We start from the raw sequence: 57,671 nt of genomic DNA, 5'->3' as shown, positions 1-57,671 counted from the left end.
TGGAGCCCACGGCGACGATCTCGCCGAGCCGCTCCCAACTCGCCGTCGCCGGGCGCACCGTGTCGCCGGGGCTCGTCCAGATGCGCACGCTGTGCACGCCCGGCAGCGCGACGGCCTCCGCCACGCCCTCGACCGCGGTGACCCGGCCGGTGCGGTCCGCCAGCAGGTATCGCTTGACGGCCGCGGCTCCGAGCGGTGGTACGGCGGGTGGCAGCGGCACACCGCAGGCGTGGGCGAGCATGTCGGCCTCCACGTCCCGCCCGGTGACCAGGGCGAGGAGGGCGGGGATCTCGTCGCCTCCGGTACGGGCATGGGACTCGACGAGGTGGATGCCCGCCTCGCCGACGATGACCTCGGTGTGGGCGGGCCCCTCGCGCAGACCGACGTGGTCGAGGAAGGCGACGACACGGTCGACGACGGCCCGGTGCCGCTCCGCGTCGAGTCCGGCGGGGACGAGGTGGCCGGTCTCGACGAACGAGCCTCCCACGAGTTTGCGTACCACCGCCCGCACCTCGTGGCTTCCGCCGACGCTGAACGTCTCGACGCTGAACTCTTCGCCGGGGGCGAAGGGTTCGACGAGGTAGCCGGTCACGGGCAGCACCTCGTGGTAGTGGTGGTCGTTGCGCAGGGTGCTCTTCACCCGCTGCCACGCGGCGTCGAGTCCGTCCGGGCCGTCGACCTTGAGCACCCCCAGGCTGGCGGAGCCGTCGACGGGTTTCAGGATCAGCGGCCACCCGGCGGTCTCCGCGACCCCGAGGGCGTCCTCCGGGCTGTTCAGCCGGGCCCAGGGGGTGCGCAGCGAGGGGTCCTTGTCGAGCACCTCGTGGGTTCGGGCCTTGTCGCGCAGCAGCGCGGCGACCCCGGTTCCGGGGGCGACCAGCCCCAGGTCGAGGGCGACCGCTTCGGCGGCCGTGCAGGCGGGTTCGTGATTGCTGCACACCCCGGCGAAGCCGAACTCCTCGTGCAGTGTGCGGGCGACGGCCAGTACGGCGGGCACATCGAGCAGATCGACGCCGACCGAGCGCAGGCACAGCGGGTCCAGCGAGGGGTCGGCCATGGTGGGCGCCTGGAGGTGCACCACGTCGAGGCCGAGGCCCAGGGCCTTGTCGACGACCCGGCGGCTGCCGCTGAGCAGCAGGAGCACGGGGCGGGGCGGGGACGGTGTCACAGGGCGTTCTCCCTTGTCAGCGGGGAGCGTCGGGCCAGGGCGACGCAGTAGGGCATGGCCAGGGCCGCGACGAGGAAGAGCGCACCGAGCACCAGCCACCCCCAGGAGCCGTGGGACAGCAGGAGCCAGGTGAGGGCGAGCGGACCGATCGCCTCGGCGATGGTGGAGCCCATGCCGAAGAAGCCCTGGTATTCGCCGTACCTGCCGTCGGGTACGAGCCGGAAGCTGATCTCGTTCATGCTGGAGCTCTGCCGCATCTCCCCGAAGGTGAGGACCGAGACCGCCAGCACGAGCAGTCCCGCCGCCCCCCAGGGCGACGAGGGCAGCCCGGACAGGGAATACAGCGCCATTCCCGCGAACAGCAGCAGTCCGCCGGTACGCAGGCTGCGCAGGCCGGCGTCGATGCTGGTCACGGTCTGCGACACCCGGTACTGCAGGACCACCACCAGAGCGGTGTTGATGACGAAGACGGCGGCGATGCTCCAGTCGGGAGCCTGTGTCTCCCGGACGATCCACAGCGGCAGGGCCACGTCGATCAGGGGCACATGGAGCGTCAGGAGCAGGTTGACGACGCCGACGGCGACGTAGCCCCGGTCGCGGAACACCTGGAGCGGCGAGCCCTTGACTGCGGTCGCCGTGCCGCCCGCCGGGGAGCCCGGCGCGGTGCGCAGCGTCGCCGGGACCTTGAGCAGCAGCACGGCGGCGAGGAAGAAAGTCGCCGCGTCCAGTGCGAACGCCACCCGGTACGCGGTGCCGGTGTCCACGGCGATGACGAGCGCGCCCAGCATCGCGCCCACCGCCAGACCCGCGTTGGCGGTCGAGATCAGTACCGCCCGCACCCTGGTGACCTGCTCGGCGGGGAACGAGCGGGACACCAGGGCGGAGCGGGCGGACTGGGTGCCCTGCGTGGAGACCGCCAGCAGACAGGCCCCCACGAAGAACAGCGGCACGTTCGAGGTCACGAGGTACAGGCAGACCGACAGACCGGCCACGGCGAGCAGGGTGGTGGCCACGTTCCGGGACTCGAACCGGTCGGCGAGATGGCCGACCGGCACGCTGAGCACCATGGCCAGCAGCCAGGACGCGGTGAGCGCGGCACCGTAGGCGACCGCGTCCAGTCCGACCACCCGGGTGAAGTACAGCGCCGCGCAGACATAGAACAGACCGTCGCCGAGATGGGTGACGAAGTGGGACACGGCGATGGGACGTACCAGTGGCCCCAGCCCCGGGCGGGGCGCAGCAGGCCGATCCGCCGCGGCAGGCGGAGTGGATTGCTCAGTCACGGCCGTCGAGCTCCTGACCGCCGCTGTAGTGGCCGCTCTCCTCCAGCGTGTTCGCGAGCAGGGCCAGGTCCTCCTCGCTGTGCAGTGCGGAGAGGGCGAAGCGCAGCAGGGACTGGCCCTGTGCCACCGTGGGGTAGAAGGCGGGGAGCATGATCACGCCACGCTCCTTGAGCCGTCGTACGGCACGCAGCCCCTCCTCCTCGGTGCCGAACACCGCGCCGCGCACCGGGGTGCGGAGCCCCGCGTTGGACAGCTTCCCGCCGGTCAGTTCGTCGAGCCGGGCGGCGTTCGCCCACAGCCCCGCCTGGAGTCCGGTGATCTCGGGGGAGAGGTGGATACGGGCCGCCGCGACGTTGGCCGCCATCATCGGCACCATCACCGAGTGGCCGAAGACCAGCGGATTGGCGAGCTTCCTGACGACGGCGACGTCCTCGCCGGACGCGACGAGGAGGAAGCCGCCCGAGCCGCCGAAGCCCTTGGACAGGGAGCCGGCCAGGACGACGTTGTGGGGGAGCTTGCCCCCCAGCGCGTCGAAGGCGTAACCGCAGCCCGCGGCACCGTCGATGGAGATGCCGTGGGCGTCGTCGACGTAGAGGTAGCCGCCGGCGGAAGCCGCCCGCCGGGCCAGCTCGTGCACGGGGACGAGGCCGTTCATCGAACCGACACCGTCCACCAGGAAGACCGGGGTGCGGCCCTTTGCGGTGGCCCGCTGGAGCGACTCGTCCACCGAGGCGGGATCCTCCGAGCGGAACCGGTCGACCGGCCCGAACTGCGCGAAGATTCCCCGCAGTACCTGCATCGAGGCATGAGCGGTGCGGTCCACGAACAGATGGGGTCCGCCCTGTACGGGATAGCTGGGCAGCGACCCCGAGGCCAGGAGCGGCAGCACGCCGAGATGGACGTTGCTGGTGGAGGTGAACACACAGGGACAGGTGCCCGGATAGATGCGGGCCAGCAGCTCCTCCAGCTCGGGGAGGTAGGAGGGCCGCATCCGGTTGCGCGAGGACGACAGGTGCACACCGAAGCGGCCGACGGCCTCGACCACGGCCTGCCCCAGCGCGGGGTGGGACTCCAGACCGAGGTAGGAGCACGACACGAACTCCGTGGCCGTCGTGCCGTCCTGGAGGGTGACCCGCTTGCGGTCGCGGGAAACCACGGTGTGCCCGGTCAGCCCCTCGGCGAAGCACTGGTCCAGGGCCGATGACGTGCGGTCCCTGCGGGTGGTCAGCCAGTTCTGCGGTGTCCGGTCCGCGCTCACCCGGTACCTCCGTGGTCGGTGCGGCGGGCGACGGTGATCCGCGGCTCGCCGGCGGTGTCGGTGAAGGTGGTGATCTCCTCGAAGGAGTCACCGCGCAGGAGCTCGCGCACCTGCTCGGGCTGAGCCCGGTCGTGTTCGAGCGCCAGATGCCCGCCCGGACGCAGCGCCGCGGCGGCGAGGACCACGATCCGGCGGATCAGGTCGAGGCCGTCGGCACCGCTGTAGACGGCGGCCCGGGGCTGGTGCTCGGACCATTCGGGCAGCAGCCGCACATCGGGGGAGACGTATGGCGGGTTCGCCATGACGAGATCGGTCGTACCGAGGTACGCGTCGAGGCAGCCCGGCTCCGTGAGGTCGGCGGCGTGCACGGAGACCCTGCCCAGCACGGCCTGGTGGCGCGCCGTGTTGCGGTTCAGGTACTGCAGACAGGTGTCGTCGAGCTCCACGCACGTCACTGCCGCGTCGGGGCGGCGCCGCGACAGGGCGAGGCCGAGTGCCCCGACGCCGGAGCACAGGTCGAGCGCGGTGCCCTCGTACGGCAGGGTCTTCTCGTCGGCCGCCCAGGCCACCAGTGCGGTGCTCTCGTGCCGGGGCACGAACACGCCGCTGCCGACGACGAGTTCCAGTCCGTCGAACGACGCCGAACCGATGATGTGGCCGAGCGGAATACGTCGGCAGCGTTCCGCGACGGCGGCCTCGAAGCGGGCCGTCGCCGTGGGCGTCCCCGGGGCGAGAAAGCGTTCCTGTAATGCGTCCAGGTCGCCCTCGACGTCCCACACCCCTGCGTCGGTCAGGCGGGTGCGGGCCGCTTCGCGGGCCGATCGTGTCAGCTCCTGTGTCATGAGGCCCACGCCCCGTAGTAGCGCGTGAGGGACGCGCGGATGCCGTCGGTCATGGCGGCGACCAGCTCGGCGGGGGGAGTGAACGAGGGGTGCAGCTCCTCCACCAGGGCACCGTAGAACCGGCGCAGGTGCCGCTCGATGCGCGGCGGCCACTCGGGCGCGACGTTCCACCGGTACTCGTAGCCGGTGGCCATCATGTGCTCGACCGTCGTCGTCACGACCTGCTCCCGGGTCCCGCCGGCCAGCGGAGCGCGGACCGGCGAGAAGGACGACAGGAAGTCGTACTCGCTGGTGCCGCCCTCGATGAGCGTGGCGATGTGCCGGGCCAGCAGCGGCGACTGGTGCAGTCCGTCGCGGTAGGTGCCGGTGGCCAGCCACAGGCCCTCCGCTCCGGCAGCGCCGATCAGGGGGAAGCCGTCGGCGGGCACGGGCCGGTTGCCGACCTGCACGGACAGCAGCAAGGACTCGGAGAGGCTGGTGTGCAGCTGGTCCACGGCGCAGCCGAGCAGGAACTGGAGGTCTCCCACGGCGGCGAAGCGGCGCGGCTGCTCGGAGATGATGTTGGTGGCCCCGAGGTAGAGCACCCCGTCGGCGCGCGGCACGGCGTGCAGGCCGCAGGCGAAGGCCCGGTTGGGGGTGCGTACCACGGACGAGGGCAGCGCGCGGTCCTCGGTCTCCACCAGCGCGGAGACCCCGTAGCCGCTCACCATGGGAGGCATCTTGGCGCGCGCCTCGGCCACCTCGTCCAGCAATGTGAGGGACTTGGCTCCGGCGGCCACGACGACGTGGTCGGCGGGCAGAACCTCCCCGCCCACCAGCTCGACACCGGTCGCGCGACCGTTCGCCACCCGGACACCCAGTGCCTCGGCATCGACGATCTTGCCGCCCGCCTTCACCAGCGCCTGGTCGAGCTTGACCAGCAACCGGTGCGAGTCCACGGCGCGTTCACCCGGGATGAACATGCCGCGAAGCGAACGGGAGAGGTCGTTGGGCGCCAGCCAGTCCAGTTCCTCGGGGTCGACGGTCTCGTACGGCTCCTCGTACTCCCGCAGCGTCGCCTCGATGGCGCGGTAGTTGCCGGAGTCGACCGGGGCCGAGCCCATCGTGTTGAGCAGGACGAACGTCCCGTCGGCGCTGAAGAGGGTGCGGGAGTCGCCCGAGTCCTGGCTCAGGCGCTCGTCCCACTCGTTCCAGTAGCGGCGGGCCCGGTGGTCCATGTCGAGCTTGGCACGCCCGTGGTCACTGGCCAGCAGCGAGGTGGTGACCTCGCCGAAGCAGCCGAGCATCGCGCCGGCGGCGAGGGAGGCGGCGTACGGACGGTTCTCCCGGCCCACGCGCGTGACGTGGAAACCGCGGCTGCTCAGCTCGTAAGCGATCGAGGCGCCGACCGCCCCGTTGCCGACGACGACGGCGGTCTGCTGTGGCCCTGCGTGCATGATTCTCCTCGTGTCTTCGGGCAGGGCATGGCGCCGCTCGGGCGCGTGCTCCAACCGTGAGAAAGGGACGTATGCGGATGTCGTAGTGCCTGGAACGGTCACTCCGGCCGGGCCGCCCGGGACGAAGGCGGCCGACAAGACGGAGGGCATTGCGCCGTAGCGGGGGACAGGGATCGCGGGGCGGGGGAGGGCCGGCGCGGCACCGGGGCGGCGAGCCTTGCCGACCCCGTTCGCCGGGGCGGCCTGCGGTCGCGGGTGACCGCGGCCGCCCGCTGTTTCACCGCGTGCACGCCGCCTGCCACCGGGGCGTGAAGTGCGGTGGGAGAGCACATCGTTGTGCGACCGGACGGCGGCCCGGGTACTGCCGTGCCGCTTGTCCGTCTGTTCGGAGCCGTATGAGGGTGATCGGTGAGAAGTGGGCGGTGGAGTGCTGTGAGCCCCACACACGCCCAGGACTGACACATCGTCCACGCCGCCGCATCACACAGCGTCCCCCGCTTGCAGATGCCCCTGGTCAGGTAGCGCAGTGGAGTCTAAGTTGCTGATGTTGGCACGTCAATCATGGATTTTCCGAGGAAGCCGGATGAGTATGAATGCGACTGTCTTCTCAGAGCCGTTGAAAACGGATCGGCTGGTTCTCCGGCTGTTCGCGGAGAATGATCTGGACGACATGTACGCGTATCAAGGTCTGCCCGAGGTGGCCAGGTACCTCTACCGGCCGCCGCGTGATCGCGCGCGCTGCGCGGAGGTCATCGGACGCATCGGGCAGGGCACCCACTGGAAGGAGGACGGCGACAGCCTCACGCTGGCGGTCTGCCGTCACGACACTCCCGGGGTGATCGGCGAGGTGATGGTCTCGCTGTCGAGCGCGTACGCCGGGCAGGCCGAGATCGGATGGGTCTTCCACCCGGACCACGGGGGCCGGGGGTATGCCACCGAGGCCGCGCTCGCCCTGCGTGACCTGGCCTTTCAACAGCTTTCCGTGCACCGCCTGTTCGCTCGCATCGACGCGGACAACACGGCCTCCGTGCGGATCTGCGAGCGGCTTTCGATGCGCCGGGAGGCCCACTTGATCGAGAACGACCGCGACGACCGGGGCTGGGGCAGCGAGTACGTCTACGCGATCCTCGCCCGGGAGATCGAACCTGCGGGGACCGACTAGGCCGACGACGGCCGCACCCTCCGGCGCCGGAGGGTGCGGCCGCGATTTTCGGACAGATTTAAGGCTGATTTTCTCCGTGATGACTATCGGACTCACTGTGTCCGGAATAGCGCTTTCTTTATTCCGGTTCAGGTGGGAACGAATCCAGGCCGGGACTTGCTGAGGCCGTGCGCTTTCGCCGGAACGGATGCGGGCAGACGGCCTCCTGCATTCCGGATGGGTCATGTTCCGTTGTGATCACGTTGGTTCACCTGTCCGATTCCGGACCCGTACGGGCATCTTCCCCGGCCTACCGTTCACCGGCACCCTCGACCGAGGGCGCCGGGTCGAGTGGTGGGACGGGGAAACGTTGATCAGCTACAGCGCGACCGCCGACGATGTCGCGAAGGTGCGGTTCTCGATGTCTCCGCTGGGGGAGACCGTCTACAGCTTCCGGACGCTGGCTTCTCCCTCGCGCAGAAGCCAGCACCAGCCCTGGGTGGACGACATCCTCGGCAGACTGAAGGGGGTGGACCTGCGCCCTCTGCGGGCCGTGATCCCGGCGACCGGCTACGTACCGGACTTCCTCACGCCGGCGCCGAGCGGGGCACCGGCGAGCGTGGAGACCGAACTGGAGGTGGTGCGTGCCACCGAACCCGCCCACTTCGTCGACGAGGTGGCCTGGATGCTGGGGGACACCGGAACACCGTCCGCCTGGCGCCGGGAGGCGGCGCCACTGCACCGGAGGATGCTGGACGAGCCCGAGAAGGCCATCGAACAGATCACGCAACTGCTGCGGATCTACTGGAAACTGGCCCTTGAGCCGTACTGGCAGAGGCTGTACGGCGGGCTCGTGTCCGACGTGCGTTCCCGGATGCGGCTGATGGAGAACTCGGGGGCGGCTTCCGTCTTCTCCGCCCTCAACGAGAGGATCGGGTGGCGCGACGACCGCCTCACGGTGCGCAGCACCTACAACTTCGAGGAGACCCTCGGCGGCAAGGGCATCGTCCTCGTGCCGAGCGTCTTCTGCGGCCCGGATGTGCTCACCATGCTGCCACCGCTCCAGTCGATGATCGTGTACCCGAGACCCGGGGCCGCGGACATCTGGCACCACGACGGGCAGGACCGCCGCAGCTCGCTCGCGGCGCTCCTCGGCGGTGTCCGGGCCGCCGTGCTGGAGGCGCTCGTCATGCCGTCCTCCACCGGCGAGCTGGCCGCTCAGGTCGACGTCACCCCCGGAGCCATCAGCCAGCACGTCTCGGTTCTGCGCGGCTGCGATCTGGTGACGAGTCACCGGTCGGGACAGCGGGTCATCCACTCGCTCACGGAGACCGGTGAGGCCCTTGTCCGGGGTGCCGTGAGCACGGGTGCCCGCAGCCTGTGATCGGGCGCGAAGCCGCGCCAAGTCCCCTGCACGCAGACCCTTTTAGCCACAGCTAAAAGGTTTGGGTGGCCTCTCCGGCGTGTGTTTTGCTCTAGTCGCCACGCCGACAGGCCGCAGGAAAGAGCGCCGTGCGACCTGTCGCCACGAGTTCCCGCACATCCCTGCCACCCACTCGGAGGGAGCATCCCGCCACCGCGACCTCGTCCGAAGGCAACCACACGCAGAGCGCCGCTGCCGCGGGCAACGGCATGCTCGGCCTGTCACCGATCTCACCCCGACCCGGCCGTACTGGGCCGTGCGCATCACCGCACGGGGTGGGTCCCATTCGAAGAACGCGCCCTGGTCGGCACCCCTGTCCGCAGCCACGCTCGCCCATCCGTCCCTCATCGCTGACGTCCTGCGCGACCTACGCGGCCGGTCCCTTCCCGGCCGGTGCCCCGAGCTGTCCGAACGGCCCGGAGGATCACCACGGCCAAGGGAGAACCGCCCCCGTTGCACCACGACATTCAGAAAGGCAGTGGCATGACGACGACCTCGAATGCTGAAGTCGCTCTGGCGGGTCTGCGCGCCGAACTAGACCTCGTCGACGTGACGTTGCTCGACACCCTGAAGAGCCGGATCGACCTGTGTGTACGTATCGCCGAGCACAAGCGGGAGCACGGGGTCCCGATGATGCAGCCGCACCGGATCGGCGTCGTGCAGGAGCGCGCCGCCCGCTACGGAGCCGAGCACGGAATCGACGGGACGTTCCTGCGGCGGCTGTACGACCTGATCATCGAGGAGACCTGCCGGGTCGAGGATCTGGTGATCGACGCGCCCGGTACCGACGGACGCCGGCCGGGCCGGGACACGGCGTCATGAACCATTCCGTCCGCACCCTCCTTGTCGACAACTACGACTCGTTCACCTACAACCTCTACCAACTCCTCGGCGAAGTGAACGGGCAGCCGCCCGTCGTCGTCCGCAACGACATCGACTGGTCCGCACTGCACCTGGGCGACTACGACAACATCGTGGTCTCGCCCGGCCCCGGACGCCCCGACCGGGAGCGTGACTTCGGCGTCGGCACCCGTGCGATCCGCGACTCCGGACTGCCCGTCCTCGGTGTCTGTCTCGGCCACCAGGGCATGGCTGCCCTGTTCGGGGGCACCGTCGGCCACGCCCCCGAGCCGATGCACGGACGACTGTCCCGGATCCGGCACAATGGCGAGGATCTGTTCGCCGGGCTGCCCTCACCGTTCTCCGTGGTCCGCTACCACTCCCTCACGGTCACCGGACTCCCCGACGAACTGGAGGGCGTCGCCTGGACCGAGGACGGCATCCTCATGGGGCTCCGCCACCGCACCCGCCCCCTGTGGGGAGTCCAGTTCCATCCCGAGTCCATAGCGAGCGAGTACGGCCGCGAACTGCTCGCCAACTTCCGGGACCTGACCCTGGCGCGCGCGGGGACCGGGACGCCGACCGCGTCCCCGTACCGGCTGCACGTGCGCGAACTGGAGCAGCTGCCCGACACGGAGGCCGTGTACACCGAGCTGTTCGCCGGCCGGCCGCACAGCTTCTGGCTCGACAGCGGCTCCCACGCCGACGGGAACGCCCGCTTCTCCTTCCTCGGCGACGGCAGCGGACCACTCGCCGAGTACGTCACCTACCGCGTCAGCACCCGCACGGTGAGAATCGAGCGGACGGGCCGCCCCGACGAGCACGTGGCGAGCGACTTCTTCGACTACCTCGACGGAGAGCTGCGGCGGCGCGCGCTGCCGCCCGACACCCGGCTGCCGTTCTCCTTCAACCTCGGGTACGTCGGCTATCTCGGCTACGAACTCAAGGCCCAGGCAGGGGCGAGCGCCGCGCACACCGCGCCCACCCCGGATGCGGCGCTGCTCTTCGCCGACCGCGCCGTCGTCGTCGACCACACCGGGCGCCGTACGTACCTGATGTGTCTCGGCCACGGGCCCGAGGACCAGGAGGCGGCCAAGTGGCTCGACACCACGGCCTCCCGGCTCGCTCTGCTCCCCGCCCAGGCCGGCCAGGAGCGCCCACCGCTCACCGAGGCGCCGGCGCAGACCGGCGGCTCGCTCGTGCAGCGGCACGACGAGCAGGGGTACCTGGCGCGGATCGGGCAGTGCCTGGAGAAGATCCGCGACGGGGAGTCGTACGAGATCTGCCTGACCAACATGGTCTCCACACCCGCCGTGATCGACCCGCTGGGCACCTACCGGCGGATGCGGGACATCAGCCCCGTCCCCTACGGCGCACTGCTCGACTTCCCGGGCGTGGCCGTGCTCAGCGCCTCCCCGGAACGGTTCCTGACCATCGGTACGGACCGGGTCGCGGAGTCCAAGCCGATCAAGGGCACCCGGCCGCGCGGCGCCACCCCCGAACAGGACCGGGCGCTCCGTGAGGACCTACTGGCCAGCGAGAAGGACCGCGCCGAGAACCTGATGATCGTGGACCTGCTCCGCAACGACCTCAACACCGTGTGCGAGGTCGGATCGGTGCACGTTCCCAAGCTGTTCGACGTCGAGACGTACCCACCGGTGCATCAGCTCGTGAGCACTGTCCGGGGCACACTGCGGGCGGGTGTCTCCGCGGTGGACTGCGTCCGTGCCTCGTTCCCCGGCGGCTCGATGACCGGCGCGCCCAAGCTGCGCACCATGGAGATCATCGACCGGCTCGAAGGCGGAGCACGCGGGGTGTACTCGGGTGCCCTGGGCTGGTTCTCGCTGGGCGGCGCCGCGGATCTCAGCATCGTCATCCGAACGATTGTCGCCACCGGCCGGGGCACGTCGTTCGGCGTCGGCGGAGCGGTGATCGCGCTGTCCGATCCGGCCGCGGAGTTCGAGGAGACCCTGGTCAAGTCGCGAACCATGGTCGCGGCCCTCGCGTCCGGGGGGCTATTACCGGGCGAGGCGGTGGACGCGTGAGCCCGGCGCTGGAGGTGCCGCCGGACCTCACCGAGGCCGTGGGGGAGCCGGAGATCCGCGCGCTCCTCTCCGACCTGGACGGGAAGATCGTCTCGATGGTGCTGCGCAGGGTGGAACTCGCCCGGTACGACCAGTCGTTGCGGCGGCTGTCGGGCATGCCCGTCTCGGAGCTCGCCTGGGAGAACGGAGTGCTGGAGCGGTACGGCGACGAGCTCGGCCGCAAGGGGGTCGACATCGGGCGGGCGGTGCTCGCGCTCTCAAGACTCCGGGCGGAGCACCGGCCGGCACGACAGGGGGCGCCGGAACCGGAGTGAGAACGCGCGGGGCCTGTCCGGCCCTGATCCGCCGGACAGGCCCTGGCCGGACATCCGGAAGTGTCCTCGGGACGGATCTCCCTCGGGTACTCCCGGATGCTCTGCCGGGCGAATGGCAGAAAGAATTCAGAGACCCATGATTTCCGGGTGATCGGCCAGCTTGGCGAAATGTTCGGCCGGGTTGGATATCATTTTTCGCTGGTCCAGGTCGATGAGTCCCGCGATGCTCGAAAGATCGCAGGCGAGGACACCGTCGGCCCGGCGGATTTCCTGTTCGACGCGGAATGTCTTTCCTGCGCCCCAGATCCACTGGCACGTCACGTCGACTTCGTCTCCGCCGCGCAGTTCGCGATGGAAACGCATGGTGTTCTCCAGGACTGCGGGGCCTATTCGCGTGGAGATCAGCTTGGCCTGCGAGATGCCGGCCGCGCGCAGGCTCTCCCAGCGCAGATGCTCGCAATATTGCAGGTAGACAGCCTGATTGAGGTGTCCCTGCGTGTCGAGTTCGTAGCCCCGTACGGTGATTCGCAAGTGGAATGGTTCCGTCATGTACAGTCGACCTCCTTTATTGATTAGCTAAATCAATACCGCATGCAACCGAGGCGGACAACCCCGTTCCGGATTCACGATTACTGTGTGACGTGGGCCACATTGCCTGTTCTGCTTGACCCGTCGAGTGATTGTGGTGATAGCTTCATGAGCATGCCTTGCTCGGTGATCGATTTAGAAAAGATTCACTCGCGGCTAGTAATCCTTCTCGTCGTTCCGTCGAATGAAGGGCAATTCTGATGGCGGATATTGTTTCCGCTCTTCTGGAAGTGGCCCGCTCCTGCCCCGAAAATCGCGCCGTCGAATACGGCGGGCACGGAATCAGTTATGCGGAGTTGGTGCGCAAGGTCCGTGCGACGGCCCGGGAGCTGGGGCCCGCCCCCGGGCCCGTGGGCGTCCTGACGGACCGCTCCCCGGCCACCGTCGTCGCCCTTCTCGGTGTCCTGGCCGCGGGCGGGACCTACTGCCCGGTGGACCCGGCCTTCCCGGCCGCACGACAGCGGGCGCTCCTCGAAGCCGCCGGCTGCGCCAAGGTACTCGTCGCCCGGCCGGGCACCCCGGTCCCGGAGGGATGGGAGCCCGTCGAACTGCCCGGTCTCCTCTCCTTGCCGGACGAGGAGCACCCCGGGCCGCCCGCCCCGGAGGCGGCGGACGCACAAGCGCCCGCGTACACGCTCTTCACCTCCGGATCCACCGGCCGGCCCAAGCCCGTCCTCACCCCGCGGGGGGCCATCGCCGCCTCGGTCGCCTCGCTTCGTGAACTCTTCGCACTCACCCCGGCGGACCGGGTCCTGCAGTTCGCCTCGCTGAACTGGGACACCTGCCTGGAGGAGATACTCCCCGCACTCACGACGGGCGCCACCCTCGTCTTCCACGACGAGGCGTACACCGGCTCGATACCCAGGCTGCTCAGGGCCGTCGACGCGGCCGGTGTCACCCTGCTCGACCTGCCGACCGCCTTCTGGCACGAACTCGTCCGCCATCTCGCCCAGAGCGAGGAGCAACTGCCCGACAGCGTGCGGACGGTGGTCATCGGCGGCGAGGCCGCCGGCCCGGCCCGGCTCGCCGAGTGGCGCGCCCTCGCCACCGACCGGGTCCGGCTGATCAACACCTACGGCTGCACCGAGACCACCCTGATCACCCACGCGGTGGACCTGCACGGACCCGGGGCCCCCGGCCCCGGTGCCTGGTGGGGCGAGCACGGCGTCCCCATCGGCAAGCCGCTGCCGCACGTCACCGAAGCCATCGGCCCGGACGGTGAACTCAGCATCGCGGGACCGGCGTTGGCGACGGGTTACCGAAACCTTCCGGAGGTCACCGCCGAACGCTTCGTGCTCCGCGAAGGCCCCCACGGACCCGTCCGCTGGTTCCGTACCGGCGACCGGGTCTCCCGGCGGCCGGACGGCCACCTGGTCCACGAGGGCCGCCTCGACGCCGAGATCAAGGTGCGGGGCATCCGTGTCGACCCCGGCGAGATCGAGACCCACCTCAGCGCCCACCCGGAGGTCGGCGTGGCCGCCGTCGTGGGCACCCGGACCGCGGACCGCACGACGGTGACCGCGTACGTGGTGCCCCGGCGCGCCGACGCCGACGCCGCCGCCCTCGTCCGGGAGGTGCTGCGCGATCTGCGAGCGACCGTGCCCGGCCATCTCGTCCCGCACCGGGTGACCGTCGTCCCCGAGCTCGTCCACACCGCCGGCGGAAAGATCGACCGGCTCGGCACCCACCGGCTGCACACGCCCGCCGCCGCGGCCCCCGCCCGCACGGAACACCACAACGGCCCTACAGAACAGGACAATCGATGAGTCGCGACGACATGGTCGAAATCTTCCGAAGGGTTCTGGAGACCGACAGCGTCTCGGTGGACTCCGACTTCTTCGCATCCGGCGGGGACTCACTCCTGGGCACCCGGGTGCTGAGCGCCGTAGCGCGGGCGGAGGGCGTGGAGCTGAGCTTCGAGGACCTCATCGAGGCGCCCACACCGGCCGCGCTCGCCGACCGGGTAGCGAGCGTGACCCGATGAGCGTCGTCGTCGTGGGCGCCGGCATCGCGGGCCTCACCGCGGCTGCCGAGCTCGCCGGACGCGGGGTGGACGTCCAGGTCCTGGAGGCCCGCGACCGGGTCGGGGGCAGGACCCGGGGCATCGAGATCGCACCAGGCGGATGGGCCGACGCGGGTGCCGCCTACCTCGGCGAGCGGCACACCGCACTGCTGGAGCTGATGGCCCGCCACGACCTCAAGACCGTACCCACGGTCATGGAGGGCGACAGCCGCTTCGACGTCCGCGGCGCCGCCTCGGCCCAGAGCGTCCCGGGGCGCTTCCCGCCGCTGAGCGGCGTGGCGCTGGGCGAGTTGTTCGACCTGCTGGACGAGGTCACCCGGTCCGTGCGCGTCGACGCGCCCTGGCTCGGCCCGGACGCCGCGCGCCTCGACTCCCTGACGGCCGCCGAGTGGGCGGACACCAACCTCCGCCACCCCGACAGCCGGCTGTTCTTCCCGCTCTTCCTCGGGGAGATGATGGCCGCGGCGCCGGCCGACGTGTCCGTCCTGCACATGGCGTTCTATCTGCGCTCCGGGGGCGGACTGCGCTATCTCAACGCTTTCGCCGGGGGCGCCCAGGAGTGGCGCATCGACGGCGGCGCCCACCGGCTGAGCGAGGCGCTCGCCGCCGGGCTCGGCGACCGGGTGCGGCTGTCCGAGCCGGTGACCGCGGTGGAACAGGACGACACCGGTGCGACCGTGCGCTCCGCGAGCGGCACCACCCGCGCCGACGCCGTGATCATCGCGCTGCCCCCGGTCCTCGCCGACCGGATCGACTTCACGCCCGAACTGCCCGCTCGGCGCTCGGGGGAACGGACCGGGCCCGGGTGCGCGGTCAAGGTCCACCTGATCCACCCGTCCCCGCTCTGGCGCGAACAGGGGCTGTCCGGTTGGTCGGTGAGCGCGGACGGGCCGCTGCTCTCCACCGTCGACGACTCGCCGGCCGACGGTTCCGCGGGTGTGCTGACCGGATTCGTCACCGGCGAGGAGGCCCGCCGGTTCGCCGCGCTTTCCGCCGACGAACAGCGGGCCACCGCGATCGCACAGGCCGGCCGGCTCTTCCCCGATCTGCCCGAGCCGATCGGCTTCCACGTCACCGACTGGGTCAACGACCCCTACAGCCGCGGCTGTTACGCCGCCCTGTTCGGCCCCGGCGACTGGCTCGCGCTCGGGCCCGGCCTGACCCGGCCGCACGGCCGCGTCCACTGGGCCGGCACCGAGACCAGCACCGAGTTCTTCGGTCTCATGGAGGGCGCCATCCGGTCGGGCCGACGGGCCGCCGCCGAGGCGGCCGCCCGCCCGTAGGAGCCGTGCGCCGCTGGGCCGTGATCCACCGGACCGGCCCCGGTGCAGTCCGGCCGGGGCCGGACAGTGACCGGCCCGCACTGCCGCGAGACCACCCGACGTTCTCAGGAGAGCACCGTGACCACCAGCCCCATCGCCCCACTCGCCGTACGGCAGCAGTTCATGACCGACCCCGCTCTGGGCGCCGGCAACTTCCTGCAGAAGGCACTGGAGGCGAACCCGAACAACACCGTTCCGTACGCCTTCACCCACACCACCGACCACCGCGGCCAGGTCGTTCTGCGCGGCCACAGCCTCCGCGACCTGGCCGCCCTGCGCGACCGGTACGCCCACTGGTACCGGGCCAACGGGGTCGAGCAGGGCGAGCCGGTCGCCGTGTACGTCGGCGAGGGTCTCGAACCGCTGCTGCACTTCCTGGCGCTCACCGCCCTCGGTGCGGTGCCGGCGCTCATCAACAACGCCATGCCGGAGCGCACCGCCCTGCGCTACATCGACCACGTCGGCGCGGTGGGCCTGGTCGCCGACGACCCGACCCGGCTCGTCGCCGCGTACCGGGCCGACCCCAACCGCCGCCGGCCGCGCTTCATCGTCCCGGCCGCCGAGATCAGGGCGTACGACCCGCTCGACGATCCGGGCGCCGCACTGCCCGACGGCTACCCGCACGAGCACGCCGCCGACGAGGTCGTCGCGCTCATCCACTCCTCCGGCACCACCGGCACCCCGAAGTCGACGATGCTGGCGCACCACCAGTTCTGGGCCGGCAAGGAGCCCCGGATGGAGCGGTTCCCCGCCTCGCCCGACGACCGGCTGATGTCCCTGATGCCGCACACGCACGCCGGCGGGCTCAGCTACTTCCTCACCGCCACCCTGCTCGGGCTGCCCACCGTCGTCATGAGCGACTGGCGGCGCACCGTGGTGGAACCGGTCATGGAGGCCTTCCAGCCGACCATGGTCGCGTCCTTCCCGCGCACGTTCGTCGAGCTGGCCACCGGCGAGCCGCCCACCCGGGCAGCGGCGAAGGTGCACAGCTGGTTCAACACCGGCGACGGCGCCCACTACGGCCACATACGCCGACTGGTGCGGCTCGGCGAGCGGCCCGCCGGGCTCATCAAGCCGTGGCTGCTGCCCCGCGACCGCGAGGCCGAAGGGGCCCTGCCCGGCTCGCAGTTCATCGACGGACTCGGCTCCTCCGAGATGGGCATGGCCCTGTTCGGCCAGGTGACCACCCCCGAGACGGAGCGCAACGACCGCTGCGTCGGCAAGCCCACCGAGGCCGTCACCGCCGCGGCCGTCCTCGCCGCCGACGGCAGGGAAGTACCCGTCGGCACGGTCGGGCTGCTGGCCGTGAAGACCCCCTCGCGCACTCCGGGCTACTGGAACGACCCCGAGCTGACCCGCAGCTTCGAGCTCGACGGCTACTGGCTGACGGGCGACGTGGCCCGCACGGACGAGGAAGGGAACTTCTACCACCTCGACCGCACCGTGGACGTCATCGACACCGAGGACGGCCCCGTCTACAGCCTGCCCGCGGAGGAGGTGCTGCTCGCCGACTGCGGGGACCTCGTGCAGGACTGTGCCGTCGTCGGCGTACCCTCCGCGAACGGCTCCCTGCACGTCCCCGTCGCCGTCGTACGGATGCAGCCGGGCGCCGTCGAACCCTCCGCGGACGAGCTGCGCGAGCGCGCCAACAAGGAGCTGGCCGCCGCCGGACTCGCGCCACTGGCCGCCGTGATCGTCGCCGGTGACCCGGACGGCTTCCCGACCGGAGTCACCGGCAAGGTCCTCAAGCGGGAGCTGCGCACCCGGTGGGCCACCCTCTTCACCGGCGGCGTACGGGGATGACCACCCGCGTGCGGCAGCACAACGCCATCACGGTGTGTGTGGTGGGCGGCGGTCCCCGGGGGCTGTCCGTGGTCGAGCGGCTCTGTGCCAACGCCGCCGTGTCAGGCCAGCGCCTGACCGTGCACCTGGTCGATCCCTGGCTGCGTCTCGGCGGACGTGTCTGGCGGGCCGACCAGCCGTCCGTGCTGCTGATGAACACCGTTGCCTCGCAGGTCACCCTGTTCACCGACGAGAGTGTGACCTGCGAGGGGCCGGTCTCCCACGGACCGAGCCTGTACGAGTGGGCGCGGCTCCTGGAGAGCCTCGAACCGGAAGTCCCCTGCCCACCGCACGTGTACGAGGAGTGCCGGCGCCTCGGCCCGGACTCGTATCCGACGCGGGCGCTGTTCGGGCGCTATCTCGCCTGGGTCCTCGACCGGGTGGTGCGCACGGCCCCCGATCACATCACGGTCGAGTCGCACGGCGCGAGGGCACAGGAGGTGCTCGACGAGGACGGCACCGTACAGACCGTCCGCCTGGACGACGGCACCCGGCTGACCGGCCTCGACGCGGTCGTGCTGGCCGTGGGCCATGTGGACATGCCACGCAGCGCCGAGGAGCGGGCGCTCGGCGCGTTCGCCGCCGAGCACGGCCTCGTCCACCTGCCCACGGGCAATCCGGCCGACGCCTGCCTCGACCGCATCGCGCCGGGACAGCGGGTCGCCCTGCGGGGCATGGGACTCAATTTCTTCGACTACATGAGTCTGCTCACCGCCGGGCGCGGCGGCTCGTTCGTGCGCGACAGCGCGGGCGGCGCGCTGCGGTACCGGCCCAGCGGCACGGAACCCGTGCTGCTGGCCGGCTCCCGGCGCGGCGTCCCGTTCCATTCGCGCGGCGAGAACCAGAAGGGGGCCACCGGAAGGCACCATCCGCTCTTCCTGACGCCGGAAGCGATCGGCCGCCTGCGCGCCCGGCGGGCGGCGGGCGAACCGGTCGGCTTCGTCCGGGACATCTGGCCGCTGGTCGACCGGGAGGTCCGTGCGGTCTACTACCACACCCTGATCTCGGAGAGCCGCGGCCGGTACGACGGCGACGTGTTCCTCGACGAGTTCTGCCGGGACGGCGGGAGCGGGGAGGCCGAGGAACGGCTGCTGCGCCGGTATGCGGTCGACGCCGCCCGGCGCTGGGACTGGGAGCGGATCGCCCGCCCGTACGGCCGCCGGACGTTCGCCGGCACCGAGGCGTACGACGCGTGGCTCGTCGGCCATCTGCGCCAGGACGTCGCGGAGGCCCGGCGCGGAAACGTACGCGGTCCGCTCAAGGCCGCCCTCGACGTGATGCGGGACCTGCGCAACGAGATCCGCCAGGTCGTCGACCACTCCGGCATCACCGGCGACTCGTACCGGGACGATCTGCGTTCCTGGTACACACCGCTGAACGCGTTCGTCTCCATCGGCCCGCCGCCGAGCCGCATCGAGGAAATGGTGGCGCTGATGGAGGCCGGGGTGCTGCGGGTGGCCGGGCCCGGGATGACGGTCCACCCGTCGGCCGGGCGCAGGGCGTTCCTGGTGCGGTCCGCCGCGATCCCGGACGCCGAGGACGAGGCCACCGTCCTGATCGAGGCACGGCTGCCCGAGGTCGACGTACGCAGCACACAGGACCCGCTGCTGCGGCGGCTGATGAGCACCGGCGCCGCGAGCGCGTACACGATTGCGAACCCGAGCGGAAAGGGCCTGGCCACCGGCGGCCTCGCGGTCACCGCCAGGCCCTATCGGGTGCTGGACGCGAGGGGGGAGGCCCACCCGTACCGGTTCGCCTTCGGGATCCCCACCGAGTCGGTCCACTGGGCGACCGCCGCGGGCATCAGGCCCGGATCCGACTCGGTGATCCTCGGCGACGCGGACGCCATCGCCCGCGCCTGTCTGCTCTCCGGGACCCGGCCCGGCGTGATCGGGGCACCGGCCCCCGGCACCACGGCGGAAGGAGAATGACCTTGGAGACGGTCCGCACGGACGAGGAGACGGCGGGAGCGGCCGACGCGGGGCTGCTGAGCCCGGTGTGGGCCGCGGGCGGCGACCCCCTCGGCGACCAGGCGTGGGTCGCGGCCATGCTGGAGGTGGAGCTGGCGCTCGCCCGCGCCCAGGCACGGCTCGGCGTCGTGCCCGCCTCGGCCCTCGGCCCCGTCGAGGAGACGATCCGGTCGCGGCCCGTCGAGGTGGTCCGGCTCGCCCGGCTGGCCCGGCGGTCCGCCAACCCGGTGGTGGAGCTGGTCCGCGTGCTGACGGAGGCGGTGCGCCGGGTCGATCCGGCGGCCGCCGAGTACGTGCACCGGGGCGGCACCAGCCAGGACGTCCTCGACTCCGCCGCGATGCTGCTCGCCGCCCGTGCCCTGGACCGCACCGACGCGGACCTCGTGCGGGTGGCGGACGCGCTCGCCCGGCTCGCCGCCGAGCACGCCGGCACACCGATGGCGGGCCGGACCCTGACCCAGCACGCCGTGCCGATCACCTTCGGGCTCAAGGCGGCGGGCTGGCTCACCCTGGTGCTGGACGCCGGTGACCGGGTCCGGCGGGTCCGGGAATCGCTGCCCGCCCAACTGGGCGGCGCGGCGGGCACGCTGGCCGCCTACCAGGAGTACGCGCGCCTGGCCGGCCTGGACACCGGCGGGCACGCCGCGGCGCTCTCGGCCGCGTTCTCCGCCGAGCTCGGCCTGCGCGATCCCGGCACACCCTGGCACACGGTCCGCACCCCGATGGCCGACCTCGGCTGGGCCGTCGTCGCGGTCACCGGCGGCCTCGGCAAGTTCGCGACGGACGTCCTGGGGATGGCCCGTACCGAGGCCGCGGAGGCCGCCGAGCCCGGACCCGAGGGAACCGGGGCGTCCTCCGCCATGCCCCAGAAACGCAACCCGGTGCTCGCCACGATGCTCGTGTCCGCGGCCCGTCAGGCTCCCGCCCAGGCTCTCGTACTGGGACAGAGCCTGCTCGCGGAGGACGAACGCTCCGCAGGGGGATGGCAGTCGGAGTGGCAGCCGCTCCGCGAGGCGCTGCGCCTCGCCGAGGGGGCCGCGCGCACCGCGGCCGAACTCGCCGAGGGCATCGAGGTGTTCCCCGGACGGCTGCTGGAGAACCTGCGTCTCACCGGGGGCGCAGTGGTCTCCGAGAGACTGAACGCCGCCCTGGCGCCCTTGCTGGGCAAGGCCACCGCCAAGAGCCTGCTCACCGAAGCGGCGCGCAGGGCCGCCCGGCCGGGTCACACCTTCGAGGACGCTCTCGAAGCGTCCCCGGAGCTCGCCGCAGCGGCGCACAAGTTCACCGACGGCCAGGCGCTGTCGGACCTGCTCGACCCGGCCAACTATCTGGGTGCCTCGCAGGAGCTGGTGGAGCGCGTGCTGCACCGGCACCGCACCCGGCTGTCGATCAGCTAGGAATCTGATGAATACCTTGACGTCAGCGGGCCCGCACGGCCTGCCCGCACAGCAGCCCTACGAGTACGAGCGCCTGATCCCCGTGGAACCCGACTGGCGTCGCCTGCCCGGTTGGAGAGACGTGACGCCGGCGCAGTGGCGCGACGCGCAGTGGCAGCGCGCCCACTGCGTGAAGAACGCCAAACAGCTGGCAGCGGTCGTGGGTTCGCTGCTGGAGGACCGGTTCTACCAGGACCTGGAAGCCGACCACAGACAGTTCGCCACCATGTCGATGCTGCTGACACCGCAGATGCTGAACACCATGGTGCCCGGGGCGCCCACCGACGCGGCCGGCTTCACGGACGCCTTCTTCGCCGACCCGATCCGCCGGTACATGCTGCCTGTCGCCTCCGACCGCGAACAGGAGTGGCCGAGCCACCCCTACGCCGAACGGGACTCGCTGCACGAGACGGAGATGTGGGTGGTCGAAGGACTCACCCACCGCTACCCGACCAAGGTCCTGGCGGAGCTGGTGTCGACCTGCCCCCAGTACTGCGGACACTGCACACGGATGGACCTGGTGGGCGGCTCCACCCCGCAGGTGGAGAAGCAGAGGCTGACGCTCAGGCCCGCCGACCGCCAGGACCAGATGATCGACTACCTCAAGCGGAACCCGGGCGTACGCGACGTCGTGGTCTCCGGCGGCGACGTCGCCAACGTGCCCTGGCCGCGCCTGGAGTCGTTCCTGATGCGGCTGCTCGACCTGGAGAGCGTCCGGGACATCCGGCTGGCCACCAAGGCCCTCGCCGGACTGCCTCAGCACTGGCTCCAGTCGACCGTGCTCGAAGGTCTGGAACGGGTCGCGCGGACCGCCGCGCGACGCTCCGTCAACCTCGCCGTGCACACCCATGTCAACCACGTCCAGTCGGTGACCCCGCTGGTGGCCGAGACGGCGCGGGCCGTGCTCGACACGGGCGTCCGGGACATCCGCAACCAGGGCGTCCTGATGCGCGGCGTCAACACCACTGCGAAGGCACTGCTGGACCTGTGCATGGTCCTCCAGGGCGAGGCGAACATCCTGCCCTACTACTTCTACATGTGCGACATGATCCCGAACGCCGAGCACTGGCGCGTCGCGGTCTGGGAGGCACAGGAGCTCCAGCACGCCGTCATGGGCTACCTGCCCGGGTACGCGACGCCGCGGATCGTCTGCGACGTGCCCTACGTCGGCAAGCGCTGGGTGCACCAACTCGTCGAGTACGACCGGGAACTCGGCATCTCGCAATGGACGAAGAACTACCGCACGGGTATAGAGCTGGACGATCTGGACGCGCTCACGCGTCGTTATCCGTTCTACGACCCCATCACCACGCTGCCCGAGCCCGGCCGACGCCGGTGGCGGGAGAACACAGTGGAGAAAGGCTGACCATGACCGACACGGACACGATCACGGAAACGTCGCAGGGCGGGATCCGGGAGCTCGACCGCCGGGCCGTGCTGCGCAGCGCGGAGATCGCCGCGCAGGCCCGCGACGACCAGTGGGACGACCCCACCCCGTGCGGCACCTGGTCCCTGCGGCGCCTCCTGGCCCATATGACCGCGCAGCACCTCGGCTTCGCCGCGGCCGCCGGGGGCGGACCGGTCGACGCGGCGGTCTGGCAGGAGAAGCCGCTCGAAGACCCCCGCCGCGCGTACGCCGATTCCGTCGACCGGGTCCTCGAAGCGTTCGCCGCCGACGGCGTGCTGGACCGTACGGTCGTCCTGCCGTGGATCCACCCGACGATGCAGTTCGCCGCCCCGCGCGCGATCGGCTTCCACCTCGTGGACTACGTGGTGCACGGCTGGGACGTCGCGGCTTCGCTCGGCATCCCGTCGGCGTACGACGAGGACCTCGTCCTCGCCGCCGCCGAGGTGGCCCGCAAGGAGGTGCCTGCCGGGCCGTCGCGGGAGCGTCCCGGCGCCTCGTTCCGCCCGGCGGTCGAGCCGGCCGGCCCGGGGAGCGCCGAGGACCGCCTGCTCGCCTTCCTGGGCCGTGATCCGCGGTGGTCGCCGAAGTGACGGAATCACTCACCGCTCTCGGGGGCCGGCCGCACCGGCCGGCCCCCGAGGGTGTGGCTCTGGCCCCGGAACTCGGCGATCGGCACCCCGTCCGAACGGCGCACGGTCACGTCGTACACACCGCTGCGCCCGAACCGGCTGCGTTCCACCGCCTCCGCGACCAGGTCGTCGCCCACCTCGGCCGGGCGGAGGAAGGTGACCTGCGCCCCCTGGGCCACGGTCGCCGGGCCGTGCGTGTTGCAGGCGAAGGCGAAGGCCGCGTCGGCCAGCAGGAAGAGGAAGCCGCCGTGCCCCGTGCCGTGGCCGTTCACCATGGTCTCCGCGACCCGCATCCCCACGGTCGCCCGTCCCGGCCCGGCGTCCCGCAGATCGATGCCGAGCAGTTCACAGGTGCGGTCCTTGGCGTACAGGTCCTCGGCGCGGCGGCGGGCCGCCGTCTCCAGCTCCTGCTCCCCGATGGTCCCCGTCATCACACAACCCTCAATTCCTTTGTGGAATACCGGACTTAGAAGCTCCGATCCTTCCATCCGTGACCAGCGCGGTCAACCGGAACTGAATATCGCGACAAAGGAGCAGCATGACTTCGCGCACCCCCTGGCTTCAGGAATTGTTCGACACTCCGCCGTCCGAACGGCGAACGCTTCTCGAATCACTGGTCGTGGCGGAGTTCAAGCGTGAACTGATGATGGGCGAGGAGGATGTGCTGCCGCTTCGGGTGAGTTACTTCGAGCTCGGGCTGACCTCGCTCGGCGCCGTCGACACCAGGCAGCGCCTCGAAAGGGAACTGGGCCGGCCGCTCGATTCGGCCTTCCTGTTCAACCACCCGACGGTCGGGGACCTCGTCGATTTCCTGACCACCGAGGTGGTCCCCGAACTCTTCTTGGCCGCCGCGCCCGGCCCCAAGGCCCCGCAGGATGCGGAAGTTTCCACGAAAGACCTGGTCAACGACGTTCTCAAGGAGCTCTACCAGTGACCGAAACGGCCTCGTCCCGCCCCGATGCCCTGCTGAGGAGCCTGCTTCTGGAGAAGTACGAGCCGATCGCCGTCATCGGAATGGGCATTCGGCTCCCGGGGGACAACAACACCCCGGAGGAGTTCTCCGCGTTCCTCAGGGAGGGGCGCTCGGGAACCGGACCCGTACCCGAGGACCGCTGGGACATGGAGGCCGTCCAGGCGGCCGAGAAGGAGGCCGGCCGGCGCCCTGTCGCGGCGGGTGGTGGATTCGTCTCCGGTATGGACGAATTCGACTCGAAATTCTTCAACATATCCCCGAAGGAAGCCGATTTCATGGACCCCCAGCACCGCTGGGCCCTGGAATCCGCTTGGCGTGCTCTGGAATCGGCGCACATCGATCCGGCGGCCCTTCGCGGTGGAAACGGCGGCGTGTATCTGGGTGTCGGGCAGATGGACTTCGCGATCGACGTCGAGGCCCTGGACCCGCTGGACCTCGACGCCCATGTCGCGGCAGGCACGGCGCACAGCGCCGCCGCCGGACGCCTGTCCTACTTCCTCGGCTGGCGCGGTCCCTGCCTGAGCGTCGACACCGCCTGTTCCGCCTCACTGGTGGCGCTGCACCTCGCCGCGCAGGGACTGCGCCGCGGCGAGTGCGACATCGCCCTCGCGGGCGGCGTGAACGTGAACCACCATCCGCGCAACCACATCGTCTACTCGCGCGCCGGAATGCTGTCGCCCGACGGCCGTTGCAAGACCTTCGACGACTCCGCCGACGGCTACGGCCGCAGCGAGGGCTCCGGCATGCTCGTCCTGAAGCGGTTCTCCGACGCCCGGCGCGACGGCGACACCGTGCTCGCGCTGATCCGCGGCTCCTCGGTCCGCCAGGACGGCGAGAGCGGCGGCCTGACCGTCCCGAACGGCACCGCACAGGTGGCCCTGATGCGCGACGCCCTGGCCTCGGCCAACCTGGAACCCGCGGACATCCAGTACGTGGAGGCGCACGGCACCGGAACCTCCCTGGGCGACCCGATCGAGATGGGCTCCATCAACACCGTCTTCGCCGCCTCCCGCACGGACGGCGAACCGCTGGCCGTCGGCTCGGTGAAGACCAACATCGGCCACATGGAGGCCGCCGCAGGCGTCGGAGGCGTGGCCAAGGTCGTCCTCCAGCTCCAGGAAGGCGTGATCTACCCGCACATCAACCTGGAGACACCGTCGCGCCACATCCCCTGGGACCGCTATCGGGTGACCGTCCCGACGCGACTGCGCGACTGGCGGGCCGACGGGCCCCGGCGGGCCGTCGTCAACTCCTTCGGCTTCGCCGGCACCATCGCCTCCGTCGTCCTCGAACAGGCACCACCCGCCACGGTGCCCCCGGCGGCGACGGACGACGGCACCGCCGTCTTCACCCTCTCGGCGAAGGACCACGGGGCACTGCGGGCACAGGCCGAGGCCTACCGCCGCTTCCTCGACGCGCACCCGGACCTCGCCGTCCCCGACCTCTGCCGCAGCGCCAACCTCGGCCGCGCCCATCTGCCCGCGCGGCTGGCCGCGCACGTCTCCTCGCGCGAGGAGCTGGAGCGGCTGCTCGACCGGCAGTCCGCGAGCGAGGCCCCCGCTGCCCCGGAGCACCGCTTCACCGAGGCCGCTTTCCTCTTCAGCGGGCAGGGCGCGCAGTACGTCGGCATGGGGCGCGGCCTCTACGACCGCTACCCCGAGTTCCGCCGTCATCTCGACGACTGCGACCGGCTCTTCGCCGCCCGGCTCGGCCGCTCGATCAAGGAGATCATGTTCGGCGAGGCGCCGGACAGCGAGCAGGACATCAACCGGACCCTGTACACCCAGCCCGCGCTGTTCTGCCTGGAGTACGCGACGGCCCGGCTCTGGATGTCCTGGGGGGTACGCCCCGGCATCCTGCTCGGGCACAGCGTCGGTGAGATCGCGGCGGCCGCGGTCGCGGGCCTGTTCTCGATCGAGGACGCGGTCCGGCTGGTCTCCGTCCGCGCCCGGCTCATGCAGTCGGTGTCGGCGGCCGGTGGCATGGCGGCCGTCCTCGCACCCGCGGAAGAGGTCGCCCCGCTGCTGGAGGGGTACCCCGACCTCGGCCTCGGCGCCGTCAACTCCCCGCGCCAGTGCGTGATCTCCGGCGGCAGCGAATCGCTCGCCGAACTCACGGACACCCTGCGGGCGCGCGGCGTGTCCGTCAAGCAGCTGCCGGTTTCGCACGCCTTCCACTCGCCCCTGATGACCGAGGTGTTCGACGCGTTCCGCGCACAGATCGCGGACATCGCCTTCCACGAGCCGCGGCTGAGCTTCGTCTCCAACCTCACCGGCGAGGTCGCCACGCTCGCCGGTGTGGGCACGCCCGAGTACTGGGTCCGCCACATCGGCGAGAGCGTCGACTTCGCCGCCGGCATGCGCTGCCTCCAGGCCCGCGGACCGCACGTCCTCATCGAGGTCGGCCCGTCCGGCGCGCTGATCGGACTGGGGCGGCAGAACGGCGACCCCGACGCCCACCTGTGGGTGTCCAGCATGGCCAGGTCCGACGCCGGCGCCACCACCGTGGGCACCGCCCTCGCACAGTGCTACCGGGCCGGACTCCCCGTCTCCTGGACGGGCTACCACGCCGGGCGCGGCGGACGGACCGTACCGCTGCCGGGCTACGTCTTCGCGAAGAAGCGCCATCCGCTGCCCTCGGCCCGCCTCCGGGCCACCCGCGTCGGCCACGCCTCCGGACCGGCCCATCACCCGCTGCTGGGCCGGGACATCACCACCGAGGACCGGCGCGCGGCGGGGGAGCGCGAATTCAGCGCGCTGATCGCCCCGGACTCCCCGGCCTATCTCGCCGACCACGTCGTCATGGGCCAGGCGGTGTTCCCCGGCGCGGGGTACGTCGAAGTCGTGCTGGCACTCCAGGACGCGGTGCACGGGGAGACCGGCCGGCTGATCCAGGACCTGCGCATCCACGAACCGCTCTTCCTCCGCGACGACGAGCCGGCCGAGCTCCGCACCCGGCTGCGCCCGCACGAGGACGCCGAGGACGCCGAAGGGCCCGCCGCCGTGGAGATCGTCAGCCGAGTGAACGGCAGGGACGGCGTGATCGAACGCGTCCACGCCACCGCCACCCTCGGCGCCGCGCCCACCGGGCCCGCCGCGCTCGGCGAGGTCGTGGACCGGCTGCGGAAGGCCACCGCCGACCCGGGCGAGCCGCAGGCCCGGCACCACGGTGAGGACCTGTACGAGCAATACGCCGGACTGGGCCTGCCGTACGGACCGGAGTTCCGGCGCGTCCTGCGCGTCGACCGGTACGCCGACGGCCTGGCGACGGGTGAGCTGCGCGGCCTGGACACCCCCGCCGCCGAGCACCTGCGCGCATCGGTCCTCGACTGCGCGATGCAGACCCTCGGCGCCGCCGTCGAGCTGGACGGCACCTATCTGCCCGTCGGCTTCGAAGGCGTCGAACTGCTCAAGCGCCCCAAGGGCGATCTGCGCATCCTCATCCAGGTCGACCTCGACCCCGCCGGCGAGCTGCTCGCCGACCTCGTCGCCCTGGAGGGCTCCCGGACGGTCTTCGTCGTCAAGGGTGTACGTCTCAAGCGCGTCGCCGACGCCCCGGCCGACCCCGCCGAGCGCATGCTGCTGCGCCCCCGGTGGCTCAAGCGGTCGCTGCCCTCCGCCCGGACCGGTGGGGAGGACCGCCGGATTCTGGTCGTCCGGCCGGGCGACGGCCTGCCGGACGACCTGTCCGACCGGCTCGCCGGCACCGGAATCGAGGCCCTGCACGCCCCCGACGCGGCCACCGCCGCCGCTCTGCTGGCCGAGGACGGCGCCGTCACGGACCTGTGCTGGTTCTGGACGCCCGAGCCCACGGCCGAGGGCGAAGAGCGGCTGCGCACCGAGACCGAGCACAACTTCCGCGAGCTGCTCGCCCTGGTGGCCGCGGCCACCGGCCCGGCCGCCGGCCGCGGCCCGCGGGTCGTGCTCGTGACCGAACGCGCCCAGTGGCTGCCCGGCGACACCGCCGCCACCGTGTCCCAGGACTCCCTCGGGGCCGCCGCCCTGTGGGGGTTCGGCGCGGTCCTGCTCAACGAGTACCCGGCACTGCGGACCGTCCTGCTCGACCTCGACGGAACCGGCCTCCAGCCGCTCGTCGACGAGTGGCTCGCCGGTGACGGCGCGGGCGGCGAGCACCAGATCGCCTACCGCTCCGGCATCCGGCATGTGAAGAGGCTCTCCCCGCCCGTCCCCACGACACGCGACGACGCCAACGCCGAACTCACGATCACCGAGTACGGCCGGTTCTCCGCCGTCCGGCCCGTACCCGTCGAGGACCACCCGCCCACCGGCGACGAGGTCACCGTCCAGGTCCACGCGGCCGGTCTCAACTTCAAGGACGTCCTGAACGCGCTCGGGATGCTGCGCCAGTACGCGCTGGACCACGGCATCCCGTACGAGCCCCTGCCGCTCGGCTTCGAGGCCTCCGGAACCGTCGTCGAGGCGGGACCCGACGCCGCGTTCTCGCCCGGTGACGAGGTGGTGCTGAGCCGGATCGGCTCCATGCGGCGGCGGGTGACCGTCCCGTCCACGGTCGTCGTGCACAAGCCCGGCAATCTCACCTTCACCGAGGCGGCCGGACTGCCCGCCGCGTTCGTCACGGCCCACCACGCACTGCACCACCTCGCGGGGATCAAGGCGGGCGACCGGGTCCTGATCCACGCGGCCGCCGGCGGCGTCGGACAGGCGGCCGTCCAGCTCGCCCGGCTCGCGGGAGCCGAGGTGTACGCCACCGCCAGCCCCCGCAAATGGCCCCTGCTGCGCTCCCAGGGCGTGGCGCACATCATGAACTCCCGCACCCTCGACTTCGCCGACGAGGTGCTGGAGGCCACCGGGGGCCGAGGGGTCGACATCGTCCTCAACAGCCTCAACAAGGACTACATCCCGGCAGGACTGCGCTGTCTCGCCGTGGACGGACGCTTCGTCGAACTCGGCAAGATCGGCATCTGGTCGCCCGAGGAGATGCGGGCGCGGCGCCCCGACGTCGGCTACCACAACTTCGACCTCAGCGAACTGCCCGCCGAGGAGCTCGAACGCCTCAACGGCGGCATTCTGCGGACGGTCGCCGAGCACATCGAGGCCGGCCGGCTGACCCCCCTGCCGGTGGTCGGCTACTCGCTCGACGAGACCGAGGAGGCCTTCGGCGTCCTGAGCCGGGGTGCCAACCTCGGCAAGATCGTGCTGGAGTTCCGCGACGAACGCGATCTGCCCGCACGGCCGGTGGACATCGACGCGGGGGAGACGTACCTCGTCACCGGCGGCCTCGGCGCGCTCGGGCTGGCCTCCGCGCGCAAGCTGGTGCGGGAGGGAGCCCGGCACATCGCGCTCGTCAGCCGTCGCGCCGTCGACGAGGGCGAGCGGGCCGCGATCGCCGCCGGACTCGGTGAGGGCGTCGAAGTCCGCGTCCACCAGGGGGACATCGCCGATGCGGCCGACGTACGGCGGATCGTCGAGGAGGCCGCCGCGGGACCCCACCCCCTGGGGGGCGTCCTGCACGCCGCGGGCGTCCTCGCCGACGCCCCGCTCGCCGCCCAGACCTGGGAGAGCATGGACACCGTCCTGCGTGCCAAGGTCCACGGCACCTGGCTGCTGCACCGCGCGGTCGCCGAGGTCCCCACGGTCCGGTTCTTCGTCGGCTACTCCTCGGTCTCCTCGGTACTCGGCGCCGCCGGCCAGGCCAACTACGCGGCGGGCAACGCCTACATGGACGTCCTCATGCAGTGGCGGGCGGCCGCGGGCCTGCCCGGACTCAGCGTCAACTGGGGCCCGTGGGGCGAGATCGGCATGGCCGCCGCGCTCACCGGGCGCCAGATCGAGGGCATCGAGGCGCGCGGGCTGAAGTTCATCAAGCCCGGCGCGGCGTTGAACGCGCTGTTCACCGCCCTCGCCCGGCCCCGCGCCCAGACCGTCGTCGGCGAGTTCGGCTGGGATGCCTACATCGACGCCCTGCCCACCCCCAACTCGCTCTTCGACGAGCTGCGTTCGGGACGCGGAGGCGGAGCGGAACGGTCCGCGTTCGACATCGACGCGCTGCTCGGACGGCCGAAGCCCGAGCGCGAGGTCGCACTCCGCGAACTGCTGCGGGACCGGATCGCGCACGTACTGAGGTACGACTCGCCCGAGGAGATCGATCTCGACGCACGGCTGGTGGATCTCGGACTCGATTCGCTCGGCTCGGTGGAACTGAAGAACGCCCTGGAGACCGCGCTCGGGATCCCGCTGCCCGCCTCCACCCTCTTCGACCACCCCGCCGTGCGGTCCCTGGCCGCCTTCGTCGACGAGCAGCTCGTACCGGACCGGGCCCAGGAGGAACCGGCCGCACCGCCGCGGCCGTCGCCCGGCGAGGACGTGCGCGAGCTGACCGACGCCGAGGCGGACGACGAACTCGCCGCCCTGCGCGGGATGTTCGAGTGACGGGCGGCCCGAAGGTGACGAGCTACATCGACCACCTGGAGACCCTGTCGAAGAAGCAGCTCATGGTGATGCTGGCCCGGCAGCACCACGAGCGGACGCAGCCGGTCGCCGTCATCGGCATGGGCTGCCGGCTGCCGGGAGGGCTCGACGACCCCCGGGCCCTGTGGAGCGCGCTGCGCGAGGGGCGGGTCCTGCCCACCGAGACGGCCGGGGTGCCCGTCGACAGCCTCGGCCGGCCGCGCTGGAACCTGGCGGCACCGGACCTGGCGCCGCTGGCCGGACGGCTCGGCCAGGGCGCCTACCTGACGGATGTGGACCTCTTCGACGCCGACTGGTTCGGCATCTCCGAAGAGGAGGCCCGCCACATGGACCCGCAGCAGCGCCTGCTCCTGGAGGCCGCCGCCCAGGCACTCGCGGACGCCAACCTCTCCCGTCAGCGCCTGCGGGGGCGTGACGTCGGTGTCTACGCGGTCGCCGGGCCGGTGGAGTACCCGTACGCCTGGCTGCGCGGCGGGGTCCCCGGCACCGGCCTGTCGCCGCACATGAGCACGGGCTCCTCGCCCAGCGCCTTCAGCGGCCGGATCGCGTTGTCCTTGGGGCTCAACGGCCCGGCGGTCACCGTGGACACCGCGTCCTCGTCCATGCTGACCGCCGTGCACCTTGCGGTGCGGGCGCTGCGCGCCCACGAGTGCGACGTCGCCCTCGTCGGCACCTGCAACCTGCTGCTCTCCCCGTTCAGCACCGGCATCCTCGACCGCGCCGGGATGCTCTCGCCCTCCGGCCGCAGCAGGCCCTTCACCCGGCGGGCCGACGGACACGTCCGCGGCGAGGGCTGCGGGGTCGTGGTCCTCAAGCGGTACGCGGACGCCGTGGCCGACGGGGACCGGCCGTACGCGCTCGTGCGCGGCAGCGCCGTCCATGCCCAGGGCGACCGCCCCAGCATCTCGGTGGCCCCGGCGCGCGGCCAGCGGGCGGTGATCGAACGGGCGCTGCACGACGCGGGCACGGCCCCCGAGGACGTGAGTTACGTCGAGGCGCAGGCCAACGGGTCCCGGATCGGCGGTCAGATCGAGGCCGAGGCCCTGGCCGACGCGTACGCACGTCGCGCGCCCGGCGCGCCGCCGCTGTACATCGGCTCGTGCAAGGCGAACATCGGCTACCTGGAGACCGCCTCCGGCGCTCCCGGGCTGATGAAGACGGTGCTGGCGCTCGCCCACGCGGAGATCCCGCCGCAGCCGGGCGAGGACGAGGCCGACCCCGGCATCCCGTGGGACCGGACGGCGCTGCGGCTCGCCGCGAAGCCGCTCGCCTGGCCCACGGAGGGCAGAAGGCGGGCGGCCGTCAGCGGCTTCGGTTTCTGCGGCACCCTCGGCCACGTCGTGCTGGAGAGTGTTCCGGAGCGCCCGGCCCCGGACGACGGGGCCGCCGGGGACGAGGGCCCCTGGCCGCTGCTGCTGTCGGCGCACAACGCCGAGGCGCTGGCCGGCACGGCCGGCCGGCTGGCCAGGCATCTGCGGGAGAGCGCCGACTGGTCTCCCGCCGCCGTCTGCCGGACGCTCGCCGAGGGCCGTGACCACCGTGCCGTCCGGTACGCGGCCGTCGTCCACGACCGCTCCGGCCTCCTGGCCGCGCTGGAACGTGCGGCATCGGGCGCCCCCTGCACGGGCTTCGACGGCGAGGGCTCCCCGGAGTCCGCCGCCGGCCCGGCGCGGCACGTCCGGCGGTATCTGGCCGGGGAAGCCCCTGCCACCGCCGAGCTGTGGCCCGAGACCACCGCGGGCCCCCGGCTGCTCCACCTCCCGGGCCCCGCACTCGTCGGACGGCGGCACTGGCCCGATCACCACAACTGGCTCTGAAATTCCACGGACAGGAAACCCCGCATGTATTACCCGAACCTCACAACCGCCGCCGACACGGTGGCGTTCCACGCGACCCACCACGCCCGGCGCACCGCCGTGAGCTGCGAGGGCCGGGAGGTCACGTACGAGCAACTGCACCGGGAGAGCAACCGTTCGGCCCGTGCCCTGCTCGCCGCCGGCGCCGGGCGCGGCTCCCGCGTCGCCTACCTGGGCAAGGAGTCCGAGGACTACTACGAGATCTTCTTCGCCTGCGCCAAGACCGGAGCGGTGCTCGTCCCGGTCAACTGGCGGCTCAGCCCGGGGGAGGTGGAGCACATCCTGCGCGACTCGGGCGCCGCACTCGTCTTCGTGGAGAGGGAGTACGAGGAGATGGCGGCCCGGATCCGCCCGGAGCTGCCCGCCCTGCCCGAGATCGTCGGACTCGACGGCCGCTCCGGCCGGGGCAAGGGCTTCCGGGAGTGGAAGGCCGGCCATCCGGACCACGGGCTCGCCGTCGAGGCCGCGCCCGACGACCCGGTCACGCAGATCTACACCAGCGGCACCACGGGCCTGCCGAAGGGCGTCGTCCTCGCCCACCGCAGCTTCTTCGCGATCCGCGATCTGCTCGCGGAGCACGGTCTCGACTGGATCGACTGGCGCCCCGGGGACGTCAGCCTGATCAGCATCCCCGGCTTCCATGTGGCAGGCATCTGGTGGGCCATGCAGGCGTTCAACGCCGGAGCGACCAGCGTGGCCATGCGCATGTTCACCCCGCACGACGCCGTGCGACTGATCCGGGAGCTCGGCGTCACGACCACCCTCGCCGTGCCGTCGATGCTCCAGATGATGCTGGCCGAACGCGGCGTGGGCCCCGCCGACTTCGAGTCGCTGCGCCTGGTCACGTACGGCGGGTCCCCGATCTCCGAGACGCTGATGCTCCAGTGCATGGAAGTCCTCGACTGCCGGCTGGGCCAGCTGTACGGGCTCACGGAGAGCGGCAACACCGCGCTGTGCCTGCCGCCCTCGGACCACCGTCCGGGCAGTCCGCGGCTGCGCGCGGCGGGGCGCCCGTATCCCGGAGTCTCGGTGCAGGTGGTCGACGAGAAGGGCAACGCCCTCGAACCCGGCGCCGTAGGGGAGATCTGTCTGCGCACGCCCGCGGTGATGCTGGAGTACTGGAACATGAAGGAGGCGACGGAGGAGACCCTCGCCGACGGCTGGCTGCACACCGGGGACGCCGGATACCTCGACGAGGACGGCTACGTCTATGTGTGCGACCGTCTCAAGGACACCGTCATCGTCGCCGGTGAGAACGTCTACCCGGCGGAGGTGGAGAACGCGCTGTGCACCCACCCGGCGGTCGCCGAGGCGGCCGTCATAGGGGTGCCCGACGAACGCTGGGGCGAGGCGGTGCGGGCCTTCGTCGTGCTGCGTCCGGAGATGTCGGCGACCCCTCGGGAACTGAAACTCCACCTCCAGGGCCGGCTTGCCGATTTCAAGTCCCCGAGCGGTTACGAGTTCATCGAGCGGATTCCGCGCAACCCCAGCGGAAAAATACTCAGACGGGAAATCCGCAAGGATTTCTGGACCGAACGCGACCGACAGGTGAACTGATTCAGGAAAGCAATTCCCGAACAGGCTCCGGGATCGGTCGAAACCGGCCCCGGAGCCCATGTTCCGGTGTGTGCGAAATCAGCGGGAGCGGCAGCAGCCGACGTGCTGCCATTCCGCCTTGTGCCAGTAGTGCGCGGAATTCCCGCGCGCGCTGGGCGCCGCGGCCCCGACCGTGTTGCGGGGCGCGGCACGGCCGGCGGCCGTGGCGGACGCACGGAACGGTTCGAGCAGCTCCGGTACGTCGTACGCGTGGCCGCCGACCATGACCCGGCGCACCGCCGCCGCCGCGTCGATGTCGGCGAGCGGGTCTCCCGCGACGCACACCAGGTCGGCCAGATGGCCCGGCGCCACCCTGCCCAGCCGGTCGCCCAGACCGAGGGCCCGTGCGGCGTTCCCGGTGGCCGTGAGCAGTGCCTCGCGCGGGGTGAAGCCGTACTTCACCATGACCCGCAGGTTCTGGTGGATGCTGATGCCGATGTCGTCCAGGGCCGAGTCCGTGCCCGCCACGACCAGCCCCCCGGCCCGGTGCACGCGCAGCAGCAGGTCGCAGTCCCCGACGGTCCAGGAGTGATTGAGCTGGGCATCCGCACCGCCCGACGCCGCGTCATCGGCCTTCTGGACCAGCCGGCCGTACTCCCAGTCGGGGTAGAGCACCCGCGTCCGCTCGTCCTCGATGAGCGAACGGTCCTCGACGAACAGTTCGGAGGCGAACAGGATGGTCGTGGAGATCCACATGCCACTCGCCACCAGCAGGTCCACCGAGTCCTGGAACGACCGCCCGGCGGCGAAGCTCAGCGTCCGTGAGTATCCGAGGCGGTTGCCGCCCCCGGTGTGCTCCATGCCGTCCAGGCCGGTACGGGCCGCCGGGTAGAGGTAGTGCGAGGTCACGGGGATGCCGGCGGCGTGCCCGCGTGCCACGACCTCCCGCTCGTACTCCAGCGGCAGCCGGATGTACGACTTCAGCAGGTCGTAGCGGAGGGCCAGGGCCCGCCGGATGTCCCGGTCCAGCTGCTCGGGCGAGAGGACCGGTCGCATGACGCGGTGGCGGCCACGGGTTCCCTCGAACCCGTCTCCGGAGCCGAAGTAGCGCGGCCCGACCTTGGTCCCGGCCGCCAGCGCCTCACGCGTCTCGACCATCTGGTAGGACGGGTCGGCCGGAGTGCGGCTGGTGGTGACGCCGTAGGCGAGCCAGGCGCGGCCCTGCCGGTCGCCCCATTGAGGGCCTCGCCAGTGCCAGTGGTTGTGGGTGTCGATCAGGCCCGGCATGACGGTGAGGTCCGCGGCGTCGACGACCCGGTCGCCCCGGACGCTCCCGCGCCGCACGACCTCCTCGATCCGGCCGCCCCGCAGGACGACGTCGGCGCCGTGCCGCAGCGAGCCGGACGTACCGTCCCACACCGCGCCCGCCCGCACCACGGTCCGTCCCGCAGGGGCCGGACGGCGGGTCCAGGACAGCCGGGTCGGCACGGTGCGCGGCGTGCCGCCGTCGAGGCCCACCGTGCGCAGCCGGCCCAGCGAGAGGTAGAGCAGCCTGCCACTGCGCGTGGCGACGGAGAGGGAGTCGGTGATCTCCTCGGTGATCCGCACCGGCTCACCGGTGATCCGGGCGGCCGCGTCCACCGGGACCTTCCACGCCTGGCTCTCGATGCCGACGACGAGATGCCTGCCGTCGGGTGTCCACAGCGGGCCGTCTCCGTTGCGGGTGGAGATCGAGCATCCCGGTGCCACCGGCTGGTAGCGCAGTTCGTTCGTGGTCAGGTCGACGGTGAGGATCTGATTCACACCGTTGAGGCTGCGCCTGGAGTACGGGGCGGCCGCGGCGAGGGCCAGGATCTTGCCGTTGGGCGACCACGCGGCCGGGCCGGGCTGGTAGAGCGAGGGGGTGACCCGGGTGACCGAGCCGTCGGACAGGGTCAGCACCCAGTTCGCGCCGCTCTCGTCCTGGTAGGCGATGCGGGAGCCGTCGGGTGACCAGCGGGGCGCGAGCTGGGCGTTCGGCAGATCGGTGATCCGTTCCGAGGTGCCCTTCGCCAGGTCGTACCGCCACAGGTTCGCGGTGCCCGTCCGGTCGCTGACATAGACGAGGGACCGGCCGTCGGGTGCCCAGTCGGGGGAGGAGTTGAAGTAGCCGTCGGCGACGATCTTGACGGGGCGCTCGGCACCGGAGAGCAGCCACAGCGCGTTCAACGCCCGGAAGGCGATCTTCCGGCCGTCGGGGGAGAGCGCCGGGTCGGCGATGCCCAGGACGTCCTGGGGGCGGTCGTCGGTGAGGTCGGGGCCCCGCCGGGCCTCGTGGTCCACCCGGCGCACCTCCACCGTGGCGGTGAACGGGACCTCGGTACGCCCGCCTGCGCCGACGGTGCGCCGGTACATCCGGCCGTCGGCGGTGTAGAGCACTTCGCCGGACGGCAGCCAGACCGGGGCGAGCGGGAAGACGTCCTCGTCCTTCGTCAGGGCCCGGTCCCCCAGCATGAGTTCGGTGCGCGGGCCGGTGACCCTGATGTACGCGAGTCGGCCGTCGGGCCCGAACGAGGGGGCGTACAGCGCGGCGTCCGCGGGGCCGGTCAGCAGCGTCCGGATCGTCCCCGAGGCCACGTCGACCGCCTCGATCGTCCCCTGGTCCGCGACGTATGCCACCTGTCGCCCGTCGGCGGACCACGTCGGCATCGAGAGGTTCCGGTCCTGCTGGGTGACCGCCCGCCGGATGCCCGTCGCCGTGTCGAGGATCTCGATGCGGCAGGCGTTGTCCCGGTCCGAGACGAATGCGACGAACCGGCCGTCGGGAGAGAACTTGGGCTCCTGGTCGTACCCGTCCCCGGTGGTCAGCGGACGTGCCCCGGACCCGTCGGCGCCGATGCGCCACAGGTCGTACGTACCCGCCCGGAAGGACTGGAAGACCAGGCTCTTCCCGTCCGGCGCCCAGTGCGGCTGCGTCGCGTCCAGCGCGTCGTCGGTGAGCCGGTGTGCGGTGCCGCCCCCGGCCGGCAGCAGCCAGATCGCGTTGAGCGCGTCGATGGCGAGCGTCCGTCCGTCCGGCGACAGCGCGGCGCACAGATTGGCGCTCTCGTGGGTGTCGACCCGGACGAGGCCGTCGCCGTCCGTCCGTCCGTCCGGGTTCTCGTCCGCGTGGGCGACGGCGCTCCTGCCGGGCTCGCCCGCGAACCATAACGTCCCCAGCCCGACGGCGCCCGAACGGTGCAGCAGAGTACGACGGGACAGGCCCGAGCCTTCTTCGGGAAGCCCCTCGGATGCTCCGGATGTCTGTGCGGTCACGTTGATCCCCCTTGCGCGACGGAAGGCAACGCACTGTCATTTCCGGTGAGATGCCCTACCGTTCGGACGTGTGTTCGTTCGGCGCGTTGAAATATATGGCATCGGCCAATGCGGTGGAGGGATTCAAGACAGATCTCTGAAAATTGCGGGGGATTTCCGTGCACCGCTGCGAAGGCGGGCCCTTTCCTCGCCGCATGCTCCGAGGCCCATTCCGGGCGTCGGGCCGTGCGGCGGGCGTCCGAGCCCCTTCGCCGCGGGGTGCGGTGGCGGTGCCGGGGAATTGCGGAGATCCTGGCAGGGGAACGTGGCTGTCCTCGCACGGTCCATGTGCGTCGACGGCCGCGCTGCACAGGAAGGCTGCGGCCATGACAGCGATGCCGAACAAGACACCGCCGGGGCACAGGGGGTCCGGCAGTGCGAAGGTCGACGGTGCGTCCCAGGCGGCCGGGGTCCTGCTGATGCTCAGCGGGCCGCTCAGCATTCTCATGGGCGCGTCCGGTATCGCGGAGGACAGCCTGTTCGCCGTCTCGACCTGGTACGCCTACCGGTTCGATCTCACGGCCTGGGGTGTGATCCACCTCGTGGTCGGCGTGGCGCTCGTCGTCGCCGGCCTGGCGATCCTGATGAACAAGAGCTGGGGCCGCGGGGCCGGTGTGGCGGTGGCGGGGATCAGCCTGGTCACGCAGTTCATGTTCGTTCCGTACTACCCGGCGTGGGCCATCCCCGTCATGGCACTCGACCTCATGATCCTGTTCGCGCTGACGAGGTTTCATGTCGGAGCCGACGGCGGTCGGTGAGACCGGGCGGGATCACCGCCGACCGGCCGCCCACGACGGATCACCGTCGGCGGGCCCCCCGCTGAGCGGCGGGCGCGTGCGTACCGGAACGCGGACGACGAGAACGGTACGAATGCGATGAAGCGCCGGCGGCCGGACCGGCCATGGCTGCTGCGTCCGCTGTTCGTCCCCCGTGGGAAGATCGGTCCTGCGCTGCGCAGGGGCGCCCCTCGTGCCGGGAGGGTGTGGTTCCACCAGCCTGTCACCTCGAAGGGAAGCTCTCCGGATGCGCATCGGGATCGTCGGCACCGACAACAGCCATGTCGACCAGATCGTCCGCCACCTCAATGTGGAAAGGGCCGGCGGCGGCGCGCGCGTCGTGGCGCTCAGCGGCGGGCGCGGCCGGCGCAACGACGCGCTGGCGGCCACCGGAGGGATCGCGGAAGTCGTCGACGAGCCCGCGGAACTGCTGGGGCTGGTCGACGCCGTGGTCGTCGCGGACCGGGACGGTTCGCGCCACCGGGACCAGGCGATTCCCTTCCTGGCGGAGGGCCTTCCGGTCTTCGTCGACAAGCCCCTCGCCCGCACCGTCGAGGACGCCCGCGCGCTGATCGACACCGCACGAGCCCATGACGCGCCGCTCACCTCGTCCTCGGCGCTCCGGTGGATTCCCGACACCGACGCGCTGGTGGCCCGGTCGATGGCGGGAGGCGGGCCGGAGCTGGTCGTCGCCTCGGGGCCCGCCGACCCGGCCGGCGACCACGGCGGGATCTTCTTCTACGGCATCCATGCGGTGGACATCGCCCTCCGGCTCGCCCCCGGCGAGATCTCCGGCGTCCGGACGGACGTCACCGGCACCACGGTCACCGCGTCGTTCACGGCCGGCGACACCCGCGTCGTCGTGAATTTCGTCAAGCCGGGCAGCACGGACCAGATCCCCTTCCACGCAATGGCGTTCACCCGGGAGAGCATGGTCCAGCAGACCATCGTTCCGGGCGCGGACTACTGTGTGCCCGGCCTCGAAGCGTTCCTGGAGATGGCCCGCACGGGCACGCCGCCGATCGGCTACGGGGATCTGCTGCGCCCCGTCGAGGTCCTGGAGACCGTCGCCACCGCCCTGCGCGAGGCTTCCGCCGACGCCCGGCTGTAGACCGGACGCGGCACGGCAGGGCTGCGGCCGGGCGAAGAGGCCGCTGACGACGGCGCTGTGTCCGATGCGACACTGTGGAGTCGGCGCTCGTCACCGGACGGTGGGGAGAGCGCGCGGCACCAGGCAGGATGGGGGAGTCCAGCCGGTAAGGGGGAGATCATGATCGAGAAAATCCTGCCGTCCCGGGTAGCGGTGGCAGAGGCGTTCTCCGACCTGCCCGATGCCGTGCTGCTGCCCGGTGAACAGGAGCTGACCAGCGGCTTCGTGGAGAAACGGCGCAGGGAGTTCGCCACGACGCGGCACTGTGCCCGCCGTGCGCTCGGATCGCTGGGCATCGCCCCCGGCCCGATCCTCAAGGGCGAACGGGGCGCCCCGCTCTGGCCGGAGAACACGGTGGGAAGCCTGACCCACTGCACCGGCTACCGCGCCGCCGCCGTCGCCCACCGGCAGGCCGCGCTCACCATCGGCATCGACGCCGAGGAGAACGCGCCACTGCCCGGCGATGTGCACAACAGCATCGCCCTGGCGACCGAGCAGCGACGCGAGCGCGAACTGCGCCTGGAGCACCCGCGGATCCACTGGGACCGTCTGCTGTTCAGCGCGAAGGAGGCGGTCTACAAGGCGTGGTTCCCGCTCACCCGTCGTTGGCTGGGCTTCGAGGAGGCAGACATCGAGCTCCGTCTCGACGGCAGCTTCACCGCCCAACTGCTGGCCCCCGACCTGCAACCGGCCCCAGGAGCCGGGATACCGGAGATCCCCGCGGCCTTCCACGGCCGCTGGCTGGCCGGCGAGGGCCTGCTGCTGACCGCGATCGTCATTGAGGGCACCCCCGACGTCCGGGGTCTGTCCGGCGGGTGAGTGTTCCCGTAACCTCTGTCCGCATGAGCCAAGATCACCCGGGCGAAGACCGCAAGCGCGCACGCGAGTTGGGCATTGCCCTGACCGGCGAGCCGGGGCCGTGGAACGCGATCACGGATGTGCCCGGTGTCGAGGTCGGGTACGTCACCCTCGTCGACGGCGAGGACGTACGCACCGGAGTGACCGCACTGCTGCCGCGCGGCCGGGACGGTGTGGGAACCCCCTGCGCGGCCGGCTGGCACTCGTTCAACGGCAACGGCGAGATGACCGGGACCGCGTGGATCGAGGAGAGCGGCTCGCTCGCCGTTCCGGTGGTCATCACCAATACGTACGCGGTGGGCCCGGTGCACCGGGGCGTGGTCGAGTGGGTGCGCGCCAACTGCCGTGGCATGGCGCCCGAATGGCTGCTGCCGGTCGTCACGGAGACCTGGGACGGCCACCTCAACGACATCCACGGTCCGGCCGTGGAGCCCCGGCACGCCGCAGCCGCGATCGAGGCGGCGGCGTCCGGACCGGTCGAGGAGGGATGTGTCGGCGGCGGGACGGGCATGCGCTGCTACGGCTTCAAGGGCGGCTCGGGCACCGCGTCGCGGGTGGTTGAGTACGGCGAGGACCGGTACACCGTCGGTGCCTTCGTTCAGGCGAACTTCGGCGCACGGCGTGAACTGGTGGTGGCCGGTGTGCCGGTGGGACCCGAGCTGACCGACCCGGTCGGTGCGCCGGACCCCGCGGCGGAGCCCGACGGGGAGCGCCCGGTGCCGCCCGGCGCGGGTTCGGTGATCGTGGTGGTGGCGACCGACGCCCCGCTGCTGCCGGGACAGTGCAAGGCGCTGGCCCGTCGGGTGACGCTCGGTCTGGCCCGTACCGGCACCACCGGCAGCCACTTCTCCGGCGACCTCTTCCTGGCCTTCTCCACGGCGAACCCGACTGCGTTGACCAGTACGTTCCCCGAGGACGACGGCAGCGCGCCGTACGAGTCGATGCGCTTCGTGCCCTGGGGCCGGATGGATCCCTTCTACGGTGCGGTGGTCGAGTCGGTGGAGGAGGCGGTGCTCAATGTGCTCACCGGAGCCCACTCGATGACCGGCCGGGCCGGGCACCACGTGCCGGCACTTCCGTTGGAGCAGGTGACCCAACTCCTGGCGGCACGGGGAGCGGTGTCGTGACGCCTGCTGCGCCGTAACCCTCGGCGTCGTGGCTCCCGCCCTCCCGGGGCTCCCACGGCCGCTCCGCAGCGGGCTCGCTGGCCCGGCACAGCTTCGTCGGCCATACTGCCCGCCGTGGAGCAGCGCATAGATCCGAACACTCAGCCCGGATACGCCGCGGGGACAGACCCGGCGTTCATCCCCGGTCTCACGGCCCCCGTCACGGCCGGGAAGCCGGATTCGAGCCTGGAGCAGACAGACCTGGAGCAGACAGAACCGGAACGGACGGAGCCGGCGGGGACGGAGCCGGAACGGACGCAGGAGCGTGAGTCCGACGCCGCCGAAGCCGAGTCCGACGCGGGGAAGGCCCCGGCGGCGGACGAGAAGGAGGCGCAGGACGGACCCTCGTTCGAGGTGAGCGACCGCCGCGGTTCGATCACCGTGGACCGTGAAGGCGTCCGGTTCCGGCTGGACGACCAGGAGGCCGAGTTCCGGTGGGACGAGATCGGCGCGGTCGAGGTGAAGACCCCCCGGTTCGGCCGCCGGTTCACCGTGACCGTCCATATGTCGACCCGCCGGTGGTTCAACGCCGAGGTCGAGGCACCGGCCAGGAGCAGCCTCAAGGAGTGGGCGACGGAACTCGACGCGGTTCTGGACGCCTATTTCGAGGAGTCCTGACCGCGGCGGTGCCGTGTGGGAGGCCGGGCCGGTGTACGCGACGACCGTCGGCCTCCCCACGCACCGCCGGGCCTCTCGGGCTTCTCACGCACCGCCGGGCCTCTCGGGCTTCTCACGCACCGCCGGGCCTCTCGGGCTTCTCACGCACCGCCGGGGTCCTCACACACCGCCGGGCTTCTCACCGGCCGTCGGCCAAAGTGCGCGTGTGCCGCGCAGCGCGTCGAGTATGCGGGGCCAGGCGGCCGCCCCGAGGGCCGCGTCCGCCGCGGTCGAACCTCCGTACAGGAACTGCGTGGAGGCGGGCGCGGGGCCCTCGCCCGGCAGCCGTGGGCGGTGGCCCGCGTCGGGGCTGCTGATGACCCGTACGGGCAGGCCGGCGGCTCTGCGGCGGGCGGCCAGTTCCTCGGCGGAGTGCAGTGAAGGCCACATCGCGTCGTCGCCGCCCGCGACCAGGACGAGTTCGGCACCGGATCTCTCCACCGGGATTCCCGCCGCGTCGACGCGGTCGGCGTACGTCCGCCGGCTCTGCTCGTACCAGCCGAGGACGGCCACGGGACCACCCTCGGGCCGTTCGGGCGCCGTCGCCCAGGAGTCGTCGAGGGGGACGAACGGCAGCGGCTCGCCCCGCCAGGTCCACGAAGACCGGTACGGCCGGTTCTGCCCGTCCCGGCCGGGACCCACGTTCGCCCAGGTCAGCGAGGTGGGCGAGAGCGCCACCACGGCATCGACACCGGGCAGGAGCACCGACAGGTGCAGGGCGGCCTCCGCTCCCTTGGACGTACCGAGCACGCCGATCCGCCGTGCGCCGCCCGCGCGGAGCACCTCGATCGCGGACTCGAAGGTCTCCAGCGGGATCTCGCAGATGCCCGGCGGCTGTCCTGAGCCGCCGAACCAGCGGATCGACAGGGCGGCGATGCCCTCCCGGGCCAGGAGCCTGCACCGCTCGTCCTCGATGCGTCCGCTGGACCCGGACAGCACCAGCACCCCGACCTCGCAGCCGGATGCCGGACCGCTCGCGGGCCGTGCGAGAAACCCCTCGTGAACGCCCCGGCACAGGGCTTCACGAGGGGTTCTGCGGGCAGCCTCGCGAGCGCCTTCGCCGATGTCGCCGAAGGTGCGCTCGACGATGTCCACGGGTCGGTCAGGCGTCCGTGAGCACGACCGAGCGGGTCAGGTGGCGGGGGCTGTCCGGGTCAAGACCGCGGGCGGCGGCGCGGGCGATCGCCAGACGCTGCACGCGCACCAGCTCGGCCAGCGGGTCCAGGCCGCTCTCCACCCAGCGGGCACCGGTCGCCAGCACCTGCTCCTCAAGGCCCTCGGGGGCGGCGCCGAACATCCAGGTCGCGGTGCCCGAGGTGGCGATGCTGATCGGACCGTGGCGGTACTCCATCGCGGGGTACGACTCGGTCCAGGACAGCGACGCCTCCTTCATCTTGAGCGCCGCCTCGTTGGCGAGCCCCGCCGTCCAGCCGCGGCCGAGGAAGCTGAACTGGGTGCAGTCCACCAGTCCTTCGGGCAGCGGCTCGGCGAGCGCGGTCTCCGCGTCGCGCACCACGTCCTCGGTGTGCAGACCCAGGTGGGCGCGGAGCAGGGTGAGCGCGGTGGTGGCGAACCGGGTCTGCACGACGGACTGCTCGTCGGCGAAATCGAGCACGACGACATCGTCGGCGGCCGTCATGACCGGGGTGTCCGAGTCGGCCGTGATGGCCACGGTGCGGGTGGCACCACGCAGACGGTCGAGCAGCTCCAGCACCTCGGTCGTGGTTCCCGAGCGGGTGAGGGCGACGACCCGGTCGTAGCCGCGGCCGAACGGGAACTCCGAGGCGGCGAAGGCGTCGGACTCGCCCTGACCGGACCCCTCGCGGAGCGCGGCGTACGCCTGAGCCATGTAGAACGAGGTGCCGCAGCCGACGACCGCGATGCGCTCGCCGGCGGCGGGCAGACCGGCCGACTGCGTCCGGGCCAGCTCGGCGGCGCGACGCCAGCACTCGGGCTGACTGGCTGTCTCGATCTCGACAAACGACACTTTTGCACTCCGTACTCGTAGTGGGATGCTCGTTTACGCACGTTATACGCGACCTACAAGCATTATCAAGCATTCTGTTTGCAGGAGGCTTGACTGGGCGGAGCCTTGTGCGACGCTTGCGCGTGTCCCGTGACCGTACCCAAGGGGATGGGTGCCCGAAGCCCGGGTCCGTGAGGAGAGTTGCCTTGTCCAGGGATGCCCGGTGGAACGCGCTGTTGGAGCTTGTCGGCAAGAACGGTCGGGTGGACGTCGAGGACGCCGCGACCGCACTCGACGTCTCGACCGCGACCATCCGCCGTGATCTGGACCAGCTCGCCGAGCAGCAGCTGCTCACCCGCACCCGGGGCGGTGCGGTGGCGCACGGCGTCAGCTACGAACTGGCCCTGCGCTACAAGACCGGGCGCCACGCCCCGGAGAAGCAGGCCATCGGCCGCGCGGTCTCCGAACTGGTGGCCGTGGGCGAGGTGGTGGGACTGACCGGCGGCACGACACTGACCGAGGTGGCCCGTTCGCTGGCGGTGCGCTCCGACATCGTCGGCGACAGTGCGGCCCACATGGGCGGCCAGCCGACCCTGACCGTGGTCACCAACGCCCTCAACATCGCCAACGAGCTGGTGATCCGGCCGCAGATCAAGATCGTGGTGACCGGCGGAGTGGCCAGGCCGCAGTCGTACGAGCTGACCGGCCCGCTGGCCAGCGGGGTGCTGGGCGAGATCACACTGGACGTCGCCGTGCTGGGCGTCAACGCCATCGATACCGAGCGCGGTGCGTACGTCCACCACGAGGGCGAGGCCAGCATCAACCGGCTGCTCGCCCAACAGGCGCAACGGGTGGTCGTGGCCGCCGACTCCTCGAAGATCGGCAAGCGGGCCTTCGCCCGGGTCTGCGATCTGAGCCAGATCGACTTCCTGGTCACCGACCGGGGGATCACGCCCGAGGCGACCGCCCGCTTCACGGAGGCCGGCGTCACCGTCATCGCCGTATGAGGTGACACGGCGCGTCCCCGGCGAGGTCGTCGGGCGGCGGGCGGCCGCTGATCGGCCTTCCGTGGCCCGTCCACAGCTGGTGCCCGAGAATGCCGGGTCCTGTGCCCGGCAACCCGCCGGTCGAGCACGAAGACGCATCCCGGACCGCGATCGAGCGGCTGACAAGTTCGGTGATTGTCGTCGAACCCCTGCTGCATCGTGCCAGGCTCCTTTCCCGTGCCTCTCCGTGCCCGTGCCCGTGCCCTGCCTCTGACACTCGATCACGGGTTGCGGCGCGGCCGAAACGAACGCCCCCCGCCTGTTCAATGTCCTTAGATGTTCGTTAGTCGTGTGAAATGAACAACTCTTGCCATCTGGATGCATGTCGTGAACCATGTGGCTGTCACCGCGAGGGAGCAACGGCCGCACGGTCACCGCTGCGTTCGCCCTCCTGGCTGCCGGCCCCGAGTGCATGATGCGCGCCGAGTCAGAGGTCTCGCTCGCCGGCAAGCAGCCGCGCATCAGTGTTCTCCGCCCGTACCACCCGCACGCACAGACAGAAGGGACCCCCGTGTCAGACCTGCGACTCGGCGTCATCGGGCTCGGCCTGCGCCGTTCCATCGCGACCTCCGCCCACCACCCCGGACAGGGTTCGGCGATCACCGCCGTCTGCGACCTCGACCCCGAGGTGCGACGGCGCGAGGCCGAGTACTTCGGCACCGATGTCGCCGTCGACGACTACAAGCTGCTCCTCGGCCGGGACGACCTCGACGCGATCGTCGTCGCGACCCCGGACGACACACACGAGACCATCGCCATCGACGCGCTGCGGGCCGGGAAGGCCGTCTTCGTCGAGAAGCCGCTCGGGATCACCGTCGAGAGCTGCGACAACATCCTGCGTGCGGCGTACGAGACCGGGACCCGGCTGTACGTCGGACACAACATGCGCCACATGGGCGTCGTGCGGCTGATGCGCGACATCATCGCCCGTGGCGACATCGGCGAGCCGAAGGCCGTGTGGGTGCGGCACTTCGTCGGCTACGGCGGTGACTACTACTTCAAGGACTGGCACGCCGACCGCACCCGCACCACCGGTCTGCTGCTCCAGAAGGCCGCGCACGACATCGACGTCCTGCACTGGCTGGCCGGCGGCTACACCCGCCGCGTCAACGCGCTCGGCGATCTCCTCGTCTACGGCGACCTGCCGCGCCGCGAGGCGGACACCCCGCGCCCGGCGAACTGGCTGCGAGAGTTCGACTGGCCGCCGACGGCCCGCAGGGACCTGCACCACATCGTGGACGTCGAGGACGTCTCGGTGATGAACATGCAGCTGGACAACGGCGTCGTGGCCGCCTACCAGCAGTGCCACTTCACCCCCGACTACTGGCGGAACTACACCGTCATCGGTACCGAGGGCCGGCTGGAGAACTTCGGTGACGGCCCCGGCGACGAGGTCAAGGTCTGGAACACCGGTCCCAGCGGATACCGCGCCGAGGCCGACATCACCTACCGGGTGCCCGAGGCCGAGGGCTCGCACGGTGGCGGGGACAGCCGGATCATGGAGGAGTTCTGCCGGTTCGTGCGCGACGGGGGCGTCACCGACACCTCGCCGGTCGCCGCCCGGATGAGCGTCGCCGCCGGTGTGCTCGCCACCCGTTCCCTGCGCGAGGGCGGTGCGCCGTTCGAGGTGCCGGCCCTCGACCCGGAGCTGATCGCCTACTTCGAGGGCGGCCAGGTCCGCCGGCGGGACTAGGCGCTTCGCCCGACGCCCGGGAGATCTCCGGTGACAGTGCCTTCGGGTGCTGTCCCCCGGGGGTCTCTGTGCAATGGTTTTCAGCCATGCTCGGTGGGTAATCGGCTCATTCTGGTTTGGCGACCTCCCGGCAGGTGTCCACCCCGACGCGTGGCAGCATCAGGTGAATTGAGAAGGAATGTCCGAAAGGTGACAGGCGAGGGTGAGGTGCGCCGGTCTCGCAGGGTCACCATGACTCCGCCGTCGGGGAGTTCGAGCGATCAATTTGCGCCAATAGGATCTCGGGGTGGCCGAGTTCGAACGCGTGGCCGGAATTCGGTCGGCATAATCGCGTCCATGTCGATCACGGGTGGAGACGTCGTTGACCTGGGGCGGGGCCTTTATGCATGGCTCCCGCCGAAGCGGGGCTGGGGGCTGGCCAACTGCGGCCTGCTCGTCTCGTCCCGAAGCGCGCTCTGGATCGACACCCCGTACGACGCCGTGCTGGCCGGCCAGTTCCTGGCCGAGTCCACCAAGCGGCTGCCGGACGGTGTCGGCATCGACCGGGTGATCGTGACCCATGCGAACGGGGACCACTTCTGGGGCGCGGGCGTGCTCCCGGACGCGGAGATCATCGCCACCCGCGAGGCCCGCGAGCACATCCACTACGAACCCACGCCGAAGCAGCAGCACGCCCTCGTCGCGGCAGGCGATCCGGCCACCCCGCTCGGCGGCTATCTCGCCCGGCACTTCGGCCCCTTCGACTGGTCGCAGACCGAACCGGTGATGCCGACCACCTACTTCACCGGCGAGCTCGAACTGACGCTGGGGGATTACCCGGTGCGGATCTCCGCGCTGCCGTCCGCGCACACCACCGGCGACCTGATGGTCCATCTGCCCGCGCAGGACGCCGTGTTCACCGGGGACATCATCTTCTCCTCCACCCCGCAGCAGCCGGGCGACCACCCGGTGCACTGGGCGGGTCCGCTGAGCAATCTGATCTCGGCCTGCGAACAGGTGCTGGCCACCGGCGCCGAGACCGTCGTCCCGGGACACGGCCCGCTTCTTGACCGGGCCGGGGTGCGCGACCACATCGTGTACCTGGAGTACGTGCGCGAGCGCGCCCACGCCTTCCACACGGCGGGGATTCCCGCCGTCGAGGCCGCCCGCCGGGTCATCGGCGAGGGGCGCTATCCGGAACTGGGCCTTCCCGAACGGCTGGTGGTGACCATCGGCAGCGAGTACCGCCGGCTCGACGGCTCCGAACTGCCCGGAGTGCTCCAGGTCATGACCGAGGTCGCCGTGGTCGCTGAAGAACTGGAGCGGCCGCATGAGCCGGCCCGCCCCGCGGAGCAATAGGCAAGGCTTCGGCCGGAAGGCCGATCCGACGACAGAAACGCGGTGACGGCATGGGATGGATAGTGGCGGTGATCGCCGTCGCCGCTGCCGTGGCGGCAGCGGTCCGCGCACAGAACTCGGCGCGCGCCGAGAACGTCGCGCTGGCCCGCGCCGAGCTGGCCGAACGGCAGTCGAAGGCCGCCGAGGCCCGTACCGCGGCCCTCACCGACGAGATCCGCCAGCTGGCCCGCAACCGGATACCCGTCGCCGCGCTCGCCCTCTCCCACCCCACCGCCAAGGTCCCCGGACTGCGCGAGGCGGCCGAGGTCGACGGCGATTCCGCACGGCTGCTCACCGAGGCGGTGCAGGCCGCCCGCCAGGCCGTCGTCGAGGAGCGCGGCCGTGTCGACGCGGCCGCCCGCGCGGCGATGCGCGGCACCTCCGCCAAGATCCAGTCCCTGCTCAACCAGTCCCAGCAACTGCTGCACGAGCTCCAGCACGAGTACGACGACCCGCGGATCCTGCAACTCGACTTCCGCAACGAACTGGCGCTGCGACGCACCCAGGCCACCGCGGTGCTCTGCGACGCCTGGCCCGGCCTCGCCCGCCAGAACTCGCCGCTGGTCGAGATCGTGCTCGGTGCCCAGTCCCGGGTCGCCGGCTACGAACGCATCAAGGTCGCCAACCATCTGCGCGACGAACGGCTCGCGCTCGTCGCCCGCGCCGCCGAACCCCTCGCCATCGCCCTGGCCGAACTGCTGGCCAACGCCACCGCCTACTCGCACCCCGACACCGATGTCCAGGTCACCGTTCAGCAGAGCGGCGGCCGGGGCGCGTTCCTGGTGGTCGACGACGCGGGCATCGGCATGGACGACGACGCGCTCGACCGGGCACGGGCCCTGCTGGCGGGCCCATCCGAGGTCCTGCTGACCGAGCTGGGCGATCCGCCGCAGACCGGCTTCGCAGTCGTCGGCCGGCTGGTGCTGCAGTACGGCTTCAACTGCCACATCGAGGCATCGCCGTTCGGCGGCATGCGTACGATCCTGCGCGTCCCGGCCCATCTGCTGACCGTGATGGAGGAGGAGCGCAGCCTCTCCGCGCTCGCCCCGAAGCCGGTGCAGGCGCAGGCCGCTTCCGCGGTCCCCGCCCCGACCGAGCAGGAGACCGCCCCCCTGCCGCAACCCGCCGGCGGGGAGGCCGCCGCGCTGCCCAGCCGGCGCCGCCGCGCCCCGCGTCCGGCGCCGGCCCGCCCCGCGTCCGCCGCCCCGGACCGCGAACAGGTGTCCCGTACACCGGAGCAGGCCGGGGCTTCCTGGGCGGCACTCCAGCAGGGCACCCTCAACGGCAGGAGCGTCGCCGGGCGGCCATCCGCACCGGTACCGGACGACCACGACCACCCGGACGACCGGGACGAGCAAGGAGACGACCAGACGTGAGCGCCCCCACTTCCACCACCGGTGACCTCGCATGGGTGCTGACCCCGCTGCTGGAGCTGCCCGGAGTCCAGCACGCCGTGGTCGCCACCGGAGATGGCCTCGTCGAGGGCGCGTCGCCCGGCCTGGACCGGGCCTCCGGCGAGCGCGTCGCCGCCATGACCGCCACCCTGCACGCCGCGGCACGCGCCTTCACCACGGCGTTCACCGACGTCGAGGCTCCGCGCCTGGCCCAGACGGTCGTCGAGTCCGACCAGGGCTTCGCCATCGTCGTACCGGCCGGGAACAACACCACACTCGCCCTGTTCGCGGAACCCGGCGCCAAGCTCGGCGACATCGCGTACCAGATGCAGGTGCAGGTCGCCGCCCTGACCCGGGCGATGAACGCACCCGCCCGCCGGCCGGACACCGCCGCCCGGCCATGACCTCCGGCCCGGGGCGCCGTCTGATACCCGCCTATCTGGTCACCGGCGGCCGGACCCGGCCCGTCGGCCCCGCGCTCGACCGGCTCGACGTACTCGTACGCGCCGACACCGAGCTGCCCCCGGAGGCCGGCTCGGAACAGCGCAGACTGTGCGAGCTGCTCGGACCGGGGGCGCTCACCGTCGTCGAGTGCGCGGCCCACCTGGATCTGCCGGTCAGCGCCACCGTCTTCCTGGCCACGGACCTCGCGGCCGCCGGACATCTGCACACCCGACCGCCCATCCCCAGTGCCGGGGAGATCGACCGGTCGCTCGTCGAGAGGCTGCTCGTTGGACTCCGCTCCCTCCACTGACCGCACCGGCGTCGGCTATCTGCCGCCCGCCGCCCGGACCCTGATGAAGCTGGTCGTCACGGGTCCGTTCGGCGTCGGCAAGACCACCCTGATCCGGACGCTGTCGGAGATCGCCACGCTCCACACCGAAGAGGCGATGACCCAGTCCAGCACCCGGCTCGACGACACCGCCGGGCTGCCGGACAAGACGACGACCACCGTCGCCGTCGACTTCGGCCGGCTCACCGTCCTGGACGACCTGGTGCTCTACATGTTCGGCACCCCCGGCCAGCAACGCTTCCTGCCGCTCTGGGAGGACATCGCGCGCGGTGCGCTCGGTGCACTCGTCCTGGTCGACACCCGCAGGCTCGCCGACTCCTTCGCGGTCATGGACATGGTCGAGGAGCAGGGGCTGCCGTACGCGGTCGCGGTCAACCGCTTCCCCGACGCCCCCGCCCACTCCGACGAGGTCCTGCGCAAACACCTCGACCTCGCACCCGAGACCCCGCTGGTGCAGTGCGACGCCCGCGAACGCCGCAGCAGCATCGACGCGCTGATCGCCCTGGCCGAGCACGTGCTCACCCGGATGCCCAGGCCCGAGGACCCGTCATGACCCCGTTCGCACAGCCGTCGCAGCCCCTCGCCCTCTACGGCCCGGAATTCGCCGCCGACCCGCAGAGCCACTACCGCCGCCTGCGCGAACACGGCCCGCTCGCGCCCGTCCGGCTCGCCCCCGGCATCGACGCCCTCCTGGTCACCGACTACCAGGCCGCCGTCGATCTGCTGCGCGACACCCACACCTTCACCAAGGACCCGCGCGCCTGGCAGGCCACCGTCCCCGAGGACTCGCCGGTCCTGCCGATGCTCGGCTACCGGCCCACCGCGCTCTTCAGCGACGGCGACGTGCACGCCCGCTACCGCGACGCCATCAACGACAGCCTCGCCCTGATCGAACCGCACGCCCTGCGGGCCGAGGTCACCCGGGTCGCAGGGCGCCTGATCGGTGAATTCGCCGCCACCGGAAGCGCCGATCTCATCGCCCAGTACGCCCGACGGCTGCCGCTGCACGTCCTCGTCACTTGTTTCGGCGTGGCGCCGGGCGACGGCGAACGCGTCGTCGACGGCATCGCCGGCATGTTCAACTCCACCGAGAACGCCGCCACCGCGTACGCCGACCTCGTCGAGGTCGTCACCGCCCTGGTCGCCGACCGCCGCGCCCAGCCGAGCCGCGACCTCACCTCGTACCTCCTCGGCCACCCGGCGAACCTCGACAACGACGAGACTGTGCGTCAGATCACCCTGATCATGAGCGCGGGCCACGATCCGACGACCAATCTGATCGGCAACGCGATGCTGCACATGCTCACCGACGCCCGCTACGCCGGTTCCCTGCACGGCGGCGCGATGACGGCGCACGAGGCGATCAACGAGGTCCTCTGGCAGAACCCGCCGCTGGCCAACCTGGCCGCCCACTACCCGCGCCACGACACGGAGTTCCACGGCGTGCGGCTGCGCGCGGGACAACTCCTCCTGGTCTCCTACGCGGCGGCCAACACCCGTTCCACGCCCGGCCTTTCGGACCTCGCGGTGCGCTCCGGGGCCAGCGCCCACCTCGCCTGGTCCGCAGGTCCGCACCGGTGCCCGGCGAAGCAGCCGGCGCTGCTCATCGCGATGACCGCGATCGAGCAGCTCACCAGCCAGCTGTGCGATGCGAAACTGGCTGTACCGGTCAGTGGGCTGACGTGGCGTCCGGGACCCTTCCACCGCGCGCTTGTCCGGCTTCCGGTACGGTTCACCCCCGTCGACATGAGTGCGGAAGCGCACCGGCTCAGGGCCGCCGGGGAAGCCGCGGACGGGGCTCCGGCGGTGTCGATCGGGCCATGAACCGTGTCGGTGGTACGCCGAACGGGTGAGTGGCGAGAGAATTGCCCGATGAACAGCGAGCGCAGCCGGCGCAACGCCAACCGAAGCACAGACGGGGTGGTCCGGTGAGCAGGTACGACAGGTACGACGTCACGGACGAGCAGTGGGAGGGGCTTGCCCAGGTCGTGCCGCTGCGCAGCCGCAACGAGTGGCCGTCCAGGGTGGATCACCGCACGGTCCCCGACGAGAGCCCGGCGTCCGAGCAGCGGCGACTCGTCGTGCTGCGGGTCCAGGTCTTCGCGGACGCACGGGAGGTGGCCGAGTACCTGGTCGGCCAGATCCCGGTGCTGCTCGACCTGACCAGCGCCGAGACGGATGTCGCCAAGCGCATCCTGGACTTCACCAGCGGGGTGGTCTTCGGCCTCGGCAGCGGAATGCACCGGGTCGACCGGAATGTCTTCCTGTTGTCCCCGGTCGGCATGGAGGTCGAGGGAGTCACCCCGGCGGGCCTTCCCGGTTCGTAGTCCACGGGAGGGCTGCCGGGGCGGGGCGAGCCGTTCACGTACTCCGATCGTAGGAAAGTCGTTCAGGCGGAACGATTCGCCGGTCGACGGCCCGCATACCGTCCGCCCATGACCGCACTCCGCCCGGAAGCCGCCCCGTCACTGCCCACCGCTCCCCCCGGGGCGAGCGATGGCGTGCCCGTCGCCCGCACGCCGGCCCGTCCGGAAGCCGCGCGGGTCACCGAGGGGCCGGAGCGTCCTGCCGGACCCGTCGTCACCGAACTGCGGCTGTCCGCCTTCGCCTCGCACCGGGGTGCCACGTTCCCCCTCGGTCCGGTCACGCTCCTCACGGGGCCCGGTGGCAGCGGCAAGTCCAGCGCGTTGCGGGCGTACGAGGCGCTGGCGAGGCTGGCCGCCGGGGACCCGCTGGACGAGGTGTTCCCGGACCCGGCGGGCTGCGTGCCGGAGGGGGCCGCGGCCGATGCGCAGGGCCGCCGCGGCTTCCGGATCGGCTGCACGGCGGACGGTCCGGCCGGGCCGGTGCGGCTCGATGTCGCCGTCCAGGCGGAGCCCACTCTCCGTATCGTCGGCGAACGGCTCACCGGTGGCGGCGAGATCCTGCTCAGCACCGCGTTGCGCGATCCGGGGCGCCCCACGGTCCAGGCGGCCTGGCACACCGCCGGCGCGGTCCCGGTGACGCGTGCGCCGCTTCCGGACGACCGTCTCGGTACGGCACTGCTGCCGCTGCGGGTCGCGGGCCGGACCGAGGGGCAGTTACGGGTGCTGGCCGCCGCCGAACAGATGGTCGTGGCCCTGTGGTCGGTCTTCGCGTGCGAACCGCAGCCGCAGCGGATGCGTGCCCCCGTGCCGCCGGGGGACGGCAGGCTGCGGCGCGGCTGCGACAACCTCGCGGCGGTGCTGGAGCGCTCGCGCAAGCAATGCGCCCAGCGCCATGCCCGGCTGGTCGCCGCGGCGCACGCCGGATGCGCGGGGCCGGTGACCGCGCTGGGCGCCGAGCGGCTCACGGACGGATCACTGCGGGCCACGGTCGGGCGGGGCGGGGGCCGGTCGACTCCGGTCGGGCGGCTCGGGGACGGCGAGCTGAGGTATCTCGCGCTCGCCCTCGCGCTGCTCACCGGCCCCGGGACGCTGGCGGTGGACGCCGCGGGGGAGGTGCCGTCGGCCATGCAGACCCTCACCGTGCTGGCCGACGGACTCGACCGTGACCTGGACGGCAGGCAGTTGCGCGAACTGCTGTCCCTGGCCGTCTCGGTCGGGGCGGCCGGGCGTCTCAGACTGGTCGGGACGGTCGCGGAGCCGGGCGCCGCAAGGGGAAGGGCGACCCCCGGGGTGACGGTGGTAGACCTGGGGCCGTGACAGAACTTGATGTACGTGCCTTGCAGCGACGGCTCGCCGCGTTCGCGGCCGCACGGGACTGGGAGCAGTACCACACCCCGAAGAACCTGGCGGCGGCGCTGAGCGTCGAGGCGTCCGAACTGGTGGAGATCTTCCAATGGCTGACGCCGGAGGAGTCGGCGCGGGTGATGGAGCGGCCCGAGACGGCGCACCGGGTCGCGGACGAGGTCGCGGATGTCCTCGCGTATCTGCTGCAGTTCTGCGAGGTGCTCGGGATCGACCCGCTCACGGCACTGTCGGAGAAGATCGACCGGAACGAGTCCCGATTCCCGGTGCCGGGACGACAGGACCCCTCGGGATCAAGCAATCGTCACTCTTCGGAGTGATCAACTTATCCACTATCGAGATAGTGTCCACAGATTTCCGAATTCCCCTGGCTTTTCGGTACCAGTGACCTCACTGTGGGTAATGAATGAGGTGAGCGGCTTTTCGTACGGACGGGGGAACGCATGGAAGCGGAACGGCTTGTGGGAGTCAGTCGGCGCGCTCTGGCCCAGAGCAGGGGGACGCCGGACATCATCGCGGAGGCCTGGCAGGCACAGGCACTGGCCCAGGCGATCGGCAGCCGCCTGGCGGCCGAGGGGCCCAAGGAGTTACGGGGCGAGGCGCGCGGGCTGAGCGAGATCGGCGGGCGGAGCGGCGGTGCGCTGGACCACCCGGCGGCGCGGGCCGGCGTGGCGCGGGCCATGCAGCTCTCCGGGCTCGCCGAGCCCCGGGCGACGCTGACGGGACTGGGCACACTGCTCGGGGAAGTGGGGATGGCGCTGGTCGCAGTGGCCTGCGAGACCGATGAGCAGGGGCTCTACTGGCAGTGCATGGAGGCGATCGACGCAGCCGACGAGTCGATGGACCGGGTGCACGGAATGCTCCGTCGCCTCGACGAGCAGGACAGGGAGCGGCAGCAGGATCTGGAGCGCGGCCGGGAGCGGGGTGATCCGTACGACGCGCACGGCCCGTACGGTGCGATCGGCGGACCGGCGGGTGCGACCGCGGCCGGCCGCGGTCGCGCGGGGCTCCGGGAGTGACCGCGCGAGGAGGCCGGAGGCGACGGGCGACCGGCGTTCGGAGGTGCAGGATGAATGCATGGATCTTCGAATCTTCACCGAGCCCCAGCAAGGGGCGAGCTATGACACCCTGCTCACCGTCGCCAAGGCGACCGAGGACCTCGGCTTCGACGCCTTCTACCGCTCCGACCACTACCTCCGTATGGGGCCGGGGGACGGGCTGCCCGGCCCGACCGACGCGTGGATCACGCTGGCCGGGCTGGCGCGTGAGACCAGGCGGATCCGGCTCGGCACCCTGATGACCGCGGGGACCTTCCGGCTCCCCGGTGTGCTGGCCATCCAGGTCGCGCAGGTCGACCAGATGTCCGGTGGGCGCGTCGAGCTCGGTCTCGGCGCCGGCTGGTTCGAGGAGGAGCACAAGGCCTACGGCATCCCGTTTCCCCAGGAGAAGTTCGGCAGGCTGGAGGAGCAGCTGGAGATCATCACCGGGCTGTGGGCGACGGAGATCGGCGAGACGTTCAGCTTCGACGGCACCTACTACCAGCTCACCGATTCGCCCGCGCTGCCCAAGCCGGCGCAGGCCAAGGTGCCGGTGCTGATCGGCGGCCACGGCGCGACGCGCACCCCGCGGCTGGCCGCGCGCTACGCCAACGAGTTCAACATCCCCTTCGCGTCGCTGGAGGACAGCGAGAAGCAGTTCGGCCGGGTCCGGGAGGCCGCCGAGGCAGCCGGCCGGGCGCCGGACGATCTGGTGTACTCCAATGCCCTGGTGGTCTGCGTCGGCAAGAACGACGCGGAGGTGGCGCGCCGTGCCTCCGTCATCGGGCGTGAGGTGGCGGAGCTGAAGGCGAACGGGCTGGCGGGCTCGCCCGCCGAGGTGGTCGACAAGATCGGCCGGTACGGCGAGATCGGCTCGTCCCGGATCTATCTCCAGGTCCTGGACCTGGCAGATCTGGACCACCTGGAGCTGATCTCCTCCCAGATCCGGTCCCAGCTCGGCTGAGGACAGAAGACAGAAGACAGAAGACAGAAGACACAGGACAGAGGGCAGAGGAGCAGAGGGCCGATGCTCCAGGACCAGGACCAGGACCAGGACCAAGACCAGGACCCAGGGCCGAGGACAGAAGGACCGGAGAGACGAAGGGAGTCAGAGTCAGTTGTGCACCCCGCCCGACCGTCCGACGATCCGTCGTTCCTCCACGCGACTGCCTGGGGAAAACCCGCCCGTACGCTCGGCAGTGCTCTCGCGGCGGGTCCGGTCGTGCTGGACGGAGGTCTGTCCAACCAGTTGGAGGCGCAGGGCTGCGATCTGTCCGACGCCCTGTGGTCGGCCCGCTTGCTGACCGACGGACCCGGACAGATCGAGGCGGCCCACACCGCCTATGTGCGGGCGGGTGCGCAGGTGCTCATCACGGCCGGCTACCAGGCGACCTTCGAGGGTTTCGCGCGGCGGGGGATCGGCCGGGCGGAGGCGGCGGAGCTGTTCGCCCGCAGCGTCCGGCTGGCGCGACGGGCCGCCGGTGCGGTGCAGCGGGAGGTATGGGTCGCCGCTTCGGTCGGCCCGTACGGGGCGATGCTGGCGGACGGCAGTGAGTACCGGGGCCGCTACGGGCTCTCCGTCCGGGAGCTGGAGCGCTTCCACCGGCCGCGGATCGAGGCGCTGGCCGCCGCCGGGCCCGATGTGCTGGCGCTGGAGACGGTGCCGGACGCCGACGAGGCGGAGGCACTGCTGCGGGCAGTCGAGGGGTGCGGGCTGCCCGTCTGGCTCTCGTACAGCGTGGCGGGCGGGCGGACCAGGGCGGGCCAGCCGCTGGAGACGGCCTTCGGGCTGGTCCCGGGCCACGGCGAGGTGGTGGCCGTGGGGGTGAACTGCTGCGATCCGGCCGATGTGGACGGGGCGGTGCGGGTGGCCGCGGAGGTGACCGGGAAGCCGGTCGTCGTGTATCCGAACAGCGGCGAGCGGTGGGACGCGGGGGGCCGGGGATGGGCCGGCGCCCCCACCTTCGACCCGGGCAGGGCAAGGGCCTGGGCGGAGGCTGGGGCCCGGCTGATCGGCGGCTGCTGCCGGGTCGGCCCGGACACCGTGGCGGAGCTGGCCCGGCTGCTCGGCCCGACGGCGGCCGACGAGTCCGTGGACACGTGAAAATACCTGGTGGGGGGAGAGTGGACCGGACCATACTCGGACGTGTGTTCCTGACAATCAGTACGACCGGCAACCCCGAACGTCCGGCGACCGACCTCGGCTTTCTGCTGCACAAGCATCCCGAGAAGGCGCAGACGTTCTCCACCTCCCACGGCACTCCGTAGATACGTAGGTTGAAACTGCCATACGCTCTGTCCCATGGCAGAGACACAGAGGGCGCTACTCGCCGCACGGATCAGCGTGGACACCGACGAATCAACGTCCATTCCAAGGCAGTTGGAGCACCTCCAGACCTGGGCTCAGGGGCTCGGACACGAGACAGCGGGGGTAGTTGAGGACCGGTCCGTGTCCGGCTCTGTAGACCTCCCTGAGCGCCCCTCTATGGGTCCCTGGCTCACCGAGGAAGGGCGGGAGAAGTGGGACGTCCTGGCAGTCACCACACAGGACCGTTTGAGCCGTGACGATCTCCATTTCATGGCGTTCGTCAAGAACGTTCTGGACTGGGGGAAGACTCTCGTTGTCCTGGACGATCCCTCATTCGATATCTCCACCGAGACCGGTCGACTCATCGCGTATGCCAAGGCAACACAGGCAGCAGCAGAGCTGAGGAAGATTCGGCAGCGCGTCTCTGACGCGAGGGACTACCTACGCCGGAACGGCCTGTACGCGGGAGGCATCACACCGTTCGGATACGTCTACACAGACTCACCGGACGGGAGGCATTACGTCCTGGTGCCGGAAACCAAATACGCCAAGCTCTTGAAGGAGATCTCAGAGCGGGTACGTTCTGGAGTCTCCACCAATCAGATTG

General features: G+C 71.4%; 47 protein-coding genes and 1 pseudogene (2 of these 48 cut by a window edge). 38 read left to right on the top strand and 10 right to left on the bottom strand.

Annotated elements, in window-relative coordinates; translation table 11 throughout:
- The 5 genes from IE107_RS17985 to IE107_RS17965 form a co-directional block, all read right to left on the bottom strand.
- Positions 1-1,168: the 5' portion of an ATP-grasp domain-containing protein gene (locus IE107_RS17985; protein ID WP_189544809.1), read on the bottom strand. 71 nt of this gene lie to the left of the window's left edge; the window shows 1,168 of its 1,239 coding nt (coding positions 1-1,168); the start codon lies at positions 1,166-1,168; its stop codon lies off the left edge, out of view.
- Positions 1,165-2,364, bottom strand: a complete 1,200-nt coding sequence (locus tag IE107_RS17980; RefSeq protein WP_189544808.1) for an MFS transporter — start codon at positions 2,362-2,364, stop codon at positions 1,165-1,167. The genes IE107_RS17985 and IE107_RS17980 overlap by 4 nt, the downstream gene beginning before the upstream one ends.
- Positions 2,365-2,443: 79 nt before the next feature.
- Positions 2,444-3,709 (bottom strand): aminotransferase class I/II-fold pyridoxal phosphate-dependent enzyme, encoded by a 1,266-nt coding sequence (locus IE107_RS17975; RefSeq protein ID WP_189544807.1) that lies wholly within the window; start codon positions 3,707-3,709, stop codon positions 2,444-2,446.
- Entirely contained in the window at positions 3,706-4,551 is an 846-nt protein-coding gene (locus tag IE107_RS17970) for a N5-glutamine methyltransferase family protein (protein ID WP_189544806.1), read from the bottom strand. The genes IE107_RS17975 and IE107_RS17970 overlap by 4 nt, the downstream gene beginning before the upstream one ends.
- Positions 4,548-5,987: an NAD(P)/FAD-dependent oxidoreductase gene (locus IE107_RS17965; RefSeq protein WP_189544805.1), complete on the bottom strand. Its 1,440-nt coding sequence runs from the start codon at positions 5,985-5,987 to the stop codon at positions 4,548-4,550. The genes IE107_RS17970 and IE107_RS17965 overlap by 4 nt, the downstream gene beginning before the upstream one ends.
- A 670-nt stretch (positions 5,988-6,657) precedes the next feature.
- On the opposite strand from IE107_RS17965, the gene IE107_RS17960 reads away from it, so the two are divergent.
- The 5 genes from IE107_RS17960 (at position 6,658) to IE107_RS17940 (ending at position 11,750) form a co-directional block, all read left to right on the top strand.
- Positions 6,658-7,149 carry a GNAT family N-acetyltransferase gene (locus IE107_RS17960; protein ID WP_373302461.1) on the top strand — a complete coding sequence of 164 codons (492 nt, stop codon included), beginning with the start codon at positions 6,658-6,660 and terminating at the stop codon, positions 7,147-7,149.
- A gap of 349 nt (positions 7,150-7,498) precedes the next feature.
- Entirely contained in the window at positions 7,499-8,512 is a 1,014-nt protein-coding gene (locus IE107_RS17955; RefSeq protein WP_189544803.1) for an ArsR/SmtB family transcription factor, read from the top strand.
- 522 nt (positions 8,513-9,034) lie between these two features.
- Positions 9,035-9,373 (top strand): chorismate mutase family protein, encoded by a 339-nt coding sequence (locus IE107_RS17950; protein WP_189544802.1) that lies wholly within the window; start codon positions 9,035-9,037, stop codon positions 9,371-9,373.
- Positions 9,370-11,436, top strand: a complete 2,067-nt coding sequence (gene pabB, locus IE107_RS17945) for an aminodeoxychorismate synthase component I (protein ID WP_189544801.1) — start codon at positions 9,370-9,372, stop codon at positions 11,434-11,436. Before IE107_RS17950 ends, pabB begins: the two co-directional genes overlap by 4 nt.
- On the top strand, positions 11,433-11,750 hold the full coding sequence (locus tag IE107_RS17940) for a chorismate mutase family protein (protein WP_189544800.1): 318 nt from the start codon (positions 11,433-11,435) through the stop codon (positions 11,748-11,750). The genes pabB and IE107_RS17940 overlap by 4 nt, the downstream gene beginning before the upstream one ends.
- Positions 11,751-11,876: 126 nt before the next feature.
- On the opposite strand, the gene IE107_RS17935 is transcribed toward IE107_RS17940, so the two are convergent.
- The gene (locus IE107_RS17935) at positions 11,877-12,299 is read right to left on the bottom strand and encodes an acyl-CoA thioesterase (protein ID WP_189544799.1); all 423 of its coding nucleotides are present in this window, start codon (positions 12,297-12,299) and stop codon (positions 11,877-11,879) included.
- Positions 12,300-12,538: 239 nt separating this feature from the next.
- On the opposite strand from IE107_RS17935, the gene IE107_RS17930 reads away from it, so the two are divergent.
- The 8 genes from IE107_RS17930 (at position 12,539) to IE107_RS17895 (ending at position 22,929) form a co-directional block, all read left to right on the top strand.
- Entirely contained in the window at positions 12,539-14,104 is a 1,566-nt protein-coding gene (locus IE107_RS17930) for an amino acid adenylation domain-containing protein (RefSeq protein ID WP_189544798.1), read from the top strand.
- On the top strand, positions 14,101-14,322 hold the full coding sequence (locus IE107_RS17925) for a phosphopantetheine-binding protein (protein ID WP_189544797.1): 222 nt from the start codon (positions 14,101-14,103) through the stop codon (positions 14,320-14,322). Before IE107_RS17930 ends, IE107_RS17925 begins: the two co-directional genes overlap by 4 nt.
- Positions 14,319-15,644: a flavin monoamine oxidase family protein gene (locus tag IE107_RS17920; protein ID WP_189544796.1), complete on the top strand. Its 1,326-nt coding sequence runs from the start codon at positions 14,319-14,321 to the stop codon at positions 15,642-15,644. The genes IE107_RS17925 and IE107_RS17920 overlap by 4 nt, the downstream gene beginning before the upstream one ends.
- Before the next feature lie 117 nt (positions 15,645-15,761).
- Positions 15,762-17,486 (top strand): class I adenylate-forming enzyme family protein, encoded by a 1,725-nt coding sequence (locus tag IE107_RS17915; protein WP_189544795.1) that lies wholly within the window; start codon positions 15,762-15,764, stop codon positions 17,484-17,486.
- On the top strand, positions 17,483-19,456 hold the full coding sequence (locus IE107_RS17910; protein ID WP_189544794.1) for an FAD/NAD(P)-binding protein: 1,974 nt from the start codon (positions 17,483-17,485) through the stop codon (positions 19,454-19,456). Before IE107_RS17915 ends, IE107_RS17910 begins: the two co-directional genes overlap by 4 nt.
- Positions 19,453-20,892 carry a lyase family protein gene (locus IE107_RS17905; RefSeq protein ID WP_189544793.1) on the top strand — a complete coding sequence of 480 codons (1,440 nt, stop codon included), beginning with the start codon at positions 19,453-19,455 and terminating at the stop codon, positions 20,890-20,892. The genes IE107_RS17910 and IE107_RS17905 overlap by 4 nt, the downstream gene beginning before the upstream one ends.
- Positions 20,893-20,899: 7 nt before the next feature.
- Positions 20,900-22,297, top strand: coding sequence for a KamA family radical SAM protein (locus IE107_RS17900; protein ID WP_189544792.1), 1,398 nt, complete (start codon positions 20,900-20,902; stop codon positions 22,295-22,297).
- 2 nt (positions 22,298-22,299) lie between these two features.
- Positions 22,300-22,929 carry a TIGR03086 family metal-binding protein gene (locus tag IE107_RS17895; RefSeq protein WP_189544791.1) on the top strand — a complete coding sequence of 210 codons (630 nt, stop codon included), beginning with the start codon at positions 22,300-22,302 and terminating at the stop codon, positions 22,927-22,929.
- A gap of 5 nt (positions 22,930-22,934) precedes the next feature.
- Here the strand turns inward: IE107_RS17895 and paaI are convergent, their stop codons facing one another.
- Positions 22,935-23,399 carry a hydroxyphenylacetyl-CoA thioesterase PaaI gene (gene paaI / locus IE107_RS17890; RefSeq protein WP_229867046.1) on the bottom strand — a complete coding sequence of 155 codons (465 nt, stop codon included), beginning with the start codon at positions 23,397-23,399 and terminating at the stop codon, positions 22,935-22,937.
- 107 nt (positions 23,400-23,506) lie between these two features.
- Here paaI and IE107_RS17885 point away from each other — a divergent pair, with 107 nt between their 5' ends.
- From IE107_RS17885 to IE107_RS17870, 4 genes are read left to right on the top strand one after another with little or no spacing between them, the layout of a single operon-like run.
- Positions 23,507-23,902 (top strand): acyl carrier protein, encoded by a 396-nt coding sequence (locus IE107_RS17885; RefSeq protein ID WP_189544789.1) that lies wholly within the window; start codon positions 23,507-23,509, stop codon positions 23,900-23,902.
- Positions 23,899-30,351: a type I polyketide synthase gene (locus IE107_RS17880; protein WP_229867044.1), complete on the top strand. Its 6,453-nt coding sequence runs from the start codon at positions 23,899-23,901 to the stop codon at positions 30,349-30,351. The genes IE107_RS17885 and IE107_RS17880 overlap by 4 nt, the downstream gene beginning before the upstream one ends.
- Positions 30,348-32,207 (top strand): beta-ketoacyl synthase N-terminal-like domain-containing protein, encoded by a 1,860-nt coding sequence (locus IE107_RS17875; RefSeq protein WP_189544788.1) that lies wholly within the window; start codon positions 30,348-30,350, stop codon positions 32,205-32,207. Before IE107_RS17880 ends, IE107_RS17875 begins: the two co-directional genes overlap by 4 nt.
- 24 nt (positions 32,208-32,231) lie before the next feature.
- Positions 32,232-33,803 (top strand): fatty acid--CoA ligase, encoded by a 1,572-nt coding sequence (locus IE107_RS17870; protein WP_189544787.1) that lies wholly within the window; start codon positions 32,232-32,234, stop codon positions 33,801-33,803.
- A gap of 78 nt (positions 33,804-33,881) precedes the next feature.
- On the opposite strand, the gene IE107_RS17865 is transcribed toward IE107_RS17870, so the two are convergent.
- The gene (locus tag IE107_RS17865; RefSeq protein ID WP_229867042.1) at positions 33,882-37,076 is read right to left on the bottom strand and encodes an amidohydrolase family protein; all 3,195 of its coding nucleotides are present in this window, start codon (positions 37,074-37,076) and stop codon (positions 33,882-33,884) included.
- Between the two features lie 365 nt (positions 37,077-37,441).
- Here IE107_RS17865 and IE107_RS17860 point away from each other — a divergent pair, with 365 nt between their 5' ends.
- The 5 genes from IE107_RS17860 (at position 37,442) to IE107_RS17840 (ending at position 41,683) form a co-directional block, all read left to right on the top strand.
- A complete protein-coding gene (locus tag IE107_RS17860) occupies positions 37,442-37,873 on the top strand; it encodes a DUF7144 family membrane protein (protein ID WP_229867041.1) in 432 nt (143 codons plus the stop codon).
- A gap of 265 nt (positions 37,874-38,138) precedes the next feature.
- A complete protein-coding gene (locus tag IE107_RS17855) occupies positions 38,139-39,002 on the top strand; it encodes a Gfo/Idh/MocA family protein (RefSeq protein WP_189544786.1) in 864 nt (287 codons plus the stop codon).
- 159 nt (positions 39,003-39,161) lie between these two features.
- Positions 39,162-39,860 carry a 4'-phosphopantetheinyl transferase family protein gene (locus IE107_RS17850; protein WP_189544785.1) on the top strand — a complete coding sequence of 233 codons (699 nt, stop codon included), beginning with the start codon at positions 39,162-39,164 and terminating at the stop codon, positions 39,858-39,860.
- 23 nt (positions 39,861-39,883) lie between these two features.
- Positions 39,884-41,026: a DmpA family aminopeptidase gene (locus IE107_RS17845; protein ID WP_189544784.1), complete on the top strand. Its 1,143-nt coding sequence runs from the start codon at positions 39,884-39,886 to the stop codon at positions 41,024-41,026.
- A gap of 114 nt (positions 41,027-41,140) precedes the next feature.
- On the top strand, positions 41,141-41,683 hold the full coding sequence (locus tag IE107_RS17840; RefSeq protein WP_189544783.1) for a hypothetical protein: 543 nt from the start codon (positions 41,141-41,143) through the stop codon (positions 41,681-41,683).
- A gap of 159 nt (positions 41,684-41,842) precedes the next feature.
- Here the strand turns inward: IE107_RS17840 and IE107_RS17835 are convergent, their stop codons facing one another.
- Both IE107_RS17835 and IE107_RS17830 read right to left on the bottom strand, forming a co-directional pair.
- Entirely contained in the window at positions 41,843-42,817 is a 975-nt protein-coding gene (locus IE107_RS17835; RefSeq protein ID WP_229867040.1) for an acyl-CoA thioester hydrolase/BAAT C-terminal domain-containing protein, read from the bottom strand.
- Positions 42,818-42,824: 7 nt separating this feature from the next.
- Entirely contained in the window at positions 42,825-43,709 is an 885-nt protein-coding gene (locus IE107_RS17830) for an SIS domain-containing protein (protein ID WP_189544782.1), read from the bottom strand.
- Positions 43,710-43,894: 185 nt separating this feature from the next.
- Here IE107_RS17830 and IE107_RS17825 point away from each other — a divergent pair, with 185 nt between their 5' ends.
- The 16 genes and pseudogenes from IE107_RS17825 to IE107_RS17750 all read left to right on the top strand — a co-directional run.
- Positions 43,895-44,695, top strand: a complete 801-nt coding sequence (locus IE107_RS17825) for a DeoR/GlpR family DNA-binding transcription regulator (protein WP_189544781.1) — start codon at positions 43,895-43,897, stop codon at positions 44,693-44,695.
- Between the two features lie 550 nt (positions 44,696-45,245).
- Entirely contained in the window at positions 45,246-46,427 is a 1,182-nt protein-coding gene (locus IE107_RS17820) for a Gfo/Idh/MocA family protein (protein WP_189544780.1), read from the top strand.
- A 336-nt stretch (positions 46,428-46,763) separates the two neighbouring features.
- The gene (locus IE107_RS17815) at positions 46,764-47,765 is read left to right on the top strand and encodes an MBL fold metallo-hydrolase (RefSeq protein ID WP_189544779.1); all 1,002 of its coding nucleotides are present in this window, start codon (positions 46,764-46,766) and stop codon (positions 47,763-47,765) included.
- A gap of 50 nt (positions 47,766-47,815) precedes the next feature.
- Positions 47,816-49,180: an ATP-binding protein gene (locus tag IE107_RS17810; protein ID WP_229867039.1), complete on the top strand. Its 1,365-nt coding sequence runs from the start codon at positions 47,816-47,818 to the stop codon at positions 49,178-49,180.
- Entirely contained in the window at positions 49,177-49,602 is a 426-nt protein-coding gene (locus IE107_RS17805) for a roadblock/LC7 domain-containing protein (RefSeq protein ID WP_189544778.1), read from the top strand. Before IE107_RS17810 ends, IE107_RS17805 begins: the two co-directional genes overlap by 4 nt.
- Entirely contained in the window at positions 49,599-49,952 is a 354-nt protein-coding gene (locus IE107_RS17800; RefSeq protein WP_189544777.1) for a DUF742 domain-containing protein, read from the top strand. Before IE107_RS17805 ends, IE107_RS17800 begins: the two co-directional genes overlap by 4 nt.
- Positions 49,930-50,544, top strand: coding sequence for a GTP-binding protein (locus IE107_RS17795; RefSeq protein ID WP_189544776.1), 615 nt, complete (start codon positions 49,930-49,932; stop codon positions 50,542-50,544). The genes IE107_RS17800 and IE107_RS17795 overlap by 23 nt, the downstream gene beginning before the upstream one ends.
- Positions 50,541-51,815 (top strand): cytochrome P450, encoded by a 1,275-nt coding sequence (locus IE107_RS17790; RefSeq protein WP_229867038.1) that lies wholly within the window; start codon positions 50,541-50,543, stop codon positions 51,813-51,815. Before IE107_RS17795 ends, IE107_RS17790 begins: the two co-directional genes overlap by 4 nt.
- Before the next feature lie 104 nt (positions 51,816-51,919).
- Entirely contained in the window at positions 51,920-52,318 is a 399-nt protein-coding gene (locus IE107_RS17785; protein ID WP_189544775.1) for a cell division protein SepF, read from the top strand.
- A gap of 108 nt (positions 52,319-52,426) precedes the next feature.
- Positions 52,427-53,674: an AAA family ATPase gene (locus IE107_RS17780; protein WP_189544774.1), complete on the top strand. Its 1,248-nt coding sequence runs from the start codon at positions 52,427-52,429 to the stop codon at positions 53,672-53,674.
- On the top strand, positions 53,671-54,039 hold the full coding sequence (locus tag IE107_RS17775; RefSeq protein WP_189544773.1) for a nucleotide pyrophosphohydrolase: 369 nt from the start codon (positions 53,671-53,673) through the stop codon (positions 54,037-54,039). The genes IE107_RS17780 and IE107_RS17775 overlap by 4 nt, the downstream gene beginning before the upstream one ends.
- 123 nt (positions 54,040-54,162) lie before the next feature.
- A complete protein-coding gene (locus IE107_RS17770) occupies positions 54,163-54,738 on the top strand; it encodes a DUF6099 family protein (protein WP_189544772.1) in 576 nt (191 codons plus the stop codon).
- A gap of 58 nt (positions 54,739-54,796) precedes the next feature.
- Entirely contained in the window at positions 54,797-55,720 is a 924-nt protein-coding gene (locus IE107_RS17765) for an LLM class F420-dependent oxidoreductase (RefSeq protein WP_189544771.1), read from the top strand.
- Positions 55,721-55,876: 156 nt separating this feature from the next.
- A complete protein-coding gene (gene mmuM / locus IE107_RS17760) occupies positions 55,877-56,860 on the top strand; it encodes a homocysteine S-methyltransferase (RefSeq protein ID WP_268246603.1) in 984 nt (327 codons plus the stop codon).
- Between the two features lie 44 nt (positions 56,861-56,904).
- Positions 56,905-57,018, top strand: a pseudogene (locus IE107_RS17755) (hypothetical protein); the annotation flags it as partial.
- 40 nt (positions 57,019-57,058) lie between these two features.
- On the top strand, positions 57,059-57,671 hold the 5' portion of the coding sequence (locus tag IE107_RS17750; protein ID WP_189544769.1) for a recombinase family protein. The gene runs 1,100 nt beyond the window's last position; the window shows 613 of its 1,713 coding nt (coding positions 1-613); its start codon is at positions 57,059-57,061; its stop codon lies beyond the right edge, outside the window.

The sequence above is a fragment of the Streptomyces gelaticus genome, assembly GCF_014649535.1.
GTDB classification, from domain to species: domain Bacteria; phylum Actinomycetota; class Actinomycetes; order Streptomycetales; family Streptomycetaceae; genus Streptomyces; species Streptomyces gelaticus.
This window is presented reverse-complemented; position numbering and strand designations above follow the sequence as displayed.

Excerpts from the sequence above, each read along its gene's own strand:
- IE107_RS17780 (WP_189544774.1), top strand. The coding sequence starts at position 52,427 with ATGACCGCACTCCGCCCGGAAGCCGCCCCGTCACTGCCCACCGCTCCC.
- IE107_RS17895 (WP_189544791.1), top strand. The coding sequence starts at position 22,300 with ATGACCGACACGGACACGATCACGGAAACGTCGCAGGGCGGGATCCGG.
- IE107_RS17900 (WP_189544792.1), top strand. The coding sequence starts at position 20,900 with ATGAATACCTTGACGTCAGCGGGCCCGCACGGCCTGCCCGCACAGCAG.
- IE107_RS17905 (WP_189544793.1), top strand. The coding sequence starts at position 19,453 with ATGACCTTGGAGACGGTCCGCACGGACGAGGAGACGGCGGGAGCGGCC.
- pabB (WP_189544801.1), top strand. The coding sequence starts at position 9,370 with ATGAACCATTCCGTCCGCACCCTCCTTGTCGACAACTACGACTCGTTC.
- IE107_RS17870 (WP_189544787.1), top strand. The coding sequence starts at position 32,232 with ATGTATTACCCGAACCTCACAACCGCCGCCGACACGGTGGCGTTCCAC.
- IE107_RS17770 (WP_189544772.1), top strand. The coding sequence starts at position 54,163 with ATGGAAGCGGAACGGCTTGTGGGAGTCAGTCGGCGCGCTCTGGCCCAG.
- IE107_RS17765 (WP_189544771.1), top strand. The coding sequence starts at position 54,797 with ATGGATCTTCGAATCTTCACCGAGCCCCAGCAAGGGGCGAGCTATGAC.
- IE107_RS17845 (WP_189544784.1), top strand. The coding sequence starts at position 39,884 with ATGAGCCAAGATCACCCGGGCGAAGACCGCAAGCGCGCACGCGAGTTG.
- IE107_RS17930 (WP_189544798.1), top strand. The coding sequence starts at position 12,539 with ATGGCGGATATTGTTTCCGCTCTTCTGGAAGTGGCCCGCTCCTGCCCC.
- IE107_RS17810 (WP_229867039.1), top strand. The coding sequence starts at position 47,816 with ATGGGATGGATAGTGGCGGTGATCGCCGTCGCCGCTGCCGTGGCGGCA.
- IE107_RS17815 (WP_189544779.1), top strand. The coding sequence starts at position 46,764 with ATGTCGATCACGGGTGGAGACGTCGTTGACCTGGGGCGGGGCCTTTAT.
- IE107_RS17860 (WP_229867041.1), top strand. The coding sequence starts at position 37,442 with ATGACAGCGATGCCGAACAAGACACCGCCGGGGCACAGGGGGTCCGGC.
- IE107_RS17790 (WP_229867038.1), top strand. The coding sequence starts at position 50,541 with ATGACCCCGTTCGCACAGCCGTCGCAGCCCCTCGCCCTCTACGGCCCG.
- IE107_RS17950 (WP_189544802.1), top strand. The coding sequence starts at position 9,035 with ATGACGACGACCTCGAATGCTGAAGTCGCTCTGGCGGGTCTGCGCGCC.
- IE107_RS17910 (WP_189544794.1), top strand. The coding sequence starts at position 17,483 with ATGACCACCCGCGTGCGGCAGCACAACGCCATCACGGTGTGTGTGGTG.
- IE107_RS17970 (WP_189544806.1), bottom strand. The coding sequence starts at position 4,551 with ATGACACAGGAGCTGACACGATCGGCCCGCGAAGCGGCCCGCACCCGC.
- IE107_RS17965 (WP_189544805.1), bottom strand. The coding sequence starts at position 5,987 with ATGCACGCAGGGCCACAGCAGACCGCCGTCGTCGTCGGCAACGGGGCG.
- IE107_RS17855 (WP_189544786.1), top strand. The coding sequence starts at position 38,139 with ATGCGCATCGGGATCGTCGGCACCGACAACAGCCATGTCGACCAGATC.
- IE107_RS17920 (WP_189544796.1), top strand. The coding sequence starts at position 14,319 with ATGAGCGTCGTCGTCGTGGGCGCCGGCATCGCGGGCCTCACCGCGGCT.
- IE107_RS17925 (WP_189544797.1), top strand. The coding sequence starts at position 14,101 with ATGAGTCGCGACGACATGGTCGAAATCTTCCGAAGGGTTCTGGAGACC.
- IE107_RS17850 (WP_189544785.1), top strand. The coding sequence starts at position 39,162 with ATGATCGAGAAAATCCTGCCGTCCCGGGTAGCGGTGGCAGAGGCGTTC.
- IE107_RS17800 (WP_189544777.1), top strand. The coding sequence starts at position 49,599 with ATGACCTCCGGCCCGGGGCGCCGTCTGATACCCGCCTATCTGGTCACC.
- IE107_RS17935 (WP_189544799.1), bottom strand. The coding sequence starts at position 12,299 with ATGACGGAACCATTCCACTTGCGAATCACCGTACGGGGCTACGAACTC.
- IE107_RS17960 (WP_373302461.1), top strand. The coding sequence starts at position 6,658 with ATGTACGCGTATCAAGGTCTGCCCGAGGTGGCCAGGTACCTCTACCGG.
- paaI (WP_229867046.1), bottom strand. The coding sequence starts at position 23,399 with ATGACGGGGACCATCGGGGAGCAGGAGCTGGAGACGGCGGCCCGCCGC.
- IE107_RS17885 (WP_189544789.1), top strand. The coding sequence starts at position 23,507 with ATGACTTCGCGCACCCCCTGGCTTCAGGAATTGTTCGACACTCCGCCG.